Here is a 55,524-nt window from a genome sequence, read left to right on the forward strand (position 1 = left end):
CAAAAACTTAAAAAAGCTAAATGGAGAAACTATACAAGAATGGGTAACCTTAGCTTTGAATAAAAATTAATGAGGATATACCAAAATGAAACAACAAAAACCTAATAATAATCAAGAAAAAAAACCCGGCAATTTTTTTAATCAAAATCCCCTTTTGATGTTTGTTATTTTTGCCATCATTGCTATTGTGGTTTTTCGATTTATCTCTCCTAGCGGAGATAGTTTGAATGCCTTTAATGGAGTTAATACTACTAAAACAATCAATTATTATGAACTAAAGAAACTTATTGAAAACAAAGAAGTTAGCTTTGTAGCTATTGGACAAACAAACATTAAAGCAACCTCTATGAGCAATGGAAGCAAAATTATTTATAATGCCCAAAGGGTCAATCCCGATAATACGCTTATTCCATTATTGGACGAAAAAGGCGTAGAATATACAGGCTATAATGAAAGCAATTGGCTTAGTGATATGCTCTTTGGTTGGGTGTTACCTGTTTTTATTTTCTTTGCCATTTGGATGTTTTTAGCCAATCGTATGCAAAAAAATATGGGCAGTGGAATCTTAGGTATTGGTAGCTCTAAAAAGCTTGTAAATGCCGAAAAACCTAATGTCAAGTTTGAAGATATGGCAGGGAATGTTGAAGCCAAAGATGAAGTTGTAGAAGTCGTGGATTTTTTAAGAAATCCTGATAGGTATGCTGCCTTGGGAGCAAAGATTCCTAAAGGTGTGCTTTTAGTTGGTCCTCCAGGGACAGGGAAAACACTTCTTGCAAAAGCAGTCGCAGGGGAGGCGAATGTTCCTTTTTTTTCTGTGAGTGGAAGTAGTTTTATTGAGATGTTTGTTGGGGTGGGTGCTAGTCGTGTGCGAGATTTGTTTGAAAATGCCAAAAAAGAAGCCCCTAGCATTATCTTCATTGATGAGATTGATGCTATTGGTAAAAGTCGTGCAGCAGGAGGAATGATAAGCGGAAATGACGAAAGAGAGCAAACCTTAAATCAGCTTTTAGCCGAAATGGATGGATTTAGTTCAGATTCCTCCCCTGTTATTGTCCTTGCAGCGACCAATCGCCCCGAAGTTTTAGACCCAGCCCTTTTGCGTCCGGGTAGATTTGATAGACAAGTTTTGGTAGATAAGCCAGATTTTGAAGGAAGAGTTGAGATTTTAAAGGTGCATATTAAAAATATCAAACTTTCTAAAGATGTAGATTTATTTGAGATTGCTAAATTAACGGCAGGACTTGCGGGAGCAGATTTGGCAAATATCGTTAATGAGGCAGCCTTACTTGCAGGACGCAATAATAAAAAAGATGTGCAACAAAGTGATTTTTTAGAAGCTGTGGAGCGAGGCATTGCAGGATTAGAGAAAAAATCTCGAAGAATCTCCCCTAAAGAGAAAAAAATCGTTGCCTATCACGAAAGCGGACATGCTCTTATTGCAGAAATCACTAAAGGAGCCAAAAAGGTTACGAAAGTTTCTATTATTCCACGAGGTTTAGCGGCACTTGGTTATACGCTTAATACACCAGAAGAGAATAAATACCTTATGCAAAAACACGAATTACTCGCTGAAGTGGATGTGCTGCTTGGAGGGAGAGCGGCTGAAGCGGTATTTTTAGGAGAAATCTCAACAGGGGCTAGTAATGATTTAGAGAGAGCCACAGATATTATTAAGGCAATGGTAAGCTATTATGGTATGACAGATGTGGCAGGGCTTATGGTTTTAGAGAAGCAGAGGAATGTGTTTTTAAATGGTGGGCTTGGAAATTCCAGAGAATACAGCGAAGAAATGGCAGAAAAAATGGATACACATATTAAAAAGGTATTAAATGAACGTTTTGAAGCTGTTAAGGAATCTTTAGAAACTTATAGAGAAGCTATTGAAAATATGGTCAAAGAATTATTTGACAAAGAAAATATTGATGGAGAAAAAGTTAGAGAAATCATTTCCGCTTATGAAAAAGCCAATAATTTACCAACTCGCTTAGTGGTAGAACAAAAAGAAGAGGCTTAAAAATCAATGAGAACGACCACGGAAATTATTGCAAGGGAAGGTTGGAAGGCATTAGGTATTGGTGCTAGCATTTTACTGATTAGTTGGCTTTTTTCTTGGGGATTTTTAGCTTGGCTTGCTTTTATTTTTTTATTAGGTGCTTTGTATTGTTATTATAATCCAGAGAGAATCCCCGAAGATATGGCAGATAATTTAATTTTATCACCCATTGATGGCAAAGTTGAAAGTATAGAAAAAACAGATAATGCAATTTGTTTAGAGATTAGTAAGCCTATTTATTTTTGTGGGTTATTAAGAATGCCCTTTGAAGGAAATGCAAAGGAAAAAGAGAAGATTTATGGTGTTTTGAATGCTTCGCCTACTATTGGCGAGAGGACGCTTTTGGAATTTTTTCATACACATTTAGGGATTAAAGTCCAGATGTTGATATATCCTAAGTCTTATTGCCATAATCTTCATTTATATTTTGGTGAATCGAAATTTAAAATAGCAGAGAGAATAGGCTTTTTTCTCAAAGGTAGTGTAAAGATTGATGTTCCTTTAAATACAGAATTAAAAGTTTCTGTTGGGGATAGGATATTTGCTGGTTGCAGTGCTTTAGGTTATGTTTATTAATGAAAATTGACCCTTTGTATTTATTGCCAAATCTCTTTACAGGTGTGAGTATTTACCTTGGTGTTTTAAGTATTGCTTATGCTTTTATGGGAAGATTTGAGATTGCTTGTTGGTTGATTTTAATAAGTCTTATTTTTGATGGATTAGATGGTAGGGTAGCTCGTTTAACAGGGACAACAAGCAAATTTGGTGTAGAGTTTGATTCTTTAGCAGATATTGTTGCTTTTGGCGTTGCCCCTGCCATAATTTTATTTTTTTATAGTGGATACCATTATGGCAAGTTTGGTGTGGTGATCGCAGGGCTTTATGTTGTCTTTGGTGCTATTAGATTAGCGCGTTTTAATGTTACTACAAATCATAATGAACCTAATATGTTTATTGGATTGCCTATACCATCTGCAGCAGTTTTTATCGTGGGTTGGTTACTTTTTGAAATAAATTTTTCTAAAACTTATCCAGAAATTTCAGAATATATTTTAAGGTTTTTAATTGCATCAAGTTTGTTAATAGCTCTTTTAATGGTTAGCAATGTCCGTTATCCAAGTTTCAAAAAGATGAATTTTGAAAAAGTAAATTTTGGGAAAATTGTTATATTGTTAATGGTTATTTTAGCGGTTTTATTTATTTATCCTATTTATACGATTGTTGTTGGGATTACTTGTTATGTGTTATTTGGTCCTCTAAGGGCTTTTTATCATCTTTTGAAAAGACGTTTTGTCTAAGGGATAATAGTGAGAGTTTGTTGTATTTGGCATTATAGTTATATTTTTAAAAACCTTTTAACATTTTGTAGGCTACTTCCTCTGCAATTTTCTCTTTAAATTCATCTAAACCCTCTTCTAAGAAAATATAATTTTAAGGAAATACTATGGAAATGATAAAAATTTTTGATACAACATTAAGAGATGGCGAACAAAGTCCCGGTGCCTCAATGAATACTGAGGAAAAAATCAAAGTCGCACTTGCGCTAGAAAAATTAGGAGTTGATGTGATTGAGGCGGGATTTGCCGCTGCTAGTCCCGGGGATTATGAGGCGATCTTTAGAATCTCTGAAACCCTCAAGAAAACAACTATCTGCTCACTTGCAAGGGCAATCCCAAAAGATATAGAAACGGCTGCTAGGGCTTTAGAAAAAGCCACTTCTAAAAGGATTCATACTTTTATTGCCACAAGCCCTATTCATATGGAATATAAGCTTAAGATGCAACCTGCTGAAGTGCTTAAAAGGGCTATGGAAGCTGTGAAGCTTGCTAAGAGTTATTGTGAAGATGTAGAGTTTAGCTGCGAAGATGCCTGTCGAAGTGATATAGGGTTTTTAAAAGAAATGGCACTTGCGGTCATTGAAGCTGGAGCTACTACGCTTAATTTGCCCGATACCGTGGGTTATCGCCTCCCTTTTGAGATAGGCTCTATTATCCAAGAAATGAAAAAATGCGTTGGAGATCGTGCGGTTTTATCCGTGCATTGTCATAATGATTTAGGCTTGGCTGTTGCTAATGCCATTGCTGGGATTCAAAATGGGGCAAGACAAGTGGAATGCACTATTAATGGACTAGGAGAGAGGGCTGGGAATACTGCTTTAGAAGAAGTGGTAATGATTTTAAAAACGCGTCAAGATATTTTTGGGGATTTAGATACGCGTATTAATACCAAAGAAATTTATGCTTGTAGTAAGCTTGTCGCAGATATTACAGGGATATGCCCACAGCCTAATAAGGCAATTGTTGGCAAAAACGCATTCGCACACGAAAGCGGGATTCATCAAGATGGAATGCTAAAGCATAGGGAAACTTATGAGATTATGAAAAGAAGTGATATTGGAATACCCGAAAATAATGGTTTGATTTTAGGTAAGCATAGCGGTAGAGCAGCCTTTAAGGATAAATTAGAGAGCTTAGGTTTTAGTGGAATTTCTCAAGAATCTTTGGATGTTGCTTTTGAGAGATTTAAAACGCTTTGTGATAGAAAAAAGGAAGTTTATGATGAGGATATACGTTCGATTATGACAGAGGAATCCACAAAGATACCGCAGATTTTTGAACTTGTGAGTTTGCAGATTAGCACTTGTTCTAATGGATTTCCTTATGCAGCAATTTGTATCCAAAAAGATAATGGACAAAAGGTCGATGCAGCCATAGGTAATGGAAGTGTGGATGCGATTTTAAAAACCATTGATAGGATTAGCGGCTATAATGGAGTATTAAAGGATTATAGAGTTGAAGCTGTGAGTGAAGGTAAAGATGCTTTAGCCAAGGTAGTGGTAAAAGTAGAGTTTGACCCAAATAAACCAGCGGTGATTGGACACGGATTGCATCTTGATACTTTACAAGCGACCGCTAGAGCTTATATTGGCGCACTTAATAGCTATTTGCGTATGAAAGAGTTAATTGTTGCTAAGAAAATGCGCTAAATCCATAGGATACTTAAAATATAATTCAAAAAAGGGATGCTAAGTAATGAAAATAAAATGCCAAATGCAATAGAGCTTATAGCAAGGTTTGAATCTAATTTAGCTTTCATAATTATGGCTCCAGCTAAAGTCATTGTTGGCATTGCGGATTCTAAAATCGCTACTTTTGTAGCGGTATTAAATTCTATGTTTATAATCATTGCTAAGACAATAAATATAAAAGGCGCAAAAACCGTTTTGCAAAAAATTACAAGCATTGCACTTTTATAAGAAGCCATAATCGCATTAAAGCTAAGACCAAGTCCGATAGAAAAAAGGGCAATAGGAGTAGCGGTGCTACCAAAAATTTCTATGGGAGAGAAGATAAAATCAGGAATGGGAAAGAGTCTTAGCAAAAATCCTAATGCTAAAGCAATAAAAGGTGGAAACTTCATAATTTTTTTAATATTTTCCCAAAAATTTATTTTTTGATGAGTGCCTAAAGCAAGGATAAAAGGACTTAAAAGCAACATAGGTAAAGCAGTAGCCAAAGCATCATAAAAAATAGCTTCCCCAATAAAGCTTTCACCATAAATACCAGCAATTATAGGGATACCTACAAAGAGTGTATTACCAAAACTTGTGAGTAAAAATATACTAACTAGAGTGGCTTTAGAAAACTTTAGGATGTAGCCTAAAATCACAGCAAAAACCCCAGCAATCAAACAAGAAATACAGCCTATACCAACAAGGAGCAATAAAGAAGTTTTAAAGTCTAAATGGTAAATTTTGTCAAAAACAAGGCAAGGAAGGGCAAAGATAATAACAAAATCTAAGAACATTCGGGATTGTTTCTGCCTTAAAATATTACTTCGTTTGGCAATATATCCAGCAAATAAGAGAGAAAAAATTGTGAATAAAGGATTAAAGATAAACATTTCTTGCCTTTTTCAAGGATGGCTATGCTCCAAAATGGAGACAAAGTTAGCGCACGACTATGCTAAAGATTCTCCCTGCGCGGTTAATTAGCATTCGCTTAGATTGCCCTTTATAGCGATTAAGTGCTTCATTGAAGCTTTGTGTGTCTTTAATGCTAAAGCTTTCTACTTGTGTGATAATATCGCCCTCGACAAAACCAACTTCTTCGGCTTTGCTCTCTTGTTGAACTTTGGTTACAAAAACACCTTGTAAATTATTTGGGATTCTAAAACGCGTTTTAATTTCTGCATTTAATGTGGTTACCTCTAAGCCATTAATTCCTCCAACTGCACTTCCACTTGAATTTGTATTATTGGGAGCTTTTGTGAGTGTGAGGTTAAGTGTTTGTTCTTTTTTGTCGCGGATAATTGTTAGAGTTACTTTATCTTTTGGGTTGTAGGTTCCAATGATATTTTTAAGTTCTGCTGCGGATCTAATGGCTCTTCCATTGACTTTTGTGATTAAATCCCATACTTTTAAACCGGCTTTTTGAGCTGGAGAGTCTTTTTCTATGGAAATAATCACAGCACCCTTTTCTTCTTTATAAACATCTTGTAAATCATTATTCACATCTTGAATCCCAACTCCTAAATACCCGCGTTCAATCGTGCCTTTTTCGATTAAGGTTTTAGAAATCTTTTTGACCATTTCAGAGGGGATAGCAAACCCAATGCCGTGGTTTCCTCCTGTTCTTGAAAGAATAGCGGTATTAATCCCTATTAATCCCCCCCTGCTATCTACCAAAGCACCTCCACTATTTCCGGGATTAATGGAAGCATCAGTTTGGATGAAGTTTTCATAATCATTAATTCCAATTCCTGTTTTATTAAGCGCAGAGATAATTCCTTGTGTTACACTCTCCCCAACTCCAAAGGGATTCCCAATAGCAAAAACAATATCTCCTACTTGAGCGTCATTGCTAGAGGCAAACTTTAAAAATGGAAGATTTTTAGTATTGATTTTGATAATAGCCAAATCACTTTTTTCATCTTTTCCGATGACTTTTGCTTCATATTCTTTATTGGATTCTGGAAGAGCTACTAAAATCTTATCTGCACCATCAATAACATGGTTGTTGGTTACAATGTAGCCATCTGAAGAGATAATAGTTCCACTCCCTAAACTTCGCTCAATCCTATCTTGTGGTATGATAGCACCAAAGGCATCACCAAAAAATTGTTTAAAAAATGGATCGTTTAAAAGAGGGTGTCCTTGAATATTAGGAGCCTTGATCTTTTTTTGTGTAGAGATATTAACAACTGCATTCTTAGCTTCTTTGATGGAATCATAGTAAGAGTAAATAGTGTTTTGTGAAACATCTGGCGTTTCTCTTGAGGTGATGCTAGGAAGCTCGGCTACTTCAAAGGCATAAAGATTACCGGTTAATAAGGCACTTAAAAATAAGATTTGAACTTTCATTGTATTGTCTCCTTAAGTAAAATCTATCTGGCATTATCACAAAAAAATAGTAAATAAATAAATAATAATGCGAAATTTTACACATTGTTTTGCGATAAAGAGTTACTTTTGAAAGTATCAATAAATTTAATGCAGATAGTTAAAAAAATGCCCTCTAAAATAGCTGCAAGAATGAAGACGTAATATTCTTCATTGCTGATAGCATTGAATTGTCTTCCAAGTTGTGCAGTAGCTACAAGGAAGGTTAAAGGCATAGAATGGCTAAAGGCGAAAAGAATGGTTTTTTTATAGCTTTTAAAATAGTTTTTATAAGCAATAAGTGCAGCTATAACTCTTAGAGAAACCATTATAAAAATAATAGAAAATGTTTGCGAGAAGAGACTTGGGTTTTTAATGATAAGTTTTAAATCTAAAGTGGAGCCTACATAAATAAAAAATAATGGAATAAAAAAACCAAATCCAAAATCATTGAGTTTTTTGCTTAAGCCCTTTTGGTGGCGGAAATAAGTAGCAAGAATCATACCTGCTAAAAACGCACCTAAAACGGTTTCTAATTCCAAAATTTGCACAATTCCAATCATTGATAAAAAAAGCATAATAGAAAACCGAATATCTTGATTTTTATTAGAATCTTTAGGAATAGCAAGGAACTTCAAAGTCGGAAACCACCAAAAAAGTATATCTGCAATTTTAAAAATTCCTATAATAGCGGTTAAAAAAGCAAACAAAACAAAAAGTATTTCATAAAGTTTCCAAGTCAATCCATAAGAATAAGTTCCATTTAAAACCACTAAGACAATAATGCTAATAAGCTCACCTAAGATTCCAACATTGAGTGCAAGTTGTAGCCACGAAGTATTTTTGGGGTATTCTTTAAGCAATGCCATAATCATACCCAAGCTCATAACAGGTAGCGCAATAACATAAAATTCACTTAAATCTTCATAAAGGACATAAAGTAGTGCTATTGCATAAATAATAAACAAATAAAGACTAGCAGATTTTAAAAAATTCCATCCAAGCTTTTTTAGTGCTTTTAAATCAACCTCTAATCCACACAAAAACATTAAAAACAAAAATCCAATATGTGCTATAAACTCTAAAGAAGAGGAATGTGTAAAAAAATTACAATAAAAAGCAAAAGAGCCTAAGAGAATTTCTGTTACAACTAAAGGGATTTTGGTAAGAGAACTAAGAAAGGGGGCAATAACAATTAACAAAGAAATGATGCCAAAAGTAAGAATATTCTCCACAAACTCCCCTTTGTAAGATTGGATTTTGAAGTATAACAAAAGCTTGTTAAAAGAATGTTTTTATTTTTGTTGGGATACTTGCTTATGGTAAAATACTTTATCGTTTCATCTAGGAATTTGGTTGTGGAGAAAAGTGTTTTTAATTCTTTATTGCCTTCTTTTAAAGAGCAAGAACAAAAAGTGCAGATTCTAAAAAAGCAATGTATTTTAAAAAGAGGAATGTATTACTTTGATTGGACGGCGAGTGGATTGGCAGCTTATTGCGTAGAGAAAAGGATTCAAAATATTTTACCTTTTTATGCCAACACACATTCTGAAAGCTCAAAGCATTCTGAAATAATGGGTAGAATTTATCAAAATAGTCGTGCAATTATTAGTAAATCTTTTGGTCTTGATGAGAGTTATGCCCTAATCTCTTGTGGGTTTGGCTCAAGCTCTGCTATTAAAAAGTTTCAAGAGATTATGGGGATTTATATCCCTCCTAAAACTAAACAAGTCTTTAGTAGTGCTTTAAAATCTTTAGAGTTGCCTTTAGTGATTGTTGGTCCTTTTGAACATCATAGTAACGAATTAAGTTTTAGGGAGGGGCTTTGTGAAGTCGTTAGGATTCCTCTTAATGAACTTGGATTGGTGGATTTAGAGTTTTTAGAATCAACATTAAAACAAAATGCAGGGAGAAAAATCATTGCTTCTTTTGCTTTAGTTTCTAATGTAAGTGGGATTATTGCTCCTTTTGTAGAAATTTCTAATTTAGTGAGAAGCTATGGAGGAATTATGTGCTATGATATGGCAAGTTCTTCAGCATATTTTGATATACCTTGCGATTTTTATGATGTTGCTTTTCTTTCTCCTCATAAGCTTTTAGGTGGAGTTTGTAGTAGCGGAGTATTAATTATAAAACGCGCTTTAATTGATAAGACACTTTCCCCCACTTTCTGTGGTGGAGGTGTAGTAGGCTATGTTTCACGCACTAGTGCTAGATATTTTGCTGATGAAGAGGTTAGGGAAGAGGCAGGGACTCCGGGTATATTAGAGTTTATAAGAGGAGGATTGGCGTATTTGTTACGTGATGAGATTGATAAGCAATGGATTTTGGAATATAAAGAAGAAATTGCTAGGAGCTTTAAGGAATTTCTAGGCAATGAGAAGAATATTATTAGCTATGGTAATTTAGATTATAATGCTCTAGGAATCTTTTCTTTTAATATTATCAATAAATCCCCTTATGAGATGGCAAAAATTCTCTCACAAGAATATGGCATTCTTTTACGCGCTGGTTGTTCTTGTGCGGGACCTTATGGACACGATTTATTGGGGCTAGAGGATAATCAGACATTTTTGCAAAAGCCCGGTTGGATTCGTGTAAGTTTGCATTATACACACACATATAAAGATATAAAATATTTATGCAACGTCCTAAAGAGACTTTGTCGTTAATCTTTTAGGTTTGCTAAAGTTCTTTTAAAATAAAATCAAACAAAGACTTTAATTAGGAGTTTTTATGCGTTTAAATGGTTCTGAAATGGTTATCCATGCTTTAAAAAATGAAGGGGTAAAAGTAGTATTTGGTTACCCCGGTGGTGCTGCTTTAAATATTTATGATGAGCTGTATAAGCAAAATTTTTTTGAGCATATTTTAACAAGGCACGAGCAAGCCGCTATTCACGCTGCTGATGGTTATGCAAGGGCAAGTGGAGAGGTGGGGGTTGCTATTGTTACTAGTGGTCCTGGAATCACTAATGCCATTACAGGTATTGCGACTGCATATATGGATTCTATCCCCTTAGTTATTATTAGCGGGCAAGTCCCTACAAGCTTAATTGGGACAGATGCCTTTCAAGAAATTGATGCAGTGGGCATCTCTCGTCCTTGCACGAAGCATAATTATCTTGTGAAAAGCATTGAAGAACTTCCTAAAATCTTAAAAGAAGCATTTTATATTGCAAGAAGTGGTCGTCCCGGTCCTGTTCATATTGATTTACCTAAAGATATTAGTGCAACCATTGGAAAATTCGATTATCCTAAAGAAATTATGCTACAAACCTACAAACCTACTTATAAGGGAAATCTAAGGCAGATTAAAAAAATTGCACAAATTATAAAAGAATCTAAAAAGCCCATTTTATATTTAGGGGGAGGCTGTATTGTTTCAAACGCTACAAAGCTTATTAGTGAATTTTGCGAAGTAACGCATATTCCAGCGGTAGAAACTTTAATGGCACTTGGAGTTTTGCCCTCTAATCATTCGGATTTATTAGGAATGGTTGGAATGCACGGAAGTTATTGCTCTAATATGGCAATGAGTGAAGCGGATTTAATTATTGCTTTGGGGGCTAGATTTGATGATAGGGTAACGGGAAAATTAAGTGAGTTTGCGAAGAATGCACAGATTATTCATATTGATATTGACCCAAGTAGTATTAGTAAAATTGTAAATGCAAATTATCCTATTGTAGGAGATATTGCCAATGTTTTAGAGGAGTTAATCCCTCTTTTAAAAGGTTATGAAACAAAGAATATTGCAAATTGGAGAGAGACCTTAGAATGTTATGAAAAGCTCCATCCTCTAGGTTATGAGGATTCTAAGGAAATCTTAAAGCCTCAATGGGTGATACAAAAAATGGGAGAAATTTTAGGCGATAGCGCATTTATCACAACAGATGTTGGGCAACACCAAATGTGGGCGGCGCAATTCTATCCCTTTTGCTTCCCTAGACAATTTATAAGTAGTGGCGGTTTAGGAACTATGGGGTTTGGGTTACCTGCTGCTATGGGGGTTAAAAAGGCTTTTAAGGACAAAGTTTCTATTAATATTACCGGAGATGGCTCGATTTTGATGAATATCCAAGAGATGATAACTTGTTTTGTGGATAATATCCCGGTGGTGAATGTTATTTTAAATAATAGTTACTTGGGAATGGTTCGTCAATGGCAGAGCTTTTTTTATGATAAGCGATTTGCCCATACGGATTTGAGTATTCAACCCGATTTTGTCAAACTTGCAGAATCTTTTGGGGGAGTGGGTTATGTTTGTAATACCAAAGAAGAGTTTATAGAATCCTTGCAGTTAGCTATTAATTCTAACAAACCTGCTTTATTAGATGTTCGCATTGATAAGTTTGAAAATGTATTGCCAATGGTGCCAACAGGTGGGGCTTTGTTTAATATGTTATTAGAGTATAAGGAGTAAATATGGAGATTAAACGCATTATCACTGCAATTGTTTTAAATGAACATGGTGTATTATCTCGTATTAGTGGGCTTTTTGCTGGTAGGGGATATAATATCGAATCCCTAACCGTTGCTCCTATTTTAGAAACTGAACTTTCGCGTATAACGATTGCAACTAAAGGTGATGAGAGGGTATTAGAGCAGATTTTAAAACAACTCCATAAACTTATTCCCGTTTTAAAGGTTTTAGAAGATGAGCAAATTGTAGAGCAAGAATCAGTGCTTGTGAAATTTGACAAAAAAGAGTTTTTAAGTGAATTAAGCGTAATTTTTAACTCCTATAATGGAAAGATCGTTGAAGTGAATGATAAGTATGTTATTTTTATGGCTTGTGATAATCACGAAAGGATTAATGGATTATTAAAGGCTATTCGTTCTTATAAGCCAAAAGATGTTGCAAGAAGTGGCATTTTGGCAATTGAATCGCATTAAAAGTGTGTAGTTATGCAATTAGATAGACTGATTAATTTTTTAAAAGAAAAAGGAATTTTAGAAGGGGTTGTCCAAAATAAAGATGGAAAATGGGTGGAGCATCATCCCTTTCAACCCTGTGAAATACAGGCAATAGAATCTCCTGAACTTGCCACTAAAGAGCATATTACTTTTTTAGAAAAAGAAAAATACGCTTCTTCTGTGCTTACGACAAAGGCAGCTGCTGTAATACTTCGTAGAGCTTATTTAAAATATCTTCCTAAAGAAAGCCTTGGGATTTTAACCTCTAATCCCTATCTAGCCTTTGCTTATTTAACACATTTCTTTGCTAAACCTTTATTTGGGAATTCTAAAGAACCCATTTTGGGAGAGGGTGTGCAGATAGCAGAAAATGCGGTAATCGGTAAAGGAAGTGTTATTGGAGAAGGATGTGTGATAATGGCGGGGGTAGTGATTGGAGAGAATGTCCAGATAGGCAAAAATTGCGTTATTTATCCTAATGTTTGTATTTATAATGATTGTGAGATTGGGGGTAATGTCAGAATCCACGCAAATTCGGTTATAGGAAGTGATGGTTTTGGCTATGCACATACACAAAATGGAGAGCATATTAAGATTTATCATAATGGTAAAGTAGTCTTAGAAGAAGAGGTTGAAATTGGTTCTAATACTTCTATTGATAGAGCGGTGTTTGGTGAAACGCGTATTAAAAAGGGTGTAAAAATTGATAATCTTGTGCAAATTGGGCATAATTGCTGTATTGGAGAGTATAGCATTATTGTCTCCCAAGCTGGTTTATCTGGTTCGACAACCACAGGACGCAATGTTGTATTAGGGGGGCAATCAGGAAGTGCAGGGCATTTACATATTGGAGAATTTACCCAAATTGGAGCTAGAGGGGCGATTTCTAAGAGTCTTCCTGCCTTTGGTAAATTCTCTGGTCATCCTCTTTTGCCTATACAAGAATGGCTAAAATTACAAGCTTTTTTGAAAAAGATGATAAAAAGGTCTTAAAGATTAACAATTTTTGGGATTGTCCTACTTGATGAAAGAGGCATAAGTTTTAGGGAGCGTAAGTTTTAGAAGGAAATATTTTGCCACAGGATAATTTATCTTTAGCCTTGCAGGCAGAGGAAAAGCTTATGCCAATTCGTCTTTAGAATGATGAAAAGTAGTATTAATTACAACTTAAGATATACCAATGGTTTATAGGTTTTGGGCATAGAATCTTCTACAGGGAGTAAAGGAGCTATGGTAATTAGGAACTGTAATATTGCATTTATGAAAAGAAATTTATGATTTTTATTATTTCTTTGTCTTTTATTTTAAAAGATAAGGCTTTATTTAAGCATATCTAGAATTTTTTCTATTATGATTTGTGGCTTCACATCACTGGCTCTTTGGCTTTTGGTTTGCAAACAAGTTTCAAAATGCCCCCAAGTCCCCCATCTAGCAATATTTACTTTATCAAAAATAGTAATAGCTTTAGTGTTGCACGCCCCAAAGATATGCGCTACTCCTCCTTCAAAAGCAAGGGTTAGCAAGGCTCCTCTAGCAAGTGCTGCTACCTCATCAAGTGTTTTTGTATCTTTGTATTCGCAATTTTCTAATTTTGCTAATGTTTTGCATCTAAGTTTATCTTCACTATCACCTATTACGATAACAAAAGGGAGTGCTTTGATGATTTCTTGTAAGGATTCCAAAGGATAAGGATTGTCTTTTAATCGTCTGCTTGAAATATGAAAGAGTATATAAGGAATTTGGCTTTTAAACGCATAAGGATAGGCATAAGCAGTCTCTTCTCCTTCATATTCCACGCCCAATGGTGCTAAAATATCAAAACATACCATTACTTCGTGGATACTTGTAATGGGAGTTTCACAAAAGTTTGGTATCCCTTTTGTTCTTAAATCCTCTTTGCTACCTGCCCCATAGCAGACTTTCCCTCTTGCGCATTTAGCAAATAATGCTGAATATTTAGAGGGTTCTATTCGCAACATTATAACCACATCATAGCGCTCTTTAAAAAGGCAAAATAAAATCCAAGCCTTATGCAAAAAGGCATTAGTTTTAGCGTAGATTCCTTTTTTGTGTTTAGTTTTTGTATAAACCCAAATTTTATCTAAATACGGATTTTTATTTTCTCTCCCGATAACAACAGGCGCATTAAGACTATTTACTACAATATCTATTTGGGCTTTGGGATATTTTTTCCTCAACGCTTCAAAACAAGGGGTAGAACAAACTAAATCTCCGATATTATCATTACGAATAAGCAAAATTTTCACCCAACACTCCCTCATATATTGCTAAAATTTTTCTCCCCATAGCTTCAGAAGAAAATTTCCCTATGATAAAATAGGGATTAATCTCTATACAAGAGGGATGCTCTAAAAGTGTTTTTAGGGCTTTTAAAAACTCTTCTAAAGTTGGTTTAGGGGTTAAGAGAAAGTTGTTATTATGGTATAAATCCTTAATGCTCCCAACATCAGCTGCAACGCTTGGAATCTCCATTAAAAGAGCTTGCATTAAGCTTTGTGGCACTCCTTCTTTTTCAGAAGTTAATAGAAAAATATCAAGCATTGATAAAAATTCTGCGGGTTTTTCAATATGCCCTAAAAGCTTAATATAATCCTCTGCATTCTCCTCCCTCTCTCCACCTTGAATAAGCCCCTCTAAGTGAGGAAAACTATCCCCACTCCCACCAATGATAAAATAGGTATTTGGGTATTTTTTGTGAATCTCTTTAGCCACTTGTATAAAAATATCTTGTCGTTTGGCATATCGCATAACGCCTAAATTTCCTATGATAATTTTATTTTTTGGGATTTTATAATGTTCTTTTAGGGATTCTTTATCATAAAGATCTTTTTGGAATATCCCAATATCAATACCTGTGGGAATGGAGGTTATTTTTTCTGGTTTTATGCGATTATCCCTTATCATAGCCTCTCTAACACTCTCGCCTGTGGTAATGATAAAATCTGCTAAATTATTAATGAAATTTAATCGTGAAGGGTGGATAGGAGTAGATAAATGCCTAGTGCGAATAAATTTTTTCCCACTCCCAATACTGGCTAATCCTCCACACCAAGTATCGATTCCGCTATGGGTATTAAGAATATCATAATGCTTTAATAACTGCTTTAAACCCCAAATACTAAGAATATCTGTCTTTCTTTTAAAAGGTAGAGTAAAAGTTTTTATGCCTAGATTTTGGGCTTTATTTAAAATCTGTGCGTTTTCTCTACAAGCTAAAGCGGATTCTACACCAAGATTTCTCATTACTTGTATTTCAGAGAGGATTCTAATCTCTTGCCCCCCATAACCATTGCTCCACTCTGTGTGTAAAACCTTAATCCCCATAAAGAACCTTTAAAATCGCTAAAGGGTATAAAAAATGCTCTAAAGCGTGAATTCTTTGTGTATAAGATTCCAAACTCTCTTGCTTTTGTTTGATTAGCACACCTTGGGCGATTAATTCTCCACTATCAAGTTCATTGCTAACATAATGCACACTAACACCGCCTAATTGCATCGGGGCATTAAAGCTCTCTTCTATTCCTTTAGCTCCTTTAAAAAGCGGCAAAAGTGAGGGGTGGATATTAATACAAGGGATAGATTGCACAAAATAAGGGGTTAGAACTCTCATAAATCCCGCTAAAACACATAAATCAATATTTAAAGATTTCAAGATTTTCACCAAATCTTTATCAAAAGATTCTCTATCAACATAAGCCTTACTCTCTAAAACCTCTGTGGGTATTCCTAAAGCTTTAGCCCTTTGTATCCCATAAGCATCACTTTTGTTGCTAAGGGCTAAAACAATCTCTATTTTTGGAGAATCTTGGCATTGGATATAAGCCTTATCTATCCCACTAATTAAGAAATCCTCTTTTTGTGTGAAGACTCCCGCACTCTTAAAAGATTTTTGGTGGAGAGCTTTAATGATTGCTTCTAAATTGCTTCCATTTCCACTAAAGAGTATAGCAATCCTTTTTGACATTTATTTTCCAAAAAACTCTGGATTATTTTGTTTTAACTTTTGGAGATTGGCTAAAATCTCTTTTATTCCATATTCTAAACTTTCTTCATCTAAGCTTTCAATATAAGCATCTAAAGCATCTTGTAGCTTTGATTCTTGAACTCCAGAGAGTATTAAAGCCACACATAGCATATCACTAAGCTGGATTGAAAGCTCCTCTATTTCTTCTTCTAATTCTTTAATGTTTTTTTTATCCATACTGCTCTCCTAAAAGGTTTTGAATATTCTCATAAATATCTTCATAGACAAAACTTTCTTTAAAGCCCTCTATCTTGCCTCCACTTGCATTAGCGTGTCCTCCACCATTGAAATATTTTTTGGCTAAAACACTAACATCGCAAGTATTATTAGCCCTTAAGCTAACATTCCCTCGAGCATTAACATCTAAGAAAAAATGGAATTGTGGATTTTGCTTTAAAAATAAATTGGCTAAAACAGAGATACTTCCGATACTATAACTCAAAAACCCTTGGTATTCCCCACAGATAATACGGCATTTATCAAGATATTTTTTTAATAACTTCACTTGAAAATTCGAAACTAAATTATCTAATGTATCACTCATTAAATTGCCTCCTAAGAAGCCTTTCTTTAAAGCCAGGATTGCATTATCTAAAAGAATATGCCCCTTTTCTTGGGTTAAAAATTTTGAAGATTCCCTAAGAAGTGTGAGTTTATAGCTCCTATCTTCATCTTCAAACATAAAGCGATTAAGCTCTTTGCATTCTATGATTAGACGCATAGCAACCTTTCCAAATTCAAACCCATATCCTTCTTCTTTCCACAAATCAATGCTATTTATCATTTCAACCATTGGTTCTAGCCATAACTTTGTAGAATCTGCTAGAGAAAATCTCGCTAAGAGAGTCTCATAAACGATTTTTGTCGCACAGCGATTGGTATCTAAGGCATACCATTCGTATTTATTCACACATTCTTGTCCGCTTTTATGATGGTCTAATAACTCAAGTTTGACTTTAGCACCTGTTAAATTTAATTCTAAAATCGATTCTTTTAGGGATTCACATTCACTTAAAGTAAGGTTTAAATCGCTAATAATAATCCAAGCCTCCTCTGCAATATTGGCTTTAATATTCCTAAAAATTTGTTCTAGTCTTGCTAAGACTTCCTTTCCATAGTTTGCATTATAAAAGTGCATACAAGCACTTTTGTTAAAAAATTCATAGCTCACCAACTGACAGCCATAGCCATCTAAATCAATATGAGAGAGGTGATGAATTTGCATATTTTTCCTTATATAGAGAAGTCAATAGTCCCTAAAATTTCATATTTGCTTTGATAGTCAATTTCTGCCGTGCTTAAGACTACCATACTGCGCGCAAAGCCATATTGTTCCATAAAGATTGCTAAAGGCTTTCTAAGCACCATAGGCACTCCTCCTACAATCATAGGAACAGCACCCATTGAGGCAGACTTTTGGTAAGAATTATTGAGGGCATCCAAAAAGTTTTGCGATTCTGTTGGGCTTAGCCTTAATCTCTGCCCCATTTTTTGGGATTCTGGAAGACGTTCTAATAAAAACTGCTCTAAGCTTGGGGATAATACGAAATAGCGCAAGATCCCATCATCACTTTGAAAATTATGGCTAATAAGTCGTTTTAAACACGCTCGCACATATTCTGTAAGCGTTGGCAAATCTGATTTATAAGCAGGAGTGCCATCAGCAATAGCTTCTGCAATGCTTAACATATCTTTAATAGGAATTTGCTCGTGTAAAAGCTCTTTTAAAATATGTTGGATAGTCCCTATTCCAACACCTTTAATCTCCTCTGCTAAAATCGGATAATCCTTACTTAATTTTTCTAATAAATTATGCACTTCTTGACGCGTTAATAATTCTTCTGCGTATTGTTTAATGAGTTCTTGAATATGAGTGCTAATTACGGTTGCTCCATCAATAATGGTATAACCCTCTATGATAGCATCTTCTTTTTTGCTCTCATCAATCCAATAAGCATCAAGTCCAAAAACAGGCTCTTTAGTTGGCACACCATCTGGAATCTCACCTACAAAACCACTAGAAGCAATGGCAAGGAATTTATCAACCATAATTTGTCCGCGTCCAATCTCGATTTCTTTAAGCAAAATTTGGTATTCATCAGGAGCTAAGTTTAAATCATCTCTTAAATGCACCATAGGCACTAAGATTCCATATTCTGTTGCCATTGTTTTACGAATAGCACGAATTTTATTAACAAGCTCTCCTCCTTGTGCGGGGTCAGCAAATTTAATGAGTTGATAGCCTAAACCAACGCGCAAAATCTTAACTTTTAGGGCTTTTTCAATCTCTGCTTCTTCTCTTTTCTTACGTTCTTCCTCGCTTTCTTGTGGAGCTGGAGGTTGGGGTTGTTGGTCTTGAGTTGTGCTTCTCTTTAAGGGTTTATCTAAAGATTGTGGAGAATCTGTTTGTGTGGATTCTTGTTTTTTAAATTTTTGTAGTAAGGATTCAATATATTTCCAAGCCTCCCCATCTTTTTGTTTATTTAAAAGTAAGGCTAGGAATAAAAAGAGTATCCCTACAAAACCCAAAGAAATAGTAGGGAGTCCCGGCACAAGTGCAAATAATAATAAAATACTCCCAACAATCATTAGGGTTTTAGACTCATTAATGAGTTGGTCGATAATCCCAGAGGCGAAATTTTCTCCTTCTTTGCTAAAGCGCGTTACAATAATACCCGTAGCGGTAGAAACAATAAGAGCAGGAATTTGTGAAACTAAACCATCTCCAATGGTTAAAATTGTAAAAGTCGCCGCAGAATCAGAGACTGACATATCCTTTTGAAAAACACCAATTAAAAATCCACCAATAATATTAATAAGGGTGATAATAATCCCAGCAACTGCATCGCCCTTTACAAACTTATTAGCACCATCCATAGAACCATAAAAATCTGCTTCAGCGGCTAACTCATCGCGTCTAGCCTTAGCTTCTTCTTGCCCGATTAATCCGGTATTTAAATCCGCATCAATTGCCATTTGTTTCCCGGGCATTGCATCTAAGGTAAATCGAGCTTTTACCTCTGAAACTCTTGTAGAACCATTAGTAACAACCATAAAATTAATAATCACCAAGATAATAAATAAAATAATCCCTATAACATAATTTCCACCTACAACAAACTGCCCAAAAGCTGTAATAATGCTACTTACTGCTTCTGTGCCTAAATGTCCATTGCTTAAAATCATCCTTGTAGTGGCGATATTTAAGGATAATCTAAAAAGTGTGATGATTAAAAGCAAAGTAGGGAAGGCAGAAAAATCTGTGGGCTTTTTCACATAAAGGGCGATTAAAATAATTAAAGCAGAGAGTGCAATAGAGGTCGCAAGAAAAAAGTCTAATAAACTGCTAGGTAAAGGGACGATGATAATAGCTAAGATTGCAATGATAAAAAATACAACCGTTAAATCTTTTGATCCCGTTAAATAAGACAAAAAAGGCGTAATTTTTCCTAAAATAGATGATTTTTCTGCATCCGTCTTTGCCAATTTTACTCCAAAAATATTCACAAATTAATTTGTAATTCTAGTGAGTTTTAACCTATAAAATCAAGAAAATCATAATTTTTATGGTTTTTAATAAAATCTATGTTAGAATCCGAGCCTTTAAAAATTAATAACTAAAAATTACCAATCAGGAGGTCTATGATGGCTCAAGATTCGGCGAAAAAAAGAGAAATTACTTCTGCTTTTGCTAGAAATCCCAAAGATACAGGTTCTGTGGAAGTGCAAGTTGCGCTTTTAAGTGATAGGATTAAAACGCTCACTGAGCATTTAAGAGTGAATAAAAAAGATCATTCTAGTCGTTTAGGTTTAAGGAAGATTGTTTCGCAAAGAAAAAGATTGCTTTCTTACCTTAAAAAAACAGATTTTACCCGTTATGTAAGCCTTATTGAAAAGCTAGGCTTAAAAGATAGGGGTTAATCCCTTTCTTAGGCTTTTAGTAACCTTTTTGTAAAAGCCTGTAATTCTAGGAAAAAGTCTTTTGTTAAATCTATTTGTGCGATATATTTAACAAAAGCACTTCCAATTACCACAATAGGCACAACCCCCCTAAGAGCCGCAATCTGCTCTTTGCTTTGTATGCCAAACCCTAAAGCAATAGATTTATTACAGCTCTTTTTAACTTTATTAATATAAGCTAGGAGTTCGGGGGTGATTTGTGTGCAATCCCCTGTAATGCCATTCCTTGCTACTACATAAACAAAGCTTCCACTCTTTTTAGTTAGTTGTTTTATCCTTGAATCATGGGTATAAGGTGCGAGTAATGCAATATTTTCTAATCCAAATTTTTTAGCCAAAGCAAAAAGGTTTTCATCATTTTGCAAGGATAAATCCGGGACAATAAGAGCAAATACTCCACTTTCTTTTGCTCTTTTTAGAAAAGATTCTATCCCATAGGCAAAGAGAATATTCCCATAAGTCATAATTAAAAGCTTGGTTTTGCAACCATTTTCTAACAATTTTGTATGTATTGCCTCTATAAGTTCAAAACCTAAATCCGTGTTAAACCCTAATTTTAAAGATTCTTCACAGGCATTCCTGATTATCTCTCCATCGGCATTAGGGTCAGAAAATGGAAATTGCACTTCTAAAAAACTTGCCCCTCCTAAAGCAATCCCAAGTGCTGCTTCTAAGCTTTTTTGAAAATTAGGATACCCTGCAATAATATGTCCCATTAAAGCAATTTCTTTCATAATCTTCCTATCTCCTTAATTTCATCACTTAAAAAACCTCTCCACCGATCTTTTTGTAAAGCTTTAGCGGTAATAAAAATATCCTTATCGCCTCTTCCAGAGACATTAACAATAATTTTTTTGGAATTTACTTCTTTAGAGATTTTTAAGACACCTGCTAAGGCGTGAGAAGATTCTAAGGCTGCAATAATTCCTTCATTTTTGGCAAAAAATTCTAAAGCATTTAAGGCTTCCTTATCATTTGCGCTTTTAAATTCTAAACTTCCCATCTCCTTTAAATGTGCAAGCTGGGGACCAATCCCTGCATAATCAAGCCCAGCAGAGATAGAGTAAGTCTCTAGTAAATTTCCATATTTATCACTTAAAAAGTAACTTTTATATCCTTGAACAATCCCTAGATGAGAGTTCTGATTATTAATCCTTATGGCATTCTCTCCCACAGCTTTGCCTACTCCCCCTGCTTCTATGGCGATTAAACGGATATTATCCTTTAAGTAGGGAGCAAAAAAGCCTATTGCATTACTCCCTCCGCCCACACAAGCTATCATAATATCTGGGTTTCCTTGGAAAAACTTTTGTGCTTGTTTTTTAACTTCCTTGCCAATGATACTTTGAAAATCCCTTACAATATCAGGGTAAGGATAAGGTCCAAGCGCACTTCCAAGCACATAAAAAATATTTTTAGAATCCTTGCTCCACTCTCTTAAAGCCTCATTTACGGCATCTTTTAAGGTTTCGCTTCCATTTTTTACACTTATAACCTCTGCCCCTAGAAGTTCCATATTAAAGACATTAGGAAATTGTCGTTTAATATCTTTGCTCCCCATAAAAATCCTACATTGCATACCTAGCTTTGCACAAGCAGCACTTACGGCTAATCCGTGCTGTCCCGCTCCTGTTTCTGCAATAATTTGCTGTTTGCCCATTTTTTTAGCCAATAAAACCTGTCCAATGGCATTATTAATCTTATGCGCCCCCGTATGGGCTAAACCCTCAAATTTTAAATATATTTCATTATTTAAGATTTTACTAGCATTTTTGGCAAAAATTAAAGGAGTAGGTCGCCCTACAAATTCTTTTAATAAATCCTTAAATTCTTGCTGAAAACTTTTTGTAGGGAGAATATGTTTATAGGCTTCTTCTAATTCTTTTAAAGCAGGGTATAAAATTTCTGGTACATATTGCCCACCAAAGGCATTTGTATGAGAATCCTCTAATCCAAAAAATCCTTTTTTTGAGCGCAAAAAAATATTATCTTTCATAATCTCTAGCTTTATTTTTAGGTATGAAGCTATTATATCTAAACTAAACTTTTTTGGTAAGAAACTATTGTATAATACCCCCCCAAAATGATTAGAAAGTTGATAGAGTAATGTTTAGTTTTTTGTCCCATAATCAATCTCCTTTAGATGCTAATAACTTGTCATCTGCAATAGCCTTTGAAAAGATTGAGAGCCACTCTTTTACTCCTTTAATGCTCTGCTATTCTCTTAATGCCCCTGTGTTGCTTGAATCTGCTTATTTAAAAACCGGAAAAGGACGTTTTTCTATTTTGGTTTTGACAGAGGCTTTTAGGATTACCCAAGAGGAGGAAGGTTATTACTTACGAAGTGGTGGGCAAAAATATCCTTTGGATTCTATTCCTATGCCCTCTAAAAATCCAAATTTCTTAGATTATTTAAAGATTTTTAGAGATTTAACCCCGCCTTTGCAAGAGGAGCTTATTGATTTACCCCTCCCTTTAGGAGGAGTTGGATATTTAGGCTATGAGTTTTTTGGGGATATTGAAGCCATTACTTTTAATAACCCAAAACTTTATGATTGTTATAAAAATGCCTTTATTTTTGGAAGGGATTTTATGATTTTTGATCATTTTTATGAATCCCTTTTTATCTTTAGCGTAAGTTATGCTAAAGAGATAAATCCTCATAATCCTAAACAGAGAATCCAAGAAATTTTACAATCTTTAAAGCATCTAAGCCAACAAGATTGCACCCAAGTAAATATCACCTCAGAGATAATTTCTGCTAATAAAGAATCTTATTACACAAAAATGGTTCAAACCCTAAAAGATGAAATTTACAAAGGCAATCTTTTGCAATGTGTGCCAAGCCAAAGTATGCAGATAAAAAGTAATCTTCCACCTTTACAGGCTTATAAAAACTTGCGTAGCAATAATCCAAGCCCTTATATGTATTTTTATAATTTTGGGCATTTTCAAATTATTGGAAACTCTCCTGAAGTCTTAATTAAAGTTTCTACACCAAAGCATTCTAATATTGCTAAGCTAACTTTACGACCTATTGCTGGGACGCGTCCTAGAGGCAAAACACAGCTAGAAGATTTACAAGCAGAAGAAGAATTAAGGAGTGATTCTAAAGAAAATGCTGAACATCTTATGCTCCTAGATTTAGGGCGCAATGATATAGGAAAGGTTGCTATTGGTGGGAGCGTAAGGGTAACGCAACAAAAAGTTATTGAAAAATATGCAAGGGTTATGCACCTAGTCTCTGAAGTGCAAGGGGATATGGATTTAAAAGTCCATAATAAAGTTGATGCCCTTCTTGCGGCTTTTCCTGCAGGAACTGTTAGCGGAGCACCAAAAATTCAAGCAATTAAAACCATAGAACAGCTAGAAGAACACCAAAGAAATATTTATGCAGGGGCTATTGGGTATTTTACACAGAATTGTGATATGGATTTTGCTATTGCTATCCGCACAGCTATTTATCAAAATGGTGTTTATTATCTACAAGCTGGAGGTGGGATTGTCTATGATTCAAATCCCAAATTAGAATATGCCGAAACCCAAAATAAAATGCTCTCTTTAATTGAAGCTATTATTGGAAAAGAAGGAAATATACAATGATAGTGCTTATTGATAATTATGATTCCTTTACTTATAATATCTACCAAGCCTTTTATCAATTTAATTATCCTATTAAAGTCTTGCGTAATGATAAAACTTCCATTAGCGAAATTATCGCTTTAAAGCCAAAATTTATTGTCATAGGACCCGGACCAAAATCCCCAAAAGAAGCAGGAATTAGTGTTGAGGTTGTAGAGAAACTAAAAGGGATTTGTCCTATCTTAGGGATTTGTTTAGGGCATCAAGCTATCTTAAGTGCCTTTGGGGTAGCGATTAAAAATGCAAAAAATATCGTGCATGGAAAAGTAGAGCCACTATTGCATAACAATAAAGGAGTCTTTAGGCATATTAGCCCTAATACCCCTATTGTGCGATACCATTCACTAGCGGGAAAGAGGGAGGAGATTCCGGATTGTTTTTTAGTGAGTGCAATGAGTGAAGATGGTGAGGTTATGGCAGTCGAACATAAGTATTACCATTTGGTAGGTTTGCAGTTTCACCCAGAATCCATTGGGACTAAAGAGGGGATTAAAATGCTCTTAAACTTCTTGCATTACACAAGGGAAGAAATACCTATTAAAGCCTATCTTAAAAAAGCATTGCATCAAGAATCTTTAAATTTTCAAGAAAGTTATAATTTTATGGATGAACTTACAGAGGGGAATCTCACAGAAGCGCAAATTGGGAGTTTCTTAACAAGTTTAGAGATTAAAGGCGTAGATGAATATGAGTTAGCAGGTTTTGCCTCTGTGCTAAAAAAGAAGGCTATTGCTTTTGAGGTGGATAAAACCTTGCCTATTTATTTTGATATGGTTGGGACAGGAGGAAGTGCTGTAAAGACTTTTAATGTCTCTACAACTTCTAGTTTGCTTTTGGCAGCTCTAGCCAAAAAACAAGGTTTTGGCATTATTAAACACGGCAATAAAGCCATCACTTCTAAAAGTGGTTCTGCAGATTTACTTACTGCCTTAGGGGTTAATGTCAATATGGAGATTCCAAACATTTATGCAATTTTTAGGCAAATTAATCTCACTTTTTTGTTTGCGCAAAAATTTCACTCTGCTATGCGTTTTGCCGCTTCTGCTAGGTCTTCTTTGGGTTTTAAAACCGCCTTTAACCTAATAGGTCCTTTAAGTAATCCAGCACCTATAACCCACCAACTCATTGGGGTATTTGATAAAAGTTATACAGAAATTATGGCAAGAGCTTTAGCGATTTTAGGCATAAAAAAAGCCCTCATTGTCAGTGGTTTAGATGGTTATGATGAAATTTCTTTATGCGCTCCTACGCAAATCACTACTTTAAAGAATGGGGAGATTAAAACGACTATTTTTAATCCTATTGAAGTTGGCTTAGATTTTGTTAATCACTCTTTATTAGTAGGTGGGGATTCTTCACAGAATTTACGCATCGCCTTAGATATTTTTGAAGCTAAACCCTCTCCAAAGCTAGAACTAGTTGCCTTAAATATGGGTGCTGCGCTTTATGTATGCGAGCAAGTAGAATCTATTAAAGAAGGGTATTTTCTAGCTAAAGATATTATCCAAAGAGGAGAAGTGTTTGGAATCATTGAAACCTTTAAAGCACTTAGCCAACAATATGTGGAGGATTAAATGCAAGGCACAGCAACTATCCTCAAAAAAATTTTAGAGGCAAAATCCCAATATCCCATAAAGACTGCAAAAAGAAATGCTCCTATCCATAAACCCAGCTTCAACGACTTTCCTTTTATTATTGCAGAAATTAAACGTTCTAGCCCATCTTCTGGAAATATCAGTGATATTTCATTGCCCCAAAACCTTGCCAAAGATTATCTAAATGCGGGTGCTAATGCTATCTCTGTTTTGTGTGAGAAGGATTATTTTAAAGGGGATTTAGAGGATTTAAAGATTGTAAAAACCACTTATCCAAATGCGTGTATTTTACGCAAAGATTTTATTACCCAAATTGAGCAGATACAAGAATCTTACGATTTTGGTGCGGATATGTTGCTTTTAATAACTGCGGTATTTATCGAGAAAAATAATGGCTTTAGTCAGCTTAAAAAACTCTATGAGCAGACATTAGCACTTGGATTAACCCCTTTGCTTGAAGTGCATAACAAAGAAGAAATTGATTTTTTAAAACCTCTTAAACCTGCACTTATTGGCATTAATTCCCGTAATTTGCATAATTTTAAAATTGATAAAATTGCCGCTTATAATCTTCTTTTTTATGCTAAAGAACAGCTAAAAAGTCAGGTTCTTTTTGAATCTTCGATTCATTCAAGTTTTGATGGTTTTGTGGTTGGTAATATAGGGTTTGATGGTATCTTATGTGGAAGCTATCTTGTCAAAAGCAATAATGCTTCTAAGACCTTATGCGCCTTGAAGCATTCTTTAATACTAGCTAGAAATTCTCCTAATGCCTTTTATCAGAATGTTTTTAAAATCCTCCAATCTCCTTTGGGATTCTTAAAAATATGTGGAATTACTACACAAGAAGATGCGCTAATGTGTGCCAAGGCTTTAGAGGAGCATTTAGAAAAATTTTTAAATGTTGATAAAATAGCGGCACTAGGCTTTATTTTTATAGAAGATTCTCCTCGTTTTGTTACTGAAACCTTAATTAGAAAAATTTCACAATCCCTTAAAGCACATCCAAAGATCTTAAAAATTATCGTTGTAAAAGATGATAAAAAGAATATGCAACAAGCCATAAGGCTTTATGAGGAGGGTATTATTGATGCACTCCAATTACACGGAGTTTGTGGGGAGAGTTTTGGAGGAATTCCGCTAAAAGATGCCCATTTTCCCTTTTATGAAGTTTGGAATATACAAAAAGCATCAGATTTTAAGGCTTCCATAAGTCCTTTTGTTTTGTTTGATTCTAAGAGTATTTTAGGTGGAGGCAGTGGAATAAGTATTGATAAAAAGGTTTTACAAGCCCTTAAAGAAAAGGTTAATGATTATCTTTGTGTAGCTGGTGGAATAGGCATAGAAAATCTCCAAAGCTTCAAAGATTTGGGTGCAAAAATGTTGGATGTTAATTCAAGTTTGGAATCAATCCCTAGCAAAAAAGATTTTAAAAAGATTCACGCTTTTTTAGAGAAATTCGTGGCTTTAATGACTTCTCATTAGAGTGATTTTGTAAAATCATTGTTTCTAAAAATGCGAGAATAGCATAGGCATTTGATTGTTTTTAAGAAGGAAGTAAATTTATGCGTTTTGGAAAAATTGATTATCTAAATCTCTTGCCTTTTGAAGTTTTTATGCGCTCTTACCCGACACCTTCTAATTTTAGATTATTTTATCAGAAGAAAAAGTCCTATCCTGCCAAGCTCAATAAAGAGTTTTTGTTTTGTCGTATAGATGCTGGGTTTGTTTCTTCTATTACCGCACTCTATAATAAAAAAAATAAAAGATTTTTGGCGTCTTCTGTTGGGATTGTTGCTAAAAATAAGGTTTTAAGCGTTATTTGTATCAACCAAGAGGAGGGGAGTGATTACCAATCTGCAACTTCTAATGCACTTTTAAAGGTTTTAAAGCTTAAGGGTCGTGTATTAATTGGGGATAGGGCTTTGGTAGAAGTTTTAAAGAGAAAAAAGGCGCAACAAGATTTTATTGATATGGCAGAATGCTGGAGTAATAGGGAGCATTTGCCTTTTGTATTTGGTAGGCTTTGCATAAGGAGGCATTATAATTTTTTTATCAAAATCATTCAATCTTTTCAAAAAAAATCTATTAAAATCCCCTATTATTTGCTTATGCAATACTCTCAAAAAACGGGAGTGAATAAAAAAGATATTTTAGAATATTTGAAGCTTATTTCTTACAAAATTGATAAAAAGGCAAATTATGGCTTAGAAAGATTTTATAGAGAATTACGAATTTTAAGAATAAAACCCCCCAAAAGATTCTAAAAACATTGCTAAGAAACTATCCTTTAATATTAAATGCAGTTTTTTTTTGTATAATGGTAGCCCTAAAAATATTTAGAAATCCCCAAGGAATTTGGGTATAGGAGTAAAAATGGAGCAAACATTATCCATTATCAAACCTGATGCGGTTAAAAAGAATGTTGTTGGAAAGATTATTGATAGGTTTGAGAGTAATGGTTTAAGGGTTGCTGCGATGAAAAAAATGCAGCTTAGTAAATGTGATGCAAAGGAGTTTTATGCGGTGCATAAAGAGCGCCCCTTTTTTGCGGATTTGGTAGATTTTATGGTCAGTGGTCCTGTGGTTATTATCGTGTTAGAAGGGCTAAATGCTGTGGCAAAGAATCGTGAGCTTATGGGTGCTACCAATCCAAAAGAGGCAGCAGCAGGGACAATTAGAGCAGACTTTGCTGATAGCATTGATGCTAATGCTGTGCATGGTAGTGATAGTTTAGAAAATGCTAAAAGAGAAATTGCATTTTTCTTTGCTAATAGAGAAATTTATTGATTAAAGAATGTCTAAAATACCTTTTAGTAAAGTTTTTCAAGCTTGTAAAGATGGCGAAAAATTACCTTTTAGTGTGGAGTTTGAGGGCATAAGCCTAGAAGGTTTTTTATCGGTTAAAAACTCTTCTGAGTGGGTTAGATTAGAGGGTGTTTTAAAAGGGCAAATGAATTGTACTTGTGATTTAAGTGGAGAAACTTACATTCAAACACTAAATGAAGTTTTAGATTTTTATTTGAGTGATGGAATGGTTAATTTAGAAAGTGGAAACTTTAGAGATGTTGTTGAATGTGAAGATGGAATCATTGATTTAGCAGAGATTTTAAGGAGTGAATTAGAAATAATTCGTTGTGATTACCATATTAAAAATTAAATTTTAAGGAGTTTAAAATGGCAGTTCCAAAAAGACGAGTAAGTAAGACAAGAGCAGCAAAAAGAAGGACACATTATAAGGTTGTTTTAGCGACACCTATAAAGGATAAAGACGGAAGTTGGAGAATGCCTCATCGTGTCAATAAATTCACCGGAATTTATAAAAGCTAATTGGTTGGATTAAATCTCTATGAGAATTGCTGTTGATGCAATGGGTGGTGATTTTGGCTCTTTACCGCTTGTAGAGGGTGGTTTGTTGGCGTTAGAAGAATCTAATTTTACATTGGTTCTTGTGGGAGATAAAAATATCCTTACTCCTCTTGTTCCATCTAATTTTAGTAGCAAGATTGAAATTGTCCATTGTAGTGATGTTATTACAATGAAAGAGGGTGCTACTTCTGCTTTAAAACGGAAAGATAGCTCTATTTATGTAGCTATGGAAATGCTAAAGGATAGGAAGGTTGATGCTATTGTTTCTGCTGGACATAGTGGCGCTACAATGAGTCTTGCTACTTTGAAAATTGGTCGTTTAAAGGGCATATCGCGTCCTGCTATTTGCACATTGATGCCTCGTATTGATGGAAAGAAAAGTTTGGTTGTAGATGCGGGAGCAAATGTAGATTGTAAGCCAGAGAATCTTTTTGAATTTGGTGTCATGGGCTATGAATATGCTACTGCTATTTTAAAGTATCCGCAAGCAAGAATAGGGCTTTTAGCTAATGGTGAAGAAGAATGCAAAGGGAATGAAATCACAAAAACAGCTTTTGATTTTCTTAAAAATCATCCTAATTTTGTGGGGAATGTAGAGGGCAATAATATTTTTGATTCTTCTATAGAAGTGATTGTTTGTGATGGTTTTACAGGGAATGTTGTTTTAAAAGCAAGTGAAGGTGTTGCGGATTCTATTGTTTATTTGCTTAGGCATTATATTAAATCTTCACCTATGGGTATATTTGGCTCACTTTTTATGAAAAAAGTTTTTAAAAAACTTAAAAAACAAGTTGATTATGCAGAATATGGTGGAGCTCCGCTTTTAGGAGTGGATGGAAATGTAATTATTTGCCACGGCAAAAGTAACGCAAAAGCAATGAAAAATGCTATTTTTCAAGCCATTGCTACGATTGAAAATAATATTAATGATAGAATTTTACAAGCACTTCATCAGTATAAAATTTAATAAATTAAGGGAATTATGGAGATGGAAAAACCAATTTATGCTTCTTTGAAATCTATTGGTGCTTATGCTCCAGAAAGAATTGTAACCAATTATGATTTAGAAAAAATAGTGGATACAAATGATGAATGGATTGTGAAGCGCACAGGTATCAAAGAGCGTAGATTCGCGCAAGACAATGAGGCTACAAGCGATCTTGCAACAAAAGCAGCAAAGATTGCATTAGATCGCGCAAAAGTAACACCTAAAGAGGTTGATATGGTGATTGTAGCTACTATCTCTCCAGATTTTTTCTGTATGCCTTCGACTGCTTGTGTGGTTGCTAACAACCTTGGAATCATCGGCAAACCCGCCTTTGATATTTCAGCAGCTTGTAGTGGATTTGTTTATTTACTCTTTTTGGCAAAGTCTTTTATCCTTGCAAAAGCTTGTAAAAATATCCTTATCATAGGAGCTGAAAAAATTTCAAGTATTTTAGATATGCAAGACAGGAATACTTGTGTGCTTTTTGGGGATGGAGCTGGAGCTGCTTTAGTTGGTGTTACTGAAAATAAAGAAAAAAGCATTATAGAGGTTCAAGTTTCTTCTAATGGAGAGTATCAAGATTTTTTGATAACTCCGGGTTGTGGCAGTAGGTATCCAACAAGCAAAGAAGTATTGGAAAAAAGATTGCAATTTCTTAAAATGAAAGGTAATGAAACTTTTAAAATCGCTGTAAAAACTCTCATTAACGATGTCGTTGAAATTTTAGAAAAAAATCATTTGAATATTAATGATATTGACTTTTTTGTTCCTCATCAAGCAAATAAGCGGATTATTACTGCTGTGGGTGAAGCCTTAAATATAGCCCCAGAGAAAGTAGTGCTTACTGTGCAAAAGTATGGTAATACTTCTGCTGCTTCTATACCTATGGCTATTAATGAGCTTTATGAAGAGGGCAGAATCCAAAATGGCTCAAGATTGCTTTTAGATGCTTTTGGGGGCGGATTAACTTGGGGTTCAGCTATCCTTACTTTTAATGGAAATTAAAAAACATCGCACAAAGATTCATTATTATGAAGCCTAGCACTCTTTGTAGGTTGGCATTCTAAGATACCATTTTTGACTATAAAGGATATTTGTTTATCTCCATTAATAGCTACAAATCCATTTTTTTGCGTTTGAAAAGAGCAATTACTAGGCTTTAAATCTAAATTTGTATAAAGTGCCATTAAGTCAATGTTTGGAATACCCTGTTGGTTGATTTGTTTTTTAAGTGCGAGTTTAAAATTAAAAACTTGTAATTGGAGCTTTGTCATACAGGAGCTTTGTCGGTAATTGGCAAATTGTGGTAAAGCAAGAGTAAATAAAACCCCCATAATTAACAACGCTAAAATAACTTCTAAAAGACTAAAAGCATTTTTGCGGTTAAAAGACAATGGAGCTACTTAAAAGGGGAATAAGAAGTGGCGTATTAGCATTTAAATGGAGTTCAAAAACTAATTTTTCGCAAAGATCTCCTTTTGGATTAGCAGTAATTGGGGTAGAAATTTCTAAGAATCTCACAGATTGTGGAGTGGTTGCTTGGGTGCCATTTTCATCGTTTAAGAGTCTTGCGCTAATGCAAGGGATAGCATTATTATTGAGTCTTGTAGAGATTTTGTAATCCCCAATATCCCAATTAGAGCCACTTAAAGTAATAGCCGTATTAAAAGTCCCTTGTCCTTGAGAGAGGAAATAAGCAGGAAAAGAGCTTTTTAGTGTATTAATATCACTTTTTAAGGCAACAAGCTTTGCATCATCCCTGCTTGCAGAAATCTTAGGGATTGCAACAGCTGCTAGTATCCCTAGAATCACTAAGATAAAGATTAATTCTAGCATTGTAAAAGCTTTTTTATTTTTCAAAGGAATTCCTTTAATAGAGCAAAATATAAGTAACGCGCGATCCATGCACCCCAAAGACGGTTTGGAGTTCAATATCAGCCGTTCTTGAAGGACCTGCAATAAAGATAATATTAGAAGGCAAAACATCACTTTTGCTTCGATTCTTTTCATAGGCTTTAATGGCTTTTATCCCCTCATAAAGGTTTTCGACAATATCCCTTTTATCAAGCAAATAAATACAAGTGTTGGTGATAAGCGAAGAGAGGCGAGGGGAGTTAATGCTAGAGCTTAAACCAATAATCCCTAAATTTGCCACTCCACATTGTGCTTTTACAATAGAAGTATCAATCTTAAAAAATTCCTCACGCTCTTCATCAACGCTTTTGGTATAGGGCATCAAGACACATTGGGTTTGCAAAGATTCTATATCCACTCCAATATCGGTATTGTAAAGCACTTTTTTAGCTCCAATATCTTGCAAAATATCTTGCAAGGTAGAGAGTAAATTTTCTTGTGTGCATTCTTTAATGATGGCTTTATTGTTGGTTTGATTAATAATATATTCTTCTAATAAGCTTTGTGCTGTGATTTTCATCGGACTTTGATAAGATATTTCACTTCCAAAGATTCTATTTGTTTTTAAAGAATCCCTAATATTTGCTAAAATCTTCTCCTTACTCATAAATTACTCCTTGCATTTGGGATACTTTCTTGTGTAGATTCCCATTGATAGTCGGAAACTCCCTATAAGTAACCCATTGCTTCAATAAGGGTAGAATAGGAGAGAAAAACTTTATCAAATGGGACAAAAGATTAGAAAGATAGAGCATAAGACGCCATTGTTTGGGGTTAGTTGCTAGGTTAGAGAAGCTTTGCATAGCTTTTATTTCAGAGAGATTTTTTGTTTTCCCTGTAACGCCTATCACATTTTTTCTCCCTTGTCCTACTCTCTCACTCCGCAAGTCTCTAATGAGTTCTGCTAAGGGAATCTTAACAGGACACACTTCCGAGCATCTCCCGCAAAGTGAGCATAAATCAAGCATTGGACTAAATTTATCAAGCCCAAAAAGCTGTGGAGAAATCACCTCTCCAATAGGACCGGGATAAGGGCTAAGATAAGAATGTCCGCCTATTTTGTCATACACAGGGCAGTGGTTAAGGCAAGTGCCGCAACGAATACAGCTAAGGGCGGTATAGTAATGAGGATCTTTTAACATATTGGAGCGATGATTATCTAATAAGATAATATGCACCTCTTTAGGACCATCTAGCTCACCCTTTTTTCTAGGGGAGGAAATGATATTGTTATAGCAAGTAACAGGCGCCCCTGTCGCAGAAGGAATCAAAAGAGCATTTAAAAGGGAGGCTTCCTCAAAGCTTTCCACAATCTTTTCAATGCCACAAAAGGCAATATGTATATCACAAGCTGTGGTGCTCATCCTGCCATTACCTTCATTTTCTAATAGCCAAATAGCACCCTCATTAGCAATAGCAAAATTAACACCGCTAAGTCCCATTTTAAATTCTTGAAATTCTTTGCGTAGATGAATCCTAGCAATTTCATTGAGTTTTTCTGGCTCTGTTTCTAAGGGAGCATTGAGTTTATCGCGAAAAATCTCCCCGATTTGATGGCGATTTTTATGAATGGCTGGGACTACAATATGCACAGGGGGTTCATCAATGAGCTGGATAATAAGCTCCCCTAAATCTGTTTCAATAGGCTCTAATCCTTTTTGTTTCAAGAAAGCATTAAGATGCGTTTCCTCACTTGCCATAGATTTGCCCTTTAAAACCTTATAAATCCCCTTTTCTTTCATTAATCCATAAACAATCTCATTAGCCTCTTGTGGAGTGCTAGCCCAATGCACTTTAAGTCCATTTTTGGTGGCGTTTTTTTCAAAGGTTTCTAAAAGCTCATCAAGTTTGCCTAAGTTTTTACTTTTAAGATCTTTGCCTTGTTGGCGAAGAGATTCCCAGTCCAAAAATCGTTTGCTAATTAAATTTTTGCGATTAGTTTTTAAAGTATTCATACCATTGAATAAATTATTACGCAATTGCTTGTCTTGAAGTTTAGAATGAATAATATCTTGATATTGTTGTTTGATACTCATATATGCTTACACTCCTATTCTATGGGCTAAAAAGTCATAAAGGTGCATTGTTTTTATCGGGATTCCTTGTTTTTTCATCGCTCCGCTAATGTTTAACAAACAGCCAGAATCCGCACTTAAGAGACATTCTACATTGCGGGATTGTATATCTTGTATTTTTTGGCTTACCATGGCATAGGATATTTCAGGCTCTTTAATGCTAAAAGTCCCACCAAACCCGCAACAATCCTCCTCTCTCTCTAGCTCAATAAGTTCGACATTTTTTAAGCTTCTAAGGAGAGATTTTGCCGAATCAATACATTTTGTGACCCTTAGGGCGTGGCAGTTGCTATGCCAAGTTACTTTAATAGGGCTTCCTTTATCCTCATAGCTTACTTTTAGCTCTTTTTCTAAAAATTCGCTAAGTTCAAACACCCTTTTGCTAAAGTCCTTTGCTTGTTTTTCATAAGGAGTATTTTTGAAAAGTTCTTGATAATCCATTCTCATCATCCCCGCACAAGAACCACTAGGGACGATGATTGGCTCATTACCTTCAAAAAGATTCATCGTATAAAGAGCAACTTTCTTGCTTTCTTCATAATAGCCAGAATTATAGCTTGGTTGCCCACAGCAAGTTTGGTCTTTTTTAAAAACAACTTCAACCCCCTCTCTTTGTAGCAGTTTAATACTATTCACGCAAGTATCTGCAAAAGCAGTCGCTCCAATACAGGTTGAAAAAAAGAATGCACGCACTTCAAACTCCTTTATAGACTGCCAATAGGGCTTTTTATAAAATTTGGATTAGTAAATTTATCACAAATATCTATTGTTTTCATTGAAATATTAAGCAAAGCAGATAGAGTTGTTTGGCTTTGGTTATATTTGTAACATTCTTTGCGCCCTGAATCCAAATTTTTTACCAAGCAATGCCAAATCGTCAGTAATTTTAAGAAATATTCCCCTATAATCCCTAAAATTTTTAATCTTAAAGGAGAATAAATGTGGTTTCAAGTTTATGATCCATTGAATAATCAGTGGTTAAGCGCACTTGTAGCTTTATCGCCTATTATTTTATTTTTTGTCTCTTTAGTGTTTTTAAACCTAAAAGGACATATAGCAGGGTTTTTAACAGTTCTTTTAGCGACATTAATCGCTTTATTTGTCTATGATATGCCCTTTACCAACGCCATAGCAAGTTTGTTTTATGGTGCTTTGTATGGATTGTGGCCTATTGCGTGGATTATTATTGCCGCCATTTTTCTCTATAAACTAACCGTGAAATCGGGGTATTTTGATATTTTAAGAGAATCTATTATTACAATTACACCGGATCAAAGAATCCAAGTAATCTTAATAGGATTTTGTTTTGGGGCTTTCTTAGAGGGGGCAATTGGCTTTGGAGGTCCTGTTGCTATTACTGCGGCATTATTGGTTGGACTTGGACTTCGCCCACTTTATGCCGCAGGGCTTTGTATGATTGCTAATACTGCCCCCGTGGCTTTTGGGGCGGTTGGGATTCCTATTATTGCAATGGCAGGTGCTGTGGGTGTTCCCGCACTTGAGATTTCATCAATGGCAGGGCATATGCTTCCTCCCCTATCGGTATTTATCCCCTTTTTCTTAGTGTTTTTAATGGATGGATTTAAAGGTGTTAAAGAAACTTGTCCTGTGGCATTAGTAGCGGGGGGAAGTTTTGCAATCGTGCAATACTTAACAGCAACCAAACTTGGACCTGAATTACCAGATATTGCTTCAGCGGTTGTTTCTATTGTCGTTGTTGCATTGTTTCTTAGAGTATGGAAGCCCAAGAATGTTTTTAAATTTGATGAAGAAATTGGTGGAAAAGCCAATTTAGAAGCAAAAAGCTATAATGCAGGAGAGATTATCTTAGCGTGGCTACCCTTTGTCATCTTGATTTTTGCTATTATTGTTTGGACGCAACCTTGGTTTAAAGCTTTATTTGCTAAAGATGGAATCTTAAATTTTCTTGTTTTCAAATTTGAAATTACGGGGCTTGTAGGGATTATGCAAAATACGCCTGTTGTGCTAGAGCCAAAAGCTATCAATTCCATCTTTACTTTCCCGCTTATTAATACCGTTGGGACTTCTATTTTCTTAGTCGCTATTATCACGATGATAATACTTAGGGTTAAAGTTTCTACCGCTGTAAAAACCTTTGGTGAGACTTTAAATGAAATGAAATTTGCGATTTTAACCATTGCCTTAGTCGTAGGCTTTGCCTTTATTTCAAATTATAGCGGAATCTCCGCTTCCTTAGCACTTGCCCTAGCACAAACAGGGGATGCTTTTGCGTTTTTCTCTCCAGTGGTTGGTTGGATAGGCGTATTCTTAACAGGAAGCGATACAAGCTCTAATCTACTCTTTGGAGGGTTGCAGCAACTCACTGCAAGGCAACTTGACATTCCTGAAGTGCTATTTTTAGCGGCAAATTCCGTAGGTGGCGTTGTGGGCAAAATGATAAGCCCACAAAGCATTGCCATTGCGTGCGCAGCAGTGGGATTGGTAGGCAAAGAATCAGATTTGTTTAAATTTACCGTTAAATACTCTATTTTGCTTGTCATTGCTATTGGTATTTTTACCTACGCACTTGCGATGCTTCATAAAAGTGGAGTTATTGATTTGTTGGCAATTACTGCCCCATAAAGAATCGCTTGTTAGGGGGTTAGATATTTTAATGTCGCATAAATAGCGGCGTTTTCACTGCGTAAAATATTACAATTTAACGCACTATAAAGGGGCTTGTCTTTCAATAGACTCCTTTCATTAGCACTAAATCCCCCCTCTGGTCCTACCAAGATAGAACTTTCTTTTATGGACTTTAATGCTTCACCCTTGAAATCTAGAATCGCCAAATGAGGATATTTTGTTAAAATCTCTTGAAGATTATTGAGGAATTCTATTTCTAAGACTGTAATTCTGCCACATTGCTCACAAGAGTTCTCTAAGATTTTTTGAAGTCTCTCTTGGGAGAGTTTGAAGTTTTTTTGTGAATATTCTGCATAGAAAAATGTGATTTTTTGTAGGTTGCATTCATTAAGTATGGGGAGTGTTTTTTCTATATTTTTTGGTTCGATAATTGCCCAGATTAAATGCCCCTTTGGGGGATTGGTAAGTTCTGTATTTTCAGAAGAAACTAAGTGGAGTAATGCTTCCTTTTTATCTAAGGAGTGAATGGAGTAGATATAGCAGTTTAAGTCTCTAAGGTTTCTAAGGTGTAAGAATTGTGTTTTTTTTGTCCTTCTTGAGCGGAAGAGGTGATGATAGCTATCGCCTTGTAGCTTTAAGCATTGTTCGCCAGCGTCTTTATGAATGAGAAATTGCATTATAAAATCAGTAAAAATAAGCCAACAAAGGCGCAAAGATCAAAAAGGTATTTTTTCAATGCCCATCGGAAGAATAGCTCTCTTACTTGGGGATTGGATTCTACGCGTATAAGTTTTTGTTTTTTATGCCGTTTGATTTCAAATATAAAAATAACCAAGCAAAGAATGAGCATAATAATAACTTCAGGGATGATGATAAACCCAAACATTGCCCAAACCACAAATCCACTAAAAAGACTCGCACTAAGAAGAGTGTAATAAGCAGGAGCCATAAGGGCTAAAAATTTTAGCTTTTGTGTATGTGAGGTTTTAAAAAGGAGTGCGTAGAGATTGATAAGTGGAGGAAGAAATAAAAAGAGCGATAAGAGCAAATGCACAAAGATTAGTTCAATTTCTATAAAATCCATATTCTCACTTTGATTAAATAAGGTGATTGTAACAAATAAGTAAGTATTTTGTAAAGATAATAGGGGGAAATTCCTAGTTTAGTTAAAGATTGAGAATTTCATAAACTAAGCTTTAAAGTAAGTTGGGAATTGGAGTTTTTTTGTTATACTTCCCATTTTGAAAGTTACTCTTTTCAAATCTCATTGAATCTTCGCATTTCTTTTAAAGTAGGAAATATAGTATGCAAATTAAAATTTATGATAGTGTCAAAAAAAAGAAAGTAGATTTTATTCCACTTAATCCCCCAGAAATCCGTATGTATATTTGCGGTCCTACGGTTTATGATGATTCACATTTAGGGCATGCAAGAAGTGCAATTGTTTTTGATTTATGGCGTCGAATTTTGATTGAAAATGGATATAAAGTTTTGTTTGCAAAAAATTTCACAGATATTGATGATAAGATTATTAATAAGTCCATTCAAAGCGGATTAAGTGTGGAGGATATTACTCAAAATTATACACAAAAATATCTTGAAGAAATGGAGGCTTTAGGTGTCATTAGGGCGGATATAGAACCTAAGGCTACGGAGAGTTTGGAGAGTATTTTTGCGATGATACAACAGCTTTTGCAAAAAGGATTTGCGTATAAAGCTACTAATGATGATATTTATTTAGCTGTTGAAAAAGATTTAGAATATGGTAGTTTAAGCGGTAGGGATGCAGAATTAGAAACACAAAGCAGGATTCAAGATAACCAGCAGAAAAAGGATTCTAAAGACTTTGCTTTATGGAAAAGTTATAAAGGAGAGGGTGATATAGGATATGAATCTCCTTTTGGTAAAGGTCGCCCGGGTTGGCATATAGAATGTAGCGCAATGATTAAAAAACATTTGGCTTATAAGGGAGAGTATGCTATTGATATACACGGGGGAGGAGCAGATTTGCTTTTTCCTCATCACGAAAATGAAGCTTCACAAACCCGATGCGCCGATAATCAAAAAATTGCTAAATATTGGATACATAATGGATTTGTAACCATTAATGGCGAAAAAATGGCAAAATCTCTAGGCAATAGTTTTTTTATTAAGGATGCTTTAAAAAACTACGATGGCGAAGTTTTGCGCTTTTATCTTTTAAGTACCCACTATCGCATTGGATTAAATTTTTCTGAAGAGGATTTATTAAGCTCTAAAAAGCGATTAGACAAAATTTATCGCTTAAAAAAACGAATCTCTCCTATACAGGATATTCAAGAAAAAGATTGCTTGGAATTTAAAGAGATGTTTTTGAGTGCATTAGGAGATGATTTAAATATTTCAAAAGCCCTAAGCGTGGTGGATGAATTTGTTACAAAAGCTAATGAATGTTTAGATAATAAGCAAATAAAAGAAATTCCTGCTATTGCTGGTTGTTTGGCTATCATACAAAGACTCTTAGGGGTTGGGGGCAAAGATGCCTTTGCTTATTTTCAATTAGGTATTAGCAAAGAACAAAGAGCAGTGATAGAATCTTTAATCCAACAACGGCTAGAGGCAAAATCACAAAGAGACTTTAAGAGTGCTGATGCCATTCGCTTAGAGCTTTCTTCTATGGGGATTCAAATTATGGATACCCCCTCTGGGAGTATTTGGGAGAAAGTATAATGGAGAGCTGGGAGTTAATTAGTCTTTTTATGGTTGCATTGGTGGGTAGTTTTGGGCATTGTATTGGAATGTGTGGAGGAATTGTTTTAGCCTATTGTAGTTCTTTATCAAAAGATTTAAACAAAATACAAATCTTGGGCTATCATTTGCTTTATAATTTTGGGCGCATTAGTGTTTATATCTTTTTAGGCGTTGTGGTAGGATTTTTAGGCAGTATGTTTGCACTTAATCCTTATTTTAAGGGAGGGCTTTTTATATTTGCTGGAATGCTTACAGCTTTAGCAGGAATATCTCTTTTAGGCAAAATCAAGTTTTTGGTTTTTTTAGAGCATTCTTTGCAAGATTCTCAATGGTATCAAAAGGGGTTTCAAAAACTTTTATCTGTAAAAACGCCTTTAAGTCTCTATTTGTTAGGGGTTTTAAATGGTTTATTGCCCTGTGGTTTTGTTTATGCTTTTTTGTCAAGTGTCGTAGGCTTTGCAGATGCTTTTAAAGGTGGGGTGATTATGGCGGTTTTTGGAATAGCGACCATTATTCCTTTGCTAAGTGTAGGGTTTTTAGCTAATACTTTATTGTCCCAAGCGAGATTAAGAAAAGTTGCTATGAATATAGCTGCTTTGGCTATCGTTGTTTTTGGTGTTTTAATGGTGCAAATGGGGGTAAAGTCTTTTGATTCTACAAAAATGGAACATAAAATGCATACACCTATACAAATACCTCAAGAAGATAATCATCACAACCATTAAATGAGGTGGAGATGTGAAGAATTAGTCTATTCTTAAGGCAAAATTATTTATTATACTAGGGTTTAGATGGGAGTTTGAGTTAAGATGAATCTTAAAAAATTAATTCGTCACCTTTTGGCTACTGTTGTTGTGGGGATTGAAATAGACAATAGATTTTGTTACATTACAACAAAATTTTATAGACGCTCTAAAATCGTCGAAGTTCAAACAAGATCATTCAAAACAATTCCGGGCGAATTACCTATGTCAGCAGTTCGATACATTAATGCGATTCGCTTTAAAAAGCCTTTTACTTATATTTCTTCTTTATCAACCTCAATTATTCAAGGTGTGATGAACACTACCAATGAGGACGACTTTATTAAATACGGAGTAAATATATCAGATGTTGAATCTAAGAGGATTGATGATTGGTTTGTATATTGCTCTAAAGAAGGCATTGCTGAGACAAAAAAACAATTTTTTAAAATCGGTGTAGATTTTGTGATTTCTCCTTTTATATTATTGCATTCCTTGATTAAGGATGATATTGAAGATTCTTGTAATCTTTATATTTTGTTTCAAAAGTCTAATATTACAATGATAGTGGCAAGAGGGGCTAATGAGGTTCTTTTTGGTGCTTATTATATCTTAGAGAGCAAGATTGATTTAGGAACTAATGCTCCTAAAAAGCGTTTAAATGAAGATTTAGATGACGATGAAGAAGAACCAGATGTAACCAATGATATAAATCAAGAATTAGCTAATCTTGGGGATTTGGATTTAGAGAATGAGTCTGATTCTGATGAGGAATTAATCGAGTTTTTAAAAGATGAAACTGAGGATTCCCCTGAAGAAAATACTAGCAATAACTATCAGGAAACTTTTGATGATTTTTCACGCGTAAGTTATGCGGCTAAATTTATTCAATCTGCTATTGGTGAGTTTTATAATAATGAAATTTATCAAAGTGATTTTATTACACAAATTATTTTATTTAATCCCCATAAGATTGATGAAGAAGTGTTAAAGCATATTTCTAATACTACAATGCTAGATTTGGATATTCGATCTTGTAATGTTTCTGAAGCTTTGTCAGATTTAGGCTATGAATCTTATAAATTCTTTGAAAAGAAAGAAATGGTATGAATTATAGTTTTACACTTCCTAATAAGAAGTCTTTATTAAAGAAAATTTCACGCATTTGGTGGGGTTATATTTTTTTAACAATCTTTATTTTATTAGGATTTGTGAGTATCCTTAAGGTGCAGGGCTATATTATGAGAGAGGAAACTCAAGCTTCACTTGTTGAACGAGAAAACTTGTTACAAGAGATTAAAAACTATCAGACAATTCAGATTCAAGAAGGAGATAAGGTTAAATTTGGCAATGTTATAGCCTCACAAAATGTTATCCTTAAAGAAAGTGTTGAAAATCTCTTTGGAATGATACCTGAACAGATTACTTTAAAAAAAATAGAAATGAACAAAACCCAGCTTACACTCTATGGTGTAACACCCTCTAGGCAGGTTTATACATTTTTGCTTGAAGTGCCCTTGCGTTCTATTTTTAATCAAAGTCGTGCAGATTTTTATGCTCTGCCAAATGGTTGGTATAATTTTGTCTCTGTTAGTAAATTAAATGAAGAGATTGAAGAATGAAAGCATTTTTAGCACAAATTGACTGGATTAGGAATACTTTCTTTTTTGTTTTTTATTTCTTTTTGGTTGTAATTATCTTTTTATCTTTAGTAAATCCCCAATTGCAGGAATTTAAAAAGGAAAATACCAATTATCGTAAAGAATTACATATTACCCAGCAAGTGCAGAAGCAAAAAATGCAAACCGCAGAGGCTTTAGCAAAATACCAAGCAGATAATAATACTCTATTAAATGCCTTTAAAGCTAATATTACACAAGAGACAATCAAGGAAAAACTTTCTTCTATCTTTCAAAAAGTAGATGTTGTAAAAAATGGAAATTCTTATTTTAAGAATGGCTATTTAGCCCAAAATTACATTGTAAGCGGTAGAGTTGCAGATATACAAGCCATTAACGATGTATTAATACAGGTTATGAACTTGCAAGGAATTGTGTATCTTGCATTCCCTATTCATATAGAAGCTGAAGAAGGAGTTTTGGTATTTTCCTTCTCTTTGGAGGTTTATTCTTTACCTTAAATATTAAAGGATATTCTTAATGGCTGTCTCAATAATATTTTTAGAATCAGGCTCTACGACCCTCTCTCCGACCTCTTCACCATTTTTATAAAAGATTAAAGTTGGTATTCTCCTAATTCCAAGCGATTCTTTTAGACTTTCTTCTTCATCGGCTCTAACCGTAAAAAAATTCACTTGTTTGTCGTATTCTTTAGCTAAAATCTCGATAATAGGTTCTATTTTTCGGCAATCTGGACACCAAGGCGCACCAACAGCTACAAGAGAGATTCCTTCTTTAATAGAGTTTTCATAAGTTTGTTGTGTTAATTTTGTCATTCTTTATCCTTTTTAAAGTTAAGTTTATTAAGCGATATTGGTAAAAACTGCTTGAACATCATCATCATCTTCGATTTTATCAAGCAGTTTTTCAATATCTACAAGCTGCTCTTCATTGAATTCTACAGGAGTGTTTGCAATCCTCTCTAAAGCGACTTTTTTAACCTCTATTTGGAGGGATTCTAACGCATTAGCTAAAGTTCCAAAGCTTGTATAATCTCCATAAATATGCACAATTTCTTCTTCAATGTCCATAGAATCTAATCCCGCATCAATGAGATTAAACTCTAATTCTTCTAGGTCTTTAATGTTTGTTTTGGCAACTTCAAAATGTGCTTTGCGGGAAAACATAAATTCTAAGGAATTATTTGTGAGCATTGTGCCACCAAATTTATTCACATAGCTTTTAAGATTGGCAACGGTTCTTGTGGGGTTATCTGTGGCACATTCTACAAAAAATAAAGCTCCATATGGGGCTTTTATCTCGTAATTTACTTCAGTAATTTGGATTCCATCTTTACCTAAGGCTCTTTTAATAGCAGCTTCAATATTGTCTTTTGGCATATTTTGGGCTTTAGCTGCTAAAATAGCAGTCCGTAATTTAGAATTCATATCTGGATCTCCACTCCCCCCTTCTTTAACAGCAATGCTAATTGCCTTACCTAATTTTGGAAAGAGTTTAGACATTTTATCCCAACGTTTTTCTTTACTTGCTCTTCTGTATTCAAATGCTCGTCCCATAAAACCTCAATTCAATAAAACTTGATGCAAAATTATAGTATTTTAATCCATAATTTTTCAAGTTTGTATTTATTTTCCCAAAACTATTGACACCCCAAAGGTTTTTCTATATAATTCTACCTCTTTTATTCCGGATTAGCTCAGCGGTAGAGTAGGCGGCTGTTAACCGCTTGGTCGTAGGTTCGAATCCTACATCCGGAGCCACTTTATACCCCACATTATTACCCTTTTCATTATTAAATCCTAGTTATTAAATTCTAATAAACCATCTGTTGGAGAACTTGCAGTTGCATAAGGTTTTTTAGGGATTCTACCTGCAAGATAACTTGCTCTTCCGGCTTTTATTGCATCACGCATAGCTTGAGCCATTAAAATGGGGTTTTTTGCCTGTGCTATGGCGGTATTTGTTAAAACACCATCGGCGCCAAGTTCCATTGCTATGGCACTATCAGAAGCGCAACCAACCCCAGCATCAACAATTACAGGAATGTTAATTGCAGCTTTAATAAAAGCTATATTGTAGCGGTTTTGGATACCAAGTCCGCTACCAATAGGTGCAGCTAGAGGCATTACGGCACTTGCTCCTGCATTTTCAAGCTTTTTTGCCATTACAGGATCATCATTGGTATAGGCTAAGACATTAAATCCTTCTTTTGCTAATATTTCACAAGCACTTAAGGTTTCAATAACATCAGGATAAAGGGTTTTTTGGGTATCGCCTATGATTTCAAGTTTGATAAAGTCAATACCGGTTGCTTCTTTAGTTAGACGAAAAAGTGTAATGGCTTCTTTGGCATTAATGCAACCTGCAGAATTAGGAAGAAAAGAGATATTAGTATTTTTAAAATACTCTAACAAATTCTCTTCCTTAGGATTTGTGATATTAACGCGTCTTACGGCTACGGTTATCATTTCTGCGCCTGAAGCTATTGTAGCATCATAGGTAGTTTTAAAATCAGGATATTTTCCACTGCCCACAATTAAACGACTCTTAAAGCTTTTGTTCCCTATTTGTAAAACATCATTTTCTAACATCATAATCTCCTTAATTTTTTCTTTAAATGTAGCGGATTTGCTCGATTAAATCAAGAGGACTAAGTGAAAAATTTGCATTTTTTGTGGCAAATTCTTTGGCACAAAGGCTATGAGCTAAAGTCCCTTGTATGCAGGCTTCTAGGCAATTATATCCTTGTGCTAAATAACTTCCAATCATTCCTGCTAAAACATCTCCACTACCCCCTTTTGCAAGGATATTTGACCCTAAAGGATTGATAAAAATTTCTTCCCCTCTTGCTATAATTGTATTGGCTCCTTTAAGCACTAAGGTGGTATGGGGATAATTTTGGCTAAATTCTAAGGCTAAAGGAATGCGGTTTTTTTGCACTTCATCGATAGAAATTTGTTTATTATTTAGTTGCTTAAGTATCGTTATAAACTCTTTAGGATGTGGAGTAAGAACAAGGTTGGTGAAGTTTTTTAAGAAAACTTTAAAATCTTTGTGATAAAAAACATCTGCATCCAATAAAAGGGGAATTTCTCTATAGGATTTTAGAGTTTTTAGTAGTGATGGGGAATTTCTCCCATATCCCATTCCAAGCAAGATAGCTGTTGTATTGGAGGGGAGATTCTTTGTTGGCATAATCTCTATAGGGCAATTTGGACACTCTCCAATGATGCTAACAAGTCCAGCACCCATTCTAAGTCCAGCAAGTGCGGCAAGAATCCCTGCGCCTCTTTTTTCACCTATAAAAACACTTAAGTGTCCAAAATCCCCTTTGTTGCAATTATTTATCGCTCTAAAAGGCGGTTTAAAGTCCTTTTCTTCCAAGAGATGAAAAGGGGAGCTTGGGGCAAAAAGATTTTCTTCTACGCCTAAAGGCAGTAAAAGAATTTCTCCTACAAAATCTTTTGCATAATCACTAAAAAGTGCTGTTTTTAAAGCCCCCATTGTAAGTGTGAAATTTGCCCTAAAGGCTAGAGGTTGGTTTTGGATAAAACGAGGATTTCCTTCTTTGTCAATCCCACTTGGTATATCACAGGCAATCTTTAAAGCTTGCATTTGATTAAGTAAAATAAGCAGATTTTCTAAGCTTTTTGAGAGTTCTCCTTTAAACCCTATGCCAAAAACACCATCAATAATAATATCAAATTCTTCTTTGCCATCTAGGGTTTGGATAAACTTTAAATGATAATGAGATTCTAGATTTTTTAATCGTTGGAATTGCAGTAAAGAGAGTGTGCTTTTAAGAGCAAGAGGCAAAAAGATAGTTATTTTGCACTTCCCACAAAGCATTCTGGCTAAAGCTAGACAATCAGCACCATTATCGCCACTGCCACAGACGAATAAAATCTTGGAATCTTCTTTGCAATAAGGCAAGATAAATTCCCGCATTCCTCTAGCTGCATTTTCCATAAGGATTTCAGAAGATAAGTAAAACTTATCTATTGCAACTTTATCCAGCAAACTTGTATTGATAAATAAGTTTTTCATCACTTTCCTTAATTTTGCTTTTTAAAATCTTAAACAAAATATGTTATAAATTCAATCAAAAATATTTTAATTTCTAAGGTATTTATGAAATATAGTGGGTTTTTTCTAGTTTTGGTGATTTTGGTGGCGGGTTTAGTCGCCTTAGTGGGGTGTCAAGGAGATGTGAAGGAATCTATAAATCAAGAATCGCCCTTAAAGGAAGGGGTGCAAAAAAATAATAAAAAATCACTTCAAGCAGCTCCTGAAACATTGTTAAAAAAAGAGACACAACAGGGCTTAAAGCAACATTTAGACAATCTAAACTCACAATTACAACAAAAAAATTTGCGTAACTTACAGCTTGATAGTGCAGGGTTTAAAAAACATCAACAACATTTTGAAGATTTTTATAATCGTAAAGATTTATCGGAATCTTCCCCTAATAACCCTAAAGGTAATTTTGATAAAGCTTTGCAAAAGCAATTAAAGCAAATAGAAAAATTAAATGAAAGTAATGATAAATTTGGCAGATAACTCTTAATCTTTACTTATTCATAAGTAACTTTTTAATATAATGCTTTATTTGAAGCTAAAGGGTTTTGTGATGATAAAGCGTGTGTTAGTAAAGTTTTCTGGTGAAGCATTGGCAAGTGAAAGTGGTTTTGGGATTGAGAGTTCTATTTTAGATTATGTTGCCCTAGAATTGAAATCTTTAGTAGATATAGGTGCAGAAGTTGGTATTGTCATTGGTGGGGGGAATTTTATCCGTGGCGTGAGTGCGGCAAAGAGTGGATTAATTAAGCGCACAAGTGGAGATTATATGGGTATGCTTGCTACCGTGATTAATGGAGTGGCTATCCAAGAAGCCTTAGAATACCACGGGCTTGATGTTCGTGTTCAAAGTGCTTTAGAGATTAAAGAAGTTTGTGAAACTTATATTAATCGTCGCTCTATTAGGCATTTAGAAAAAGGACGCGTTGTTATTTTTGTCGCAGGAACCGGGAATCCCTTTTTTACAACCGATACGGCGGCTACTCTAAGGGCAGTAGAGATAGGTGCAGAGATTATTATTAAAGCCACAAAGGTTGATGGGGTTTATGATAAAGATCCTGCAAAGTTTAGTGATGCTGTGATGCTTAAGCAACTTAGTTATGAGCAAGCCTTAAAGGATAATATTAAAGTGATGGATGATACAGCCATTGCACTAGCGAAGGATAATTCCCTCCCTATTATTGTTTGTAATATGTTTAAAAAAGGGAATCTTTTAAATATTGTCCAACAAAAAGAAGATGCTATTTATTCAAGAGTTGCTAACTTAAATTTATAAAGGAGATAAAATGAGAATAGAGCAAATTGCTTCTAAGGCACTAGAGAGAGTGAAGTTTGATAGATATTTACTTTCTAATATTTTATTTGTAAGGATTGATGAGTTAAGCCGTGGTGCTAAACCCTTAGTTAATAAAAATGTTAAAAGTGATAAACTTTCTGATATTGCGCTTTTAGAAGTTGCAGAGGGAAAGATTGGGTTAGAAAAAATTGAAGACTTTAAAAATTAAGGATAATTTTTAAGAATTGGCAAGGTTGATTTTTGGATTTTTTAAAAAAAGTTGGAGCTATTACAAGTCCAAATAAAGCAATGGAACTGCTTTATTCTATGGTTAAACCAGCTCCCAACATACGCAATGCCATTGCTTTTGCTACACAAGCTCATCAAGGACAAACAAGAAAAAGTGGAGAGCCTTATATTGTGCATCCTTTGTTGGTTTCTTGTATTGTAGCTTATTTTGGTGGGGATGAAGAGATGGTGTGTGCCGCTCTTTTGCACGATGTCGTAGAGGATACACCCTATACTTTAGAAGAAGTTCAAAGGGATTATGGGGAAGATGTCGCTTCTTTAGTGGATGGATTAACCAAAATTGTTGCCATTCGTGCGGAAGAATTACCTTCTTCTTATTCTAGTGAAAAGCTTGTTGTAGCGGCTTTAAGTTTCCGTAAAATGTTGATTACTTCTGTAAAAGATGTAAGAGTGCTTGTTGTGAAGCTTTGTGATAGGCTACATAATATGCTAACATTGGATTCTTTAGCACCCAACAAACAAAGAAGAATTGCAGAAGAAACTTTGGTTGTTTATGCACCCATAGCTCATAGACTTGGCATTTCTTCATTAAAAAATGAATTAGAAGATAGAAGTTTTTATTATATCTTTCCTCAAGATTATAAGAAAATTAATGATTACTTTTCTAAGCATAAGCAAATGATTCAATTAAAGCTTAATGCTTTTATCCAAAAAGTTGAAAAGAGTTTGATTCAAGGGGGAATTCCTGTAGGGGATTTTAGCATTACCAGTCGGATTAAACGGCATTATTCTATATACCTTAAAATGCAACGCAAAGGAATCTCTATTGATGAGGTTTTAGATTTACTTGCCATTAGGGTGATTGTCAAAAGCCCTTTAGAGTGTTATAGAGCGCTTGGAATCTTGCATTTAAAATATAAGCCTATAATGTCTCGATTTAAAGATTACATTGCTTTACCTAAAGAAAATGGATACCAAACTATCCATAGCACACTTTTTGATGATTCTGCGATTTTTGAAGTGCAAATTCGGACAGAAGATATGCACAAAAATGCAGAATATGGGATTGCCGCACATTGGAAATACAAAACAGGAGGTAATAATACCTCCCCAAGCTTAGAATGGCTTAGTAAGTTACAATTCCAAAATAATTCTGTTGAGGAATTTTATGAGCTTGTTAAGAATGATTTATACCGCGAAGATATTGTTGTGTTTTCCCCAGATGGTGATAATTATTCTTTGCCTATTGGTGCTGTTGTGCTGGATTTTGCCTATGCAGTGCATACAGAAGTTGGAAACAGGGCTAAGGAAGCTTATGTCAATAACCAAAAAACCTCTCTTTTAACAAGATTAAAAAGTGGCGATATTGTAAAGATTGTAACCGCTAGCGAAAACATCTTGCGTTGTTCTTGGGTTGATGCGGTTAAAACCTCTAGGGCAAAAAGCCAGATTCGCAATAATTGTGCCTCTAGGGTAAAAGAGATTGAACGCAAAAGTGCTATTAATATCCTCGCAACAATTTTTGGTAAAAGTGCAGAAGAAATCGAAAAATATCTAATAGAAAATAATTTAGAGGATACGGCTTATCGTGCCACAACAGATATTAGCTTTTTAAAAGATATTAAAAATCGGATAAAAAATGACTATCGTCAAAATATTGGGTTTTTAACACGGATTAAAACGAGAATTTTAAAGCTTAAAGAATTGCGCTTTGATAATTTAGCTATTCATACCAACCATACGATTAATCAAGCGGTTTTTGATTATTGTTGTCATCCAAAATTTGGCGATGGGATTATTGCTTTTAAAAGTGGTTCTAAAGCCTTTGTGCATCATAAACTTTGTGATAGGGCATATTTGGAGATTCAAAAAGGTGTTAAAATGCTTTATGTAAGCTGGTTTGGTGATAAGTTGCAAACCTATAAACTTATTGTTGCTTTAGAAAATCAAAAAGGTGTTTTAGCAAATTTTCTACAATTCTTGGCAAAAATGGATATTAATGTTTTAAGTGTGGAATTAGGTTCGCAAAAAAGCAGTTATGCTACCCATTGTGAAATGTGTTTTGAATCCCATATTCGTGATACTAAAGAAATCAAAGCAAAACTTGGTAATCGTTATAAGATCATTGATGTTTATGCACTAAAAGATGCCTATGCAAACTAAGGAGAGAGAATGAGTATAGAATCAAAAGTCGATTTGGCTTTGGCAGAGATTCAAAGAGGGACGCAAGAAATTATCGGCTTAGAGATGATTAAGACTTTAGTATCTGCTTATTTTGAGAGAGGAAAAAACTTCAGCATTAAAGCAGGATTTGACCCAACAGCTCCGGATTTACACTTGGGGCATACAGTGCTATTGCAAAAACTTGCTACTTTTCAAAAATATGGGGCTAAGGTTTATTTTCTTATTGGAGATTTTACAGGAATGATTGGAGATCCAACAGGAAAAAATGAAACAAGAAAACCCTTAAGTAAAGAGCAGGTTTTAGAAAATGCAGAAACTTATCAAAAGCAAGTGCTTAAGGTTTTAGATCCTTCAAAAATGGAGATTGTCTTTAATTCCACTTGGCTTGAAAAATTAGGCACTAAAGGAATGATTGAATTATCTGCAAAATTTTCTGTGGCGAGAATGTTAGAGAGGGATGATTTTGAAAAAAGATATAAAGCACAAAACCCCATTAGCATTGTAGAGTTTTTTTATCCGCTTTTGCAAGGTTATGATTCTGTAGCCTTAAATTGTGATATTGAAATAGGTGGAAACGACCAGAAGTTTAATTTGCTAATGGGGAGGCATTTACAGAGATCTTATGGGCTAAATAAAGAACAATCCATTGTAACGATGCCTTTATTAGAGGGCTTAGATGGTGTGCAGAAGATGAGTAAGAGTTTGGGGAATTATGTAGGAATTACACAAGAACCCAAAGAAATGTTTGGGAGAATTTTAAGTATTTCTGATACCTTAATGTGGCGGTATTATGAGCTTTTAAGCTCCAAAAGTTTGCAAGAGATTGAAGCCTTAAAAAAGGGAGTGGAGCAAGGAAGCTTACATCCAAAGGGAGTAAAAGAAGATTTGGCTTTAGAGATTATTGCGCGCTATTATGATAAGCAAAAGGCACAAGAAGCTAAGGAGGAATTTATACGCGTTTTTAGTAAAGATGAGTTACCAAGTGATATACCAAGTTTCATAAAACCAAAGAATATTTGGATAGCACAACTTATGAGTGAATGTGGATTAAGTGTTTCTAATTCAGAGGCTTTAAGATTCATTAAACAAGGTGCTGTAAAGCTTAATCATCAAAAATTAGAAGATTCTAAGCTTAATTTACAAGAGGGTGAATATGTTTTACAAGTTGGAAAAAGAAAATTTATCAAAGTTTTGATTCAATAAAAGGAAATTTATGCTACAAAAAGTTCAATTAAAGCCTTTAAAGATTGGAAGATATACCCTTCCAATTCCTATATTTCAAGGAGGAATGGGTGTTGGGATTAGTTGGGATAATCTAGCGGGAAATGTTTCAAAATATGGCGCATTAGGAATTATCTCTTGTGTGGGGACAGGCTATTATAAAAATAGTGCTTTTATCCAAAAATCTGTTAAAAATCGCCCTCTTGACACTATTAATTTTTATTCCAGAGAATCCTTATTTGAAATTTTTAAAAATGCACGAAAGATTTGTGGAGAAAATCCCCTTGGGGCAAATATCCTTTATGCTATTAATGAATATGGAAGGGTGGTAAGAGATGCTTGTGAAGCAGGGGCTAATATGATTATTACAGGAGCGGGGTTGCCTACAAATTTACCAGAATTTACCTCAAATTTTCCTCAAGTAATGCTCATTCCTATTGTTTCTTCAGCCAAAGCTTTAAGGATTCTTTGTAAGCGTTGGGAGGGTAGATACAAGAGAATTCCTGATGCTATTATTGTAGAGGGACCGCTAAGTGGAGGACATCAAGGTGTTAGCTATGAAGATTGTTTTAAGCCTCAATACCAACTTGAAGCAGTTGTTCCAGAAGTTTTAGAAGAATCTAAAAAATGGGGAGATATTCCTATTATTGCTGCTGGAGGAATTTGGGATAGAAAGGATATTGATAAGTTTATGGATTTGGGGGCTAGTGGTGTGCAAATGGGAACTAGATTTTTAGGGGCTAAAGAATGTGATGCGAAATATTATAATGCCTTAATGTTGAAGGTTACTAAAGAAGATATTGAATTAATCAAGTCTCCTGTGGGCTATCCCGCAAGAGCTATTGTTACAGGAATTATTAAGGCATTAAGAGAGGGGAGGGGGGAGAAAATTGCTTGTGTTAGTAATTGCGTAGCTCCTTGTCATAGAGGAGAGGAAGCTAAAAAAGTGGGGTATTGTATCGCTGATGGTTTGGGTGATGGATATTTAGGAGATACCCAAAAGGGGTTATATTTCACAGGGGCGAATGGTTATAGGATTGAAAAGATTCAAAGTGTGCAAGAAATTTTAGATGAATTAACACAATGATGAGAGTTTTTTTAATTTTTCTTTTTTTGGGGAATATTCTTTTAGCACAATCCTTGAAGATAACTTCAATCCAACAAAACCAAAATAGTATTGTTTTAAACTTTAACCAAAATATTAAAAAACAAGATTTTAAAAACTTTTCTTTAAGCAATAATGGTGAAATTCGTTATGTTTATGATATACAAGCAGAACTTATGGGGAGTGCTAAAGTTTTCAAGTTTGAAAATAATATAGAAGTGAAAATAGCACAAAATTCTAAAGAGAAGGCTCGTCTTGTTATTAATACTCCCAAAGCAATAAAAATACTCTTAGAAATATCGACCAAAAAGGCAGTCTTAAAGCTTCCTAATGCCAATAAAAGTGTTAATTCTCCCTCTATTGCATCTTTGTTTGAAACTTCTCCATCTAAAGCCAATATCGCTAAAGCACCCCCAAAGCCTACTCCTGCAACAAATACTAATAGAGTTAGCAAAAAAAAGATTATTGTAATAGATCCCGGACACGGAGGGAAGGATTGTGGTGCTATAAGTGTAGGTAAGGTTTGTGAGAAAGTGATTGTGTTAAATATCGGTAAATATCTTAATGAAGAGTTAAAGAAGAGAGGTTATCAGGTTTATATGACTCGTTCTAAAGATGTTTTTATTGGACTTAGAGAGCGAACAAGGTTTGCTAATAATAAAAATGCAGATTTATTTATTTCTATTCACGCCAATGCCGTATCTGAAAATAAAGAAAAGCTAGAGGGGATAGAGAGTTATTTTCTTTCAACTGCTAGAAGTGAGCGGGCTAAGAAAGTAGCAGCTTTAGAAAATAAAGATGATACAGAAGTGATGAATTATTTTTCTAAGCAGTCTTTTTTAAATACACTTAATACCCAACGAATCGTTGCTTCTAATCGATTAGCAATTGATATTCAATATGGAATGTTACAAGTAGCAAGAGAGAAATTCAAAGTAGTAGATGGGGGCGTAAGGGAGGGTCCATTTTGGGTTTTAGTAGGAGCATTAATGCCTTCAGTTTTGTTAGAGGTTGGTTACTTAACACATCCTAAAGAGGGAGAGAGGCTTAACCAAAGTGCTTTTCAAAAAACACTTGCCCTAGGGATTGCAGATGGTGTTGATAGCTATTTTGCAAAGAATCCTTAAATAAAAAGGTCGAATGATGAAAAAAAATATGATCTCCCATTTGGTATTTTCTTCTTTGTATTTTGTTTTGGCACTTTTTACTATTTTAATGTTGCTACTTTCAGGGTTTGTAGAAGATTTTAAGCAAATGTTTCGCTTAATAACACAGCCTTATGGTGTGTATTTTATTATAGCTATTATTTTATTATCAGGGGGAGTCTTAGTTACTCTTTTTCATCTTGTAAGAATTTATACAAGCCATATTTCAAGAATTTATAGCCCTTGTATAGCTCTTGTGTTATTGGTTTTTGTTGGTTTGCTTTATTGTCAATTTTTTATTGAGGAGCGAACCTATTTGGACTTTTTTTCTTTAGAGGATTCTTTAAGATTTATTTCAGAGGAGATTCTTGATAAATCATTCCCTATTATGGTTGTAGATTATCTCTTTTATGGTTTATTTGTTGTGATGCCTTGTGTGGCATATTTTTTAAATTTGCATTTTGATAAAAGTAAGATAATAGGAAGAATCCTTCAGCTAACACAGCCAAACTTTAATGCAATTATTGGCGGGATTTTTGGTTTTACAATTTCGCCTTTTTTTAAAAATGGAATTGTAGGCTATGCCGAATTAATGTTTTTGGTTTTAGGGCTTTTATTGTTTATTTATATTGTTATTATACGCAAGAGACTTTTGGATTCTTATGAGTATTTTAATTTATTCTTATTATTGGTAGTGTTTATTTCTATGATGATTACTAGCCATAGTTTTATGGATGCAGAATCTTATTTTGAAGTGCGTAAAGTTTTTTATGTATTAGTGTTGTTGGGTTGGGCGAGTAGTTGGATGATGAAATTAAAGCCTAAAACTTATGAATAAAGGATATAGATGAAACAATCTTATTTAAAGCAATTTCCTAATGAAGAGGGGTATTTTGGAAAATTTGGTGGAAGTTTTGTCCCAGAGAGTATTCAAAAAGCAATGCAAGAGATTGATACTGCCTATCATCTTATTGCTACAAATAGTGATTTTATCGCTGAATTACGAAAAATTAGAAAACATTTTCAAGGGCGTCCCACACCGATTTATTTTGCACATAATTTAACAAAGGCTTATAATGGGGCTGGAATTTATTTAAAAAGAGAGGATTTAAACCATACAGGAGCGCATAAACTTAATCATTGTATGGGTGAGGGACTTTTAGCGAAATTTATGGGAAAAAAGAAATTAATAGCAGAAACAGGAGCTGGACAGCACGGAGTAGCATTAGCCACAGCAGCAGCTTATTTTGGGTTAGAATGTGAGATTCATATGGGAGAGGTGGATATTGCTAAAGAATATCCTAATGTAGTGCGTATGAAAATCTTGGGAGCTAAGGTTGTTCCTGTTAGCTTTGGAGCAAAAACCTTAAAAGAAGCTGTCGATTCCGCTTTTGAATCTTATTTAAAAGATCCTCATAATTCTATGTATGCTATTGGTTCTGTAGTGGGTCCTCATCCCTTTCCTAAGATGGTTCGAGATTTTCAGAGTATTGTAGGTATAGAATCTAAAGAGCAATTCCTTGAAATGACTGGAGAATTGCCAGATATAGTGATAGCCTGTATTGGAGGTGGTAGCAATGCTATGGGGATTTTCAGTGGATTTATTGACGATAATGTAGAGTTAGTAGGAGTAGAGCCTTTGGGTAGAAGTGAAAAATTAGGAGAAAATGCCGCAAGTTTGAGTTATGGGGAAGAAGGTATTATGCACGGGTTTAATTCCGTGATGTTAAAAGATTCTAAGGGTGAACCAGCACCTGTTTATAGTGTTGCAAGTGGATTAGATTATCCAAGCATTGGACCAGAACACGCTTATTTGCATAGTATAGGACGCACTAAGGTGGCAACCATTAATGATAAGGAAGCTATTACAGCCTTTTATTTATTAAGCAAAAAAGAAGGTATTATTCCTGCTATTGAATCAAGCCACGCTCTAGCTTATGCCCTAAAGATAGCTCCAAACCTTAAAGGGAAAAAGATTCTTATTAATCTTAGTGGAAGAGGGGATAAAGATATTGACTTTATCGCTAATACTTATGGCTATGGAGAAGATTTTAAACACTCTTAAGGAGAGATTTAATACAAAGTATTCTTTTTAGAAAAATCTGCAATATACAAGATTACAAAAATTAAAGCAAAAGCCTCAATGGCTTCGCTTACAAAATCAAAAAATAATTCCTAATTGCGGATTCTGTGCAAAAACAAGCTCAAGCTTTCTTTAATTCTCTTCCTTAAATAAATCAGGCACATCTCTTCCTTTTAATCCATAATGCCCCATAAGAACCTTATCAAAGATTAAAGAATAGAGGGTAGGGGTTATCATAAGTTTTTGTGGCATTGCTTATAATGGGTTTTGGTATTCATCAAAGAAAATCTCTATACAATAAACTTCCTAAATGCCTATGGAGTGTATAGAAATATGGAGATAAGAGAAAGAAGTGATAAAGAATATGGATATGGATTCCTTAAAACAAAGGTATAAGAAGTATAGTAATGAAAGTAATGTGGATATATATAATGTATAAGAGTATAGGCTTGTAGAAATCTAAATTTATAAGAAGTATAAAGAGGAAAGATTCCTCTTTAAATCCCCCTAAAACTTCTTCTTAT

The 55,524-nt window shown here is 34.7% G+C and carries 56 protein-coding genes and 1 tRNA gene (1 of these 57 running past the window's edge); 35 read left to right on the top strand and 22 right to left on the bottom strand.

Annotation, left to right across the window (positions count from 1 at the left end):
- From C6H18_RS03170 to C6H18_RS03190, 5 genes are all read left to right on the top strand, one after another.
- Positions 1-70, top strand: the 3' end of a protein-coding gene (locus C6H18_RS03170; protein WP_104721660.1) for a 50S ribosomal protein L11 methyltransferase. Its footprint begins 761 nt before the window's first position; the window shows 70 of its 831 coding nt (coding positions 762-831); its start codon lies beyond the left edge, outside the window; its stop codon occupies positions 68-70.
- A 15-nt stretch (positions 71-85) separates the two neighbouring features.
- Complete coding sequence (ftsH, locus tag C6H18_RS03175; RefSeq protein ID WP_104721661.1) at positions 86-2,014, top strand: ATP-dependent zinc metalloprotease FtsH; 1,929 nt, start codon at positions 86-88, stop codon at positions 2,012-2,014.
- Between the two features lie 6 nt (positions 2,015-2,020).
- A complete protein-coding gene (locus C6H18_RS03180; protein ID WP_104721662.1) occupies positions 2,021-2,629 on the top strand; it encodes a phosphatidylserine decarboxylase in 609 nt (202 codons plus the stop codon).
- Positions 2,629-3,351: a CDP-diacylglycerol--serine O-phosphatidyltransferase gene (gene pssA / locus C6H18_RS03185; protein WP_104721663.1), complete on the top strand. Its 723-nt coding sequence runs from the start codon at positions 2,629-2,631 to the stop codon at positions 3,349-3,351. The genes C6H18_RS03180 and pssA overlap by 1 nt, the downstream gene beginning before the upstream one ends.
- 146 nt (positions 3,352-3,497) lie before the next feature.
- The gene (locus C6H18_RS03190; protein WP_104721664.1) at positions 3,498-5,039 is read left to right on the top strand and encodes a 2-isopropylmalate synthase; all 1,542 of its coding nucleotides are present in this window, start codon (positions 3,498-3,500) and stop codon (positions 5,037-5,039) included.
- Here C6H18_RS03190 and C6H18_RS03195 read toward each other — a convergent pair.
- The 3 genes from C6H18_RS03195 to C6H18_RS03205 form a co-directional block, all read right to left on the bottom strand.
- A complete protein-coding gene (locus tag C6H18_RS03195; RefSeq protein WP_104721665.1) occupies positions 5,036-5,956 on the bottom strand; it encodes an AEC family transporter in 921 nt (306 codons plus the stop codon). The two genes, C6H18_RS03190 and C6H18_RS03195, sit on opposite strands and share 4 nt — an antisense overlap.
- 46 nt (positions 5,957-6,002) lie before the next feature.
- On the bottom strand, positions 6,003-7,415 hold the full coding sequence (locus C6H18_RS03200; RefSeq protein WP_104721666.1) for a DegQ family serine endoprotease: 1,413 nt from the start codon (positions 7,413-7,415) through the stop codon (positions 6,003-6,005).
- A gap of 77 nt (positions 7,416-7,492) precedes the next feature.
- Positions 7,493-8,668 (bottom strand): cation:proton antiporter, encoded by a 1,176-nt coding sequence (locus C6H18_RS03205; protein WP_104721667.1) that lies wholly within the window; start codon positions 8,666-8,668, stop codon positions 7,493-7,495.
- 219 nt (positions 8,669-8,887) lie between these two features.
- On the opposite strand from C6H18_RS03205, the gene C6H18_RS03210 reads away from it, so the two are divergent.
- The 4 genes from C6H18_RS03210 to lpxD all read left to right on the top strand — a co-directional run bounded on the left by C6H18_RS03210 (position 8,888) and on the right by lpxD (position 13,345).
- Positions 8,888-10,105: an aminotransferase class V-fold PLP-dependent enzyme gene (locus C6H18_RS03210; protein ID WP_233704043.1), complete on the top strand. Its 1,218-nt coding sequence runs from the start codon at positions 8,888-8,890 to the stop codon at positions 10,103-10,105.
- Between the two features lie 64 nt (positions 10,106-10,169).
- Entirely contained in the window at positions 10,170-11,858 is a 1,689-nt protein-coding gene (locus C6H18_RS03215) for an acetolactate synthase large subunit (RefSeq protein ID WP_104721668.1), read from the top strand.
- Positions 11,859-11,860: 2 nt separating this feature from the next.
- Positions 11,861-12,331, top strand: coding sequence for an acetolactate synthase small subunit (gene ilvN / locus C6H18_RS03220; protein WP_104721669.1), 471 nt, complete (start codon positions 11,861-11,863; stop codon positions 12,329-12,331).
- 12 nt (positions 12,332-12,343) lie between these two features.
- Positions 12,344-13,345 (top strand): UDP-3-O-(3-hydroxymyristoyl)glucosamine N-acyltransferase, encoded by a 1,002-nt coding sequence (lpxD, locus tag C6H18_RS03225; protein WP_104721670.1) that lies wholly within the window; start codon positions 12,344-12,346, stop codon positions 13,343-13,345.
- Positions 13,346-13,671: 326 nt separating this feature from the next.
- Here lpxD and C6H18_RS03230 read toward each other — a convergent pair whose 3' ends face one another.
- Genes C6H18_RS03230 through flhA form a run of 6 tightly spaced genes read right to left on the bottom strand, consistent with a single transcriptional unit; the run spans position 13,672 to position 19,883 of the window.
- Positions 13,672-14,619, bottom strand: coding sequence for a glycosyltransferase family 9 protein (locus C6H18_RS03230; RefSeq protein ID WP_158654855.1), 948 nt, complete (start codon positions 14,617-14,619; stop codon positions 13,672-13,674).
- Entirely contained in the window at positions 14,597-15,697 is a 1,101-nt protein-coding gene (locus C6H18_RS03235) for a glycosyltransferase family 4 protein (RefSeq protein ID WP_104721672.1), read from the bottom strand. The genes C6H18_RS03230 and C6H18_RS03235 overlap by 23 nt, the downstream gene beginning before the upstream one ends.
- Positions 15,687-16,337: a phosphoribosylglycinamide formyltransferase gene (purN, locus tag C6H18_RS03240; protein WP_104721673.1), complete on the bottom strand. Its 651-nt coding sequence runs from the start codon at positions 16,335-16,337 to the stop codon at positions 15,687-15,689. The genes C6H18_RS03235 and purN overlap by 11 nt, the downstream gene beginning before the upstream one ends.
- Complete coding sequence (locus C6H18_RS03245) at positions 16,338-16,574, bottom strand: hypothetical protein (protein ID WP_104721674.1); 237 nt, start codon at positions 16,572-16,574, stop codon at positions 16,338-16,340.
- Positions 16,567-17,622 (bottom strand): DHH family phosphoesterase, encoded by a 1,056-nt coding sequence (locus C6H18_RS03250; protein WP_104721675.1) that lies wholly within the window; start codon positions 17,620-17,622, stop codon positions 16,567-16,569. The genes C6H18_RS03245 and C6H18_RS03250 overlap by 8 nt, the downstream gene beginning before the upstream one ends.
- An 8-nt stretch (positions 17,623-17,630) precedes the next feature.
- Entirely contained in the window at positions 17,631-19,883 is a 2,253-nt protein-coding gene (gene flhA, locus C6H18_RS03255; RefSeq protein WP_104721676.1) for a flagellar biosynthesis protein FlhA, read from the bottom strand.
- A 159-nt stretch (positions 19,884-20,042) separates the two neighbouring features.
- Here flhA and rpsO point away from each other — a divergent pair, with 159 nt between their 5' ends.
- Positions 20,043-20,318 carry a 30S ribosomal protein S15 gene (rpsO, locus tag C6H18_RS03260; protein WP_104721715.1) on the top strand — a complete coding sequence of 92 codons (276 nt, stop codon included), beginning with the start codon at positions 20,043-20,045 and terminating at the stop codon, positions 20,316-20,318.
- A gap of 8 nt (positions 20,319-20,326) precedes the next feature.
- On the opposite strand, the gene trpA is transcribed toward rpsO, so the two are convergent.
- Positions 20,327-21,091 carry a tryptophan synthase subunit alpha gene (gene trpA / locus C6H18_RS03265; RefSeq protein WP_233704042.1) on the bottom strand — a complete coding sequence of 255 codons (765 nt, stop codon included), beginning with the start codon at positions 21,089-21,091 and terminating at the stop codon, positions 20,327-20,329.
- Positions 21,088-22,353: a tryptophan synthase subunit beta gene (gene trpB / locus C6H18_RS03270; RefSeq protein ID WP_104721678.1), complete on the bottom strand. Its 1,266-nt coding sequence runs from the start codon at positions 22,351-22,353 to the stop codon at positions 21,088-21,090. Before trpB (C6H18_RS03270) ends, trpA begins: the two co-directional genes overlap by 4 nt.
- A gap of 110 nt (positions 22,354-22,463) precedes the next feature.
- Between trpB (C6H18_RS03270) and C6H18_RS03275 the strand changes: the two genes are divergently transcribed.
- The 9 genes from C6H18_RS03275 (at position 22,464) to C6H18_RS03315 (ending at position 30,956) form a co-directional block, all read left to right on the top strand.
- Entirely contained in the window at positions 22,464-23,960 is a 1,497-nt protein-coding gene (locus C6H18_RS03275; protein WP_104721679.1) for an anthranilate synthase component I family protein, read from the top strand.
- On the top strand, positions 23,957-25,573 hold the full coding sequence (locus C6H18_RS03280; protein ID WP_104721680.1) for a bifunctional anthranilate synthase component II/anthranilate phosphoribosyltransferase: 1,617 nt from the start codon (positions 23,957-23,959) through the stop codon (positions 25,571-25,573). The genes C6H18_RS03275 and C6H18_RS03280 overlap by 4 nt, the downstream gene beginning before the upstream one ends.
- On the top strand, positions 25,574-27,079 hold the full coding sequence (gene trpF, locus C6H18_RS03285; protein WP_104721681.1) for a bifunctional indole-3-glycerol phosphate synthase/phosphoribosylanthranilate isomerase: 1,506 nt from the start codon (positions 25,574-25,576) through the stop codon (positions 27,077-27,079).
- Between the two features lie 80 nt (positions 27,080-27,159).
- Positions 27,160-27,861 (top strand): MqnA/MqnD/SBP family protein, encoded by a 702-nt coding sequence (locus C6H18_RS03290; RefSeq protein ID WP_104721682.1) that lies wholly within the window; start codon positions 27,160-27,162, stop codon positions 27,859-27,861.
- A gap of 109 nt (positions 27,862-27,970) precedes the next feature.
- Positions 27,971-28,384 carry a nucleoside-diphosphate kinase gene (gene ndk / locus C6H18_RS03295; RefSeq protein ID WP_104721683.1) on the top strand — a complete coding sequence of 138 codons (414 nt, stop codon included), beginning with the start codon at positions 27,971-27,973 and terminating at the stop codon, positions 28,382-28,384.
- A 7-nt stretch (positions 28,385-28,391) separates the two neighbouring features.
- A complete protein-coding gene (locus C6H18_RS03300) occupies positions 28,392-28,754 on the top strand; it encodes a hypothetical protein (RefSeq protein WP_104721684.1) in 363 nt (120 codons plus the stop codon).
- A 17-nt stretch (positions 28,755-28,771) separates the two neighbouring features.
- Positions 28,772-28,924 carry a 50S ribosomal protein L32 gene (gene rpmF / locus C6H18_RS03305; RefSeq protein WP_104721685.1) on the top strand — a complete coding sequence of 51 codons (153 nt, stop codon included), beginning with the start codon at positions 28,772-28,774 and terminating at the stop codon, positions 28,922-28,924.
- A gap of 19 nt (positions 28,925-28,943) precedes the next feature.
- Positions 28,944-29,930, top strand: a complete 987-nt coding sequence (gene plsX / locus C6H18_RS03310) for a phosphate acyltransferase PlsX (RefSeq protein ID WP_104721686.1) — start codon at positions 28,944-28,946, stop codon at positions 29,928-29,930.
- A 21-nt stretch (positions 29,931-29,951) separates the two neighbouring features.
- Positions 29,952-30,956 carry a beta-ketoacyl-ACP synthase III gene (locus C6H18_RS03315; RefSeq protein ID WP_104721716.1) on the top strand — a complete coding sequence of 335 codons (1,005 nt, stop codon included), beginning with the start codon at positions 29,952-29,954 and terminating at the stop codon, positions 30,954-30,956.
- On the opposite strand, the gene C6H18_RS03320 is transcribed toward C6H18_RS03315, so the two are convergent.
- Genes C6H18_RS03320 through C6H18_RS03340 form a run of 5 tightly spaced genes read right to left on the bottom strand, consistent with a single transcriptional unit; the run spans position 30,953 to position 34,633 of the window.
- Entirely contained in the window at positions 30,953-31,345 is a 393-nt protein-coding gene (locus tag C6H18_RS03320) for a type II secretion system protein (protein WP_158654856.1), read from the bottom strand. The two genes, C6H18_RS03315 and C6H18_RS03320, sit on opposite strands and share 4 nt — an antisense overlap.
- Positions 31,335-31,811, bottom strand: a complete 477-nt coding sequence (locus tag C6H18_RS03325; protein ID WP_324735900.1) for a type II secretion system protein — start codon at positions 31,809-31,811, stop codon at positions 31,335-31,337. Before C6H18_RS03325 ends, C6H18_RS03320 begins: the two co-directional genes overlap by 11 nt.
- A 10-nt stretch (positions 31,812-31,821) precedes the next feature.
- Complete coding sequence (locus C6H18_RS03330; protein WP_104721687.1) at positions 31,822-32,472, bottom strand: LutC/YkgG family protein; 651 nt, start codon at positions 32,470-32,472, stop codon at positions 31,822-31,824.
- Complete coding sequence (locus tag C6H18_RS03335) at positions 32,465-33,901, bottom strand: LutB/LldF family L-lactate oxidation iron-sulfur protein (RefSeq protein WP_104721688.1); 1,437 nt, start codon at positions 33,899-33,901, stop codon at positions 32,465-32,467. Before C6H18_RS03335 ends, C6H18_RS03330 begins: the two co-directional genes overlap by 8 nt.
- Positions 33,902-33,907: 6 nt before the next feature.
- On the bottom strand, positions 33,908-34,633 hold the full coding sequence (locus C6H18_RS03340) for a (Fe-S)-binding protein (protein WP_104721689.1): 726 nt from the start codon (positions 34,631-34,633) through the stop codon (positions 33,908-33,910).
- Positions 34,634-34,879: 246 nt separating this feature from the next.
- Between C6H18_RS03340 and C6H18_RS03345 the strand changes: the two genes are divergently transcribed.
- Positions 34,880-36,544 carry a lactate permease LctP family transporter gene (locus C6H18_RS03345; protein WP_104721690.1) on the top strand — a complete coding sequence of 555 codons (1,665 nt, stop codon included), beginning with the start codon at positions 34,880-34,882 and terminating at the stop codon, positions 36,542-36,544.
- 11 nt (positions 36,545-36,555) lie between these two features.
- Here C6H18_RS03345 and C6H18_RS03350 read toward each other — a convergent pair whose 3' ends face one another.
- Complete coding sequence (locus tag C6H18_RS03350) at positions 36,556-37,224, bottom strand: 16S rRNA (uracil(1498)-N(3))-methyltransferase (protein WP_104721691.1); 669 nt, start codon at positions 37,222-37,224, stop codon at positions 36,556-36,558.
- Positions 37,224-37,631, bottom strand: coding sequence for a hypothetical protein (locus C6H18_RS03355; protein ID WP_104721692.1), 408 nt, complete (start codon positions 37,629-37,631; stop codon positions 37,224-37,226). The genes C6H18_RS03350 and C6H18_RS03355 overlap by 1 nt, the downstream gene beginning before the upstream one ends.
- A gap of 221 nt (positions 37,632-37,852) precedes the next feature.
- Between C6H18_RS03355 and cysS the strand changes: the two genes are divergently transcribed.
- From cysS to C6H18_RS03380, 5 genes are all read left to right on the top strand, one after another.
- Complete coding sequence (gene cysS, locus C6H18_RS03360) at positions 37,853-39,256, top strand: cysteine--tRNA ligase (protein WP_104721693.1); 1,404 nt, start codon at positions 37,853-37,855, stop codon at positions 39,254-39,256.
- Complete coding sequence (locus C6H18_RS03365) at positions 39,256-40,002, top strand: sulfite exporter TauE/SafE family protein (RefSeq protein WP_104721694.1); 747 nt, start codon at positions 39,256-39,258, stop codon at positions 40,000-40,002. The genes cysS and C6H18_RS03365 overlap by 1 nt, the downstream gene beginning before the upstream one ends.
- Before the next feature lie 84 nt (positions 40,003-40,086).
- Positions 40,087-41,130 (top strand): hypothetical protein, encoded by a 1,044-nt coding sequence (locus C6H18_RS03370; RefSeq protein ID WP_104721695.1) that lies wholly within the window; start codon positions 40,087-40,089, stop codon positions 41,128-41,130.
- Complete coding sequence (locus tag C6H18_RS03375) at positions 41,127-41,642, top strand: hypothetical protein (RefSeq protein WP_104721696.1); 516 nt, start codon at positions 41,127-41,129, stop codon at positions 41,640-41,642. The genes C6H18_RS03370 and C6H18_RS03375 overlap by 4 nt, the downstream gene beginning before the upstream one ends.
- Complete coding sequence (locus C6H18_RS03380; RefSeq protein ID WP_104721697.1) at positions 41,639-42,160, top strand: hypothetical protein; 522 nt, start codon at positions 41,639-41,641, stop codon at positions 42,158-42,160. Before C6H18_RS03375 ends, C6H18_RS03380 begins: the two co-directional genes overlap by 4 nt.
- A 3-nt stretch (positions 42,161-42,163) precedes the next feature.
- On the opposite strand, the gene C6H18_RS03385 is transcribed toward C6H18_RS03380, so the two are convergent.
- A complete protein-coding gene (locus tag C6H18_RS03385; RefSeq protein WP_104721698.1) occupies positions 42,164-42,475 on the bottom strand; it encodes a thioredoxin family protein in 312 nt (103 codons plus the stop codon).
- 27 nt (positions 42,476-42,502) lie between these two features.
- Positions 42,503-43,216 carry a YebC/PmpR family DNA-binding transcriptional regulator gene (locus C6H18_RS03390; RefSeq protein WP_104721699.1) on the bottom strand — a complete coding sequence of 238 codons (714 nt, stop codon included), beginning with the start codon at positions 43,214-43,216 and terminating at the stop codon, positions 42,503-42,505.
- A 129-nt stretch (positions 43,217-43,345) separates the two neighbouring features.
- Between C6H18_RS03390 and C6H18_RS03395 the strand changes: the two genes are divergently transcribed.
- Positions 43,346-43,420: transfer RNA gene (locus tag C6H18_RS03395), tRNA-Asn, on the top strand.
- Positions 43,421-43,459: 39 nt separating this feature from the next.
- Here C6H18_RS03395 and C6H18_RS03400 read toward each other — a convergent pair.
- Entirely contained in the window at positions 43,460-44,251 is a 792-nt protein-coding gene (locus C6H18_RS03400; protein ID WP_407645596.1) for a thiazole synthase, read from the bottom strand.
- 22 nt (positions 44,252-44,273) lie between these two features.
- Positions 44,274-45,707 (bottom strand): NAD(P)H-hydrate dehydratase, encoded by a 1,434-nt coding sequence (locus C6H18_RS03405; RefSeq protein ID WP_104721701.1) that lies wholly within the window; start codon positions 45,705-45,707, stop codon positions 44,274-44,276.
- 84 nt (positions 45,708-45,791) lie between these two features.
- Between C6H18_RS03405 and C6H18_RS03410 the strand changes: the two genes are divergently transcribed.
- The 9 genes from C6H18_RS03410 (at position 45,792) to trpB (C6H18_RS03450) (ending at position 54,982) form a co-directional block, all read left to right on the top strand.
- Entirely contained in the window at positions 45,792-46,220 is a 429-nt protein-coding gene (locus tag C6H18_RS03410) for a hypothetical protein (protein WP_104721702.1), read from the top strand.
- Between the two features lie 70 nt (positions 46,221-46,290).
- Positions 46,291-47,013, top strand: a complete 723-nt coding sequence (pyrH, locus tag C6H18_RS03415; protein ID WP_104721703.1) for a UMP kinase — start codon at positions 46,291-46,293, stop codon at positions 47,011-47,013.
- 10 nt (positions 47,014-47,023) lie between these two features.
- Complete coding sequence (locus C6H18_RS03420; protein WP_104721704.1) at positions 47,024-47,242, top strand: DNA-directed RNA polymerase subunit omega; 219 nt, start codon at positions 47,024-47,026, stop codon at positions 47,240-47,242.
- A 32-nt stretch (positions 47,243-47,274) separates the two neighbouring features.
- Positions 47,275-49,425 (top strand): RelA/SpoT family protein, encoded by a 2,151-nt coding sequence (locus tag C6H18_RS03425; RefSeq protein WP_104721705.1) that lies wholly within the window; start codon positions 47,275-47,277, stop codon positions 49,423-49,425.
- Positions 49,426-49,440: 15 nt separating this feature from the next.
- Positions 49,441-50,649: a tyrosine--tRNA ligase gene (gene tyrS, locus C6H18_RS03430; protein ID WP_199770114.1), complete on the top strand. Its 1,209-nt coding sequence runs from the start codon at positions 49,441-49,443 to the stop codon at positions 50,647-50,649.
- A gap of 10 nt (positions 50,650-50,659) precedes the next feature.
- Positions 50,660-51,754 carry a nitronate monooxygenase gene (locus tag C6H18_RS03435; RefSeq protein ID WP_104721707.1) on the top strand — a complete coding sequence of 365 codons (1,095 nt, stop codon included), beginning with the start codon at positions 50,660-50,662 and terminating at the stop codon, positions 51,752-51,754.
- Positions 51,751-52,899, top strand: a complete 1,149-nt coding sequence (locus tag C6H18_RS03440) for an N-acetylmuramoyl-L-alanine amidase family protein (protein ID WP_104721708.1) — start codon at positions 51,751-51,753, stop codon at positions 52,897-52,899. The genes C6H18_RS03435 and C6H18_RS03440 overlap by 4 nt, the downstream gene beginning before the upstream one ends.
- A 16-nt stretch (positions 52,900-52,915) precedes the next feature.
- Positions 52,916-53,755 (top strand): hypothetical protein, encoded by an 840-nt coding sequence (locus C6H18_RS03445; RefSeq protein ID WP_104721709.1) that lies wholly within the window; start codon positions 52,916-52,918, stop codon positions 53,753-53,755.
- Positions 53,756-53,764: 9 nt separating this feature from the next.
- A complete protein-coding gene (gene trpB, locus C6H18_RS03450; protein ID WP_104721710.1) occupies positions 53,765-54,982 on the top strand; it encodes a tryptophan synthase subunit beta in 1,218 nt (405 codons plus the stop codon).
- The last annotated feature ends 542 nt before the right edge of the window (positions 54,983-55,524 follow it).

The organism is Helicobacter mesocricetorum, assembly GCF_900198605.1.
Classification (GTDB): domain Bacteria; phylum Campylobacterota; class Campylobacteria; order Campylobacterales; family Helicobacteraceae; genus Helicobacter_D; species Helicobacter_D mesocricetorum.

Bases quoted from the DNA above. Each gene is read 5' to 3' on its own strand.
- ilvN (WP_104721669.1), top strand. From the start codon at position 11,861: ATGGAGATTAAACGCATTATCACTGCAATTGTTTTAAATGAACATGGT.
- rpmF (WP_104721685.1), top strand. From the start codon at position 28,772: ATGGCAGTTCCAAAAAGACGAGTAAGTAAGACAAGAGCAGCAAAAAGA.
- C6H18_RS03275 (WP_104721679.1), top strand. From the start codon at position 22,464: ATGTTTAGTTTTTTGTCCCATAATCAATCTCCTTTAGATGCTAATAAC.
- pssA (WP_104721663.1), top strand. From the start codon at position 2,629: ATGAAAATTGACCCTTTGTATTTATTGCCAAATCTCTTTACAGGTGTG.
- C6H18_RS03385 (WP_104721698.1), bottom strand. From the start codon at position 42,475: ATGACAAAATTAACACAACAAACTTATGAAAACTCTATTAAAGAAGGA.
- C6H18_RS03400 (WP_407645596.1), bottom strand. From the start codon at position 44,251: ATGTTAGAAAATGATGTTTTACAAATAGGGAACAAAAGCTTTAAGAGT.
- C6H18_RS03390 (WP_104721699.1), bottom strand. From the start codon at position 43,216: ATGGGACGAGCATTTGAATACAGAAGAGCAAGTAAAGAAAAACGTTGG.
- rpsO (WP_104721715.1), top strand. From the start codon at position 20,043: ATGGCTCAAGATTCGGCGAAAAAAAGAGAAATTACTTCTGCTTTTGCT.
- C6H18_RS03280 (WP_104721680.1), top strand. From the start codon at position 23,957: ATGATAGTGCTTATTGATAATTATGATTCCTTTACTTATAATATCTAC.
- C6H18_RS03180 (WP_104721662.1), top strand. From the start codon at position 2,021: ATGAGAACGACCACGGAAATTATTGCAAGGGAAGGTTGGAAGGCATTA.
- C6H18_RS03210 (WP_233704043.1), top strand. From the start codon at position 8,888: ATGTATTACTTTGATTGGACGGCGAGTGGATTGGCAGCTTATTGCGTA.
- C6H18_RS03380 (WP_104721697.1), top strand. From the start codon at position 41,639: ATGAAAGCATTTTTAGCACAAATTGACTGGATTAGGAATACTTTCTTT.
- C6H18_RS03410 (WP_104721702.1), top strand. From the start codon at position 45,792: ATGAAATATAGTGGGTTTTTTCTAGTTTTGGTGATTTTGGTGGCGGGT.
- ndk (WP_104721683.1), top strand. From the start codon at position 27,971: ATGGAGCAAACATTATCCATTATCAAACCTGATGCGGTTAAAAAGAAT.
- ftsH (WP_104721661.1), top strand. From the start codon at position 86: ATGAAACAACAAAAACCTAATAATAATCAAGAAAAAAAACCCGGCAAT.
- trpF (WP_104721681.1), top strand. From the start codon at position 25,574: ATGCAAGGCACAGCAACTATCCTCAAAAAAATTTTAGAGGCAAAATCC.
- C6H18_RS03435 (WP_104721707.1), top strand. From the start codon at position 50,660: ATGCTACAAAAAGTTCAATTAAAGCCTTTAAAGATTGGAAGATATACC.
- trpB (WP_104721710.1), top strand. From the start codon at position 53,765: ATGAAACAATCTTATTTAAAGCAATTTCCTAATGAAGAGGGGTATTTT.
- trpA (WP_233704042.1), bottom strand. From the start codon at position 21,091: ATGAAAGAAATTGCTTTAATGGGACATATTATTGCAGGGTATCCTAAT.
- C6H18_RS03350 (WP_104721691.1), bottom strand. From the start codon at position 37,224: ATGCAATTTCTCATTCATAAAGACGCTGGCGAACAATGCTTAAAGCTA.
- purN (WP_104721673.1), bottom strand. From the start codon at position 16,337: ATGTCAAAAAGGATTGCTATACTCTTTAGTGGAAATGGAAGCAATTTA.
- C6H18_RS03300 (WP_104721684.1), top strand. From the start codon at position 28,392: ATGTCTAAAATACCTTTTAGTAAAGTTTTTCAAGCTTGTAAAGATGGC.
- C6H18_RS03200 (WP_104721666.1), bottom strand. From the start codon at position 7,415: ATGAAAGTTCAAATCTTATTTTTAAGTGCCTTATTAACCGGTAATCTT.
- C6H18_RS03330 (WP_104721687.1), bottom strand. From the start codon at position 32,472: ATGAGTAAGGAGAAGATTTTAGCAAATATTAGGGATTCTTTAAAAACA.
- C6H18_RS03195 (WP_104721665.1), bottom strand. From the start codon at position 5,956: ATGTTTATCTTTAATCCTTTATTCACAATTTTTTCTCTCTTATTTGCT.
- plsX (WP_104721686.1), top strand. From the start codon at position 28,944: ATGAGAATTGCTGTTGATGCAATGGGTGGTGATTTTGGCTCTTTACCG.
- C6H18_RS03290 (WP_104721682.1), top strand. From the start codon at position 27,160: ATGCGTTTTGGAAAAATTGATTATCTAAATCTCTTGCCTTTTGAAGTT.
- C6H18_RS03375 (WP_104721696.1), top strand. From the start codon at position 41,127: ATGAATTATAGTTTTACACTTCCTAATAAGAAGTCTTTATTAAAGAAA.
- C6H18_RS03440 (WP_104721708.1), top strand. From the start codon at position 51,751: ATGATGAGAGTTTTTTTAATTTTTCTTTTTTTGGGGAATATTCTTTTA.
- C6H18_RS03345 (WP_104721690.1), top strand. From the start codon at position 34,880: ATGTGGTTTCAAGTTTATGATCCATTGAATAATCAGTGGTTAAGCGCA.
- cysS (WP_104721693.1), top strand. From the start codon at position 37,853: ATGCAAATTAAAATTTATGATAGTGTCAAAAAAAAGAAAGTAGATTTT.
- C6H18_RS03365 (WP_104721694.1), top strand. From the start codon at position 39,256: ATGGAGAGCTGGGAGTTAATTAGTCTTTTTATGGTTGCATTGGTGGGT.
- C6H18_RS03190 (WP_104721664.1), top strand. From the start codon at position 3,498: ATGGAAATGATAAAAATTTTTGATACAACATTAAGAGATGGCGAACAA.
- C6H18_RS03335 (WP_104721688.1), bottom strand. From the start codon at position 33,901: ATGAGTATCAAACAACAATATCAAGATATTATTCATTCTAAACTTCAA.
- C6H18_RS03250 (WP_104721675.1), bottom strand. From the start codon at position 17,622: ATGCAAATTCATCACCTCTCTCATATTGATTTAGATGGCTATGGCTGT.
- C6H18_RS03405 (WP_104721701.1), bottom strand. From the start codon at position 45,707: ATGAAAAACTTATTTATCAATACAAGTTTGCTGGATAAAGTTGCAATA.
- trpB (WP_104721678.1), bottom strand. From the start codon at position 22,353: ATGAAAGATAATATTTTTTTGCGCTCAAAAAAAGGATTTTTTGGATTA.
- C6H18_RS03445 (WP_104721709.1), top strand. From the start codon at position 52,916: ATGAAAAAAAATATGATCTCCCATTTGGTATTTTCTTCTTTGTATTTT.
- lpxD (WP_104721670.1), top strand. From the start codon at position 12,344: ATGCAATTAGATAGACTGATTAATTTTTTAAAAGAAAAAGGAATTTTA.
- C6H18_RS03315 (WP_104721716.1), top strand. From the start codon at position 29,952: ATGGAAAAACCAATTTATGCTTCTTTGAAATCTATTGGTGCTTATGCT.
- C6H18_RS03355 (WP_104721692.1), bottom strand. From the start codon at position 37,631: ATGGATTTTATAGAAATTGAACTAATCTTTGTGCATTTGCTCTTATCG.
- pyrH (WP_104721703.1), top strand. From the start codon at position 46,291: ATGATAAAGCGTGTGTTAGTAAAGTTTTCTGGTGAAGCATTGGCAAGT.
- C6H18_RS03420 (WP_104721704.1), top strand. From the start codon at position 47,024: ATGAGAATAGAGCAAATTGCTTCTAAGGCACTAGAGAGAGTGAAGTTT.
- C6H18_RS03245 (WP_104721674.1), bottom strand. From the start codon at position 16,574: ATGGATAAAAAAAACATTAAAGAATTAGAAGAAGAAATAGAGGAGCTT.
- C6H18_RS03235 (WP_104721672.1), bottom strand. From the start codon at position 15,697: ATGGGGATTAAGGTTTTACACACAGAGTGGAGCAATGGTTATGGGGGG.
- C6H18_RS03215 (WP_104721668.1), top strand. From the start codon at position 10,170: ATGCGTTTAAATGGTTCTGAAATGGTTATCCATGCTTTAAAAAATGAA.
- C6H18_RS03370 (WP_104721695.1), top strand. From the start codon at position 40,087: ATGAATCTTAAAAAATTAATTCGTCACCTTTTGGCTACTGTTGTTGTG.